This window comes from Undibacterium pigrum (assembly GCF_003201815.1).
GTDB classification, from domain to species: domain Bacteria; phylum Pseudomonadota; class Gammaproteobacteria; order Burkholderiales; family Burkholderiaceae_D; genus Undibacterium; species Undibacterium pigrum.
On the sequence record NZ_QJKB01000020.1, the window covers coordinates 1 to 57,671 of the forward strand.

The window sequence follows — 57,671 nt, forward strand, 5'->3', positions numbered from 1 at the left end:
GATCAAACTCTTCAGTTTAATCTCTGTTTTTCGACAATTTCTTGCCTATGTCATTTTACTGACATGTCGCTCACTCAAAATACTGACAGTTCAGTTTCTCATTTCTGAAAAACCGTCTTGCTTTGTTATTTCTTGTGAACACTTGCTATATTATTTAAGCATTCCATTCAACCTAGATCGAATGGTGCGCTTCACCAAGTGCCCACATTTATTGACTGTTAATTGTTAAAGAACTCAATTCTTTTCTACTCACCAGACCATCTTCCAATCCAGTTTTGCGTCGCAGCGTTGTGTGCGTCAGCAGCAGAGAAACGAGATTATGTAGCATTTCGCTTTTACTGTCAACACCTTGATTTCACTTCGTTTTGTTTCGCTTTCTCAAGCGTCTAAAACTGTTGTTCGGTGTTCACAGTTGCCAGTTTTTTCTGCAATTTGTTCAATCGCTCATTTCACCAGCTTTGTTACTTTGCTTCCATTCTCTTCCCGCTTCTCAGCGGGAGGCGAACTATAGCAAACTACGGCACTTGTCCGCAAGCGTTTATCGGTAATTATTTACTTCGTTTATTTAATGGCACATCAACGCAAATAAAGGCAAAAACCTAAGGGTGCGCTGCGCGCACCCTCTGGCTTTCTGTTCTTATATCCGTATGGGAGCTCCGGGGTCAAAAATGGTGAGCCCGGTTCTTTGACGAAAGACGCTGGGCTCCTACCTGCGCAGGAGCGACGGGGGTTGGGAGCGCGCATATTAATAGTATTTCACTTATCGACCAGAGAAATGCTCAACCCGTCATTACACTAAACACTAAAAAGCTTGCTGGCTATCTATCATGCTGGATATAAGGCACCCAGAATGCGCCCGCCCGTTGCGCCGGTGACGTCGGCCAGATTGCCCGGCAGGCGCAGGCAAAATCTTTGTGCCAGCCAGGCGAAGGCCAGGGCTTCTACCTGTTCGGGGGCGACGCCTAGCACTGCCGTGCTATTAACTATGGCCTTGCATGACTGCGTCGATAGCAAAACTTGCAAGCGCTGCATGAGCTGGCGATTGTAAGCGCCGCCACCGCAGACATAGACATGGGTAGCATCCCTGGCATGGCTAGCAATATCATTTGCCAGCGTCAGCGCGGTGAATTCGCACAAGGTGGCCTGCACGTCTGCGGGGGGGCTTACTTCAAAACCTTGCAGCTTGCTATGCAGCCACGCAGAATGGAACAAGTCGCGACCTGTGCTTTTTGGTGGTGGCATCTGCAGGTAAGCCTCGTCCATCAGATTGGCAAGCAAGCTGGGGATGACATTGCCCTGAGCAGCCCAGTCACCATTGGCATCATAGCTTTTGCCCTGATGTTGCAGCATCCAGGCATCCATCAGGACATTGCCGGGACCAGTATCAAAACCGCGGGTACTGCCATCTGCGGCCAGGATGCTGATATTGCTGATGCCGCCGATATTGGCGACGACACTGGATGCACCTGCACGCCCAAAAACGGCACGGTGAAATGCCGGCACCAGGGGTGCGCCCTGACCACCGGCAGCAATGTCGCGACTGCGGAAGTCGGCGATGACATCTATGCCTGTCAATTCTGCCAGCAGGGAGGGATTATTGGTCTGGCGGGTATAGCCCAGTTCTGGCCTGTGCCTGATGGTTTGCCCATGTACACCTAAGGCATGGACGACTTGCTCCTCAGCCAGCGCCTGCAATTTTTTGACGCATGTGGCGTAAGTTTTGGCCAGGGCATTTGCCAGCAGCGCTTCGTGATGCAATTCATTTTCGCTGGCTTGCTGCAAGCGCATTGCTTGCTGGCGCAGGTCTGCATCGAAAGGAATATAAGCGGTCGCCAGGATGTGCATCCCAGCACCGTTTTCTTCATGGCATTCAGGCAAACGCACCATGACACCATCGACACCATCAAGACTGGTGCCGGACATCAGGCCTATATATATAGTGTTTGAATTGTTTTTGTCGTGCTGCGTGCTCATGCTGATACCTCATCAACCTTAATGAGCAAGAGTATAGAAGAGTCAGCCCGGCATTACAGGGTCTTGCAGAAAATTCTATTCGCTATGTCTTCCGCTTCCATTCGGAAGATAGTCTCACCTATATCGGTATAACCGACAAGCGGATAAAAGTGCCGCGCCCTGTCATTGCCTATCCAGGTAGTCAGCCAAACTTGTTGCACACCCAGCTCACGCAAATGTGCTTCGGTCTCGGTGAGCAGTTGGCGACCTATGCCGCGTCCAAAAAATGCAGGATGTATATAGAGATGGTCGAGTTCGGCCTGATGCTCTGCACTGACCTGGGCATTGCGCTTGCCGTTCGAGGTTTGGCAATAGCCCACCAGATGGCCAATGCTTTCTGCCAGCAGGATATGGGTATGTTCTTGTGAGAGATAAGTGGCTGTGCGTGCCGCTGTCAGTTCAGACAGGACATAGTCAGCAATAGTTTGGCTAACGCCTTGCCTGACGTAGGTATCAAGCCAGACTTGTTGTATCAACACGGTCAAGACAGAGACATCTGTTGCCTCTGCCTTGCGTATTGTTACCTTACCTGTGGATAAATGATCCAAGCTTAAAGTATTAACACTTACATATTGACACTTAAGAGCGCTTGGCCAGGCGCATGACTTCTGCCATGCGTTCTGGGTGCAGCAAGTTGAATCTATGATTCATGTCGCCAGCAAAGCCCTTGAAACGTGCCATTTCAGCAGTTGCCAATGGGGCAGCTTCTGTCATGTTGATACTCATGGGGTCACGGGCTTCATTATTGACACGGAATTCATAGTGCAAATGCGGGCCGGTAGACCAGCCTGTGGTGCCGACATAACCAATGACATCACCCTGACTTACTTTGGTCCCCTTGTGTATGCCAGCAGCAAAGCGGCTCATGTGGGCATAGGCGGTGCTGTAGTTATTCCAGTGCTTGAGTACCACCAGGTTGCCATAACCATTGCTGGAAGCAGCCGATTCAACCACGCCGTCAGCGGAAGCACGAATGGGTGTGCCGGTCGCAGCAGCGAAGTCGACGCCCTTATGCGCTTTCCATTGACCAGAAATTGGATGCACGCGCATGGAGAAACCAGAAGACACACGGGTAAATTCTATCGGTGACTTGAGGAAGGCTTTTTTAAGGGATTTGCCGTCAAAGGTGTAATAGCCACCCTTGCCACCAGTTTCTTCAAACCAGGCAGCCTGATACAGCTTGCCAGAATTGCTGAACTCACCCGCCAGCACACGACCAGTACGGACGCGCTCGCCGTTTTGCCAGAAGCTTTCGTAGACAATATTGAAATAGTCACCCTTTTGCAGGCGCTGGTAATCAACATTGGTCTCGAACATGGACTTAACCTGTTCGGTGACGTTATAAGGAATCATGGCATCATCGGCAGCAGGGTAAAAGGCAGTGCGGATATAGGCTGTTGCCATTTCCACACGTCTTTCCAGCTTGGCAGTAATATCAGACGATGTCAGTTTGCCATTACTATCACGGCTGATGACGATGTTTCTGACTGGTTTGTCCGGGCCATCGGAGACCGTTGTTTGCAACCACAGGAGTTCACCCTCTTCATCCGTTTTAACTGCCACGGTTTTATCAGCCCTGAATTGCAGGATACCGCGTGCAATACTGTCTGATTTGATGAACTGTGCCGCTTCGTCGTCGTCCACACCTATGCGCTGCAAGAAGGTGGCCAATTGCTCACTGCTCTTGAAGGTGGCTTCACGGATGAATTGCTGCTCGGTCGCTTCAAGTGCGGCGACCTGTTCATCCAGGGAAGGCAGGCTGAGTTCTTGCTTAATGCGCTTGACCGGCAGGTCAGATGCGTCTGGTGCCAAAGGAGCAACACCAACTGCGCCAAATGCGCAAACTGCAAAGAAAAGTGCGGAGACGGAAACGATGCGCGAAGCGCGTGTGGTGCCAAACAACAGCCTGCCACCAGAGACTAATCGAAGTAATTTATCTGTTGGACGCATGCAATAAGTTAAAATTGACTGTTTTTATCGAAAATTCGAGATCGTTGCGGTGAGATGCATTTGCACATAATATATGCAAATATCAAAACCACAACACTAAAGTTCGGGATTATAAAAACCAGGGAACTAGCATTAAATTGCTGACATCCGGTTTGAGCGATAATCCCTGCTAATTAACCAACACCCAGAATTTGGCAAACGCTGATTATGGATTCAGATTTGGAATTCGACCAGCGGTGTTACAAAAAAAATGATCTATATTAATGATGACTTCTGAACATAATTCCAGCTCCTCTGAAAACACTGGCAATGCCAGCAAAATCCTCCCTTTGTCCGATGCAGTGCAACATGCACTGGCAGTAGCCAAACGCGGTGTTGATGAACTGCTCATTGAATCCGAATTTGCCCAAAAACTGGCCCGTAGCGAACAGACTGGCAAACCCTTGCGCATCAAGCTGGGCCTGGACCCGACTGCACCAGATTTGCACCTGGGTCACACTGTCGTGCTCAACAAGATGCGCCAGTTGCAAGATCTGGGCCATACCGTCATCTTTTTGATTGGCGATTTTACGTCTATGATCGGTGACCCGTCTGGTCGCAATGCCACCCGCCCGCCGCTGACGCGCGAGCAAATCGAAGACAATGCCCAGACTTACTTCAAGCAGGCAGCTTTGGTGCTGGACGCCAGCAAGACCGAGATACGCTACAACTCTGAATGGTCAGACCCTCTGGGCGCACGCGGCATGATACAACTGTCATCCAAGTACACCGTCGCCCGCATGATGGAGCGCGATGACTTCACCAAGCGCTTCAAGGCTGGCACACCTATTTCCGTGCATGAATTCCTGTACCCGCTGATGCAGGGTTACGATTCTGTCGCCCTGAAATCTGATCTGGAACTTGGTGGCACTGACCAGAAATTCAACCTGCTGGTGGGTCGTGAACTGCAAAAAGATTATGGGCAAGAACCGCAATGTATTTTGACCATGCCTTTGCTCGAAGGTCTGGACGGCGTCGAGAAAATGTCCAAGTCCAAGAACAACTACATCGCCATCACTGAGCCAGCCAATACCATGTTCGCCAAGATCATGAGTATTTCTGATGTCATGATGTGGCGTTACTACGAGCTGCTGTCTTTCTGTTCGCTGGAACAGATCGCTGCTTACAAAAAAGCAGTCGCAGAAGGCCAGAACCCGCGTGATATCAAGGTAGCGATTGCGCAGGAAATCGTGACGCGCTTCCATAACAGGCAGGCGGCGGAAGATGCGCTGGCGGATTTCGTGAATCGATCCAAGGGTGGGATACCGGATGATGTGGCTGAAGTCACAATCAGCGGTGCGCCTTTGACCATAGGTCAGTTATTGAAACAAACTAATCTGTGTGCATCGACAGGTGAAGGCATGCGCATGGTTGAGCAAGGTGGAGTGCGTATCGATTCCGTCGTTATCAGCGACAAGGGCTTGAAAGTTGAAGCCGGTACATTTGTGGTGCAAGTTGGTCGTCGCAAGTTTGCGAAAGTGACGTTGACGGCTTGATGCTTATGCGTAGGTTGGGCTACGGGGTATCAGCCCAACACTGGGACTTCGCAAATGTATACATTATTTGATCGCCGAGTGTTGGGCTGATGAAGCGTAGCCCAACCTACAATCTTGCCCAACCTACGAAATTCCACCCGCCCACTCTCTCTTCGCCCCAAGCAACAATACCAAAGCCCCCCATGATCGCCCTACTCCAAAGAGTCACCGAAGCCAAAGTCGTCGTCGACGGCAACACCATAGGCGCTATTAACGCAGGCCTGATGGTCCTGGTTTGCGCCGAGCGCGAAGACGCTGAAAAACAGGCCGACGACCTGCTTAAAAAATTACTCGCCTACCGCGTATTCTCTGACGACGCAGGCAAGATGAACCGCAGCGTTACCGACGTACAAGGCGGCTTGCTCCTGGTGCCGCAATTCACGCTGGCGGCGGATACCAATTCAGGCACCCGCCCCTCGTTTACTCCTGCGGCTCCGCCAGAACTGGGCAGGCAATTATTCGATTACTTCGTCGCCCAGGCGCGCAGCAAACATGCGCAGGTAGAAACTGGCAGCTTTGGTGCCGACATGAAGGTATCACTGACCAATGATGGGCCGGTCACCTTCTGGCTAAAAACAAAATAAGAACAAAATAAGAACAAAATAAACAAATGAAACCCACAGAAATTTTATTGATACGCCACGGCGAAACCGCCTGGAATGCAGAACGTCGTTTGCAAGGCCACCTCGACATTCCATTGAATGCTGAAGGCACACGCCAGGCCAAGGCGCTGGCCTGGGCCTTGCAAAATGAAAAACTGCACGCGATAGTCTCAAGTGATTTGCAGCGTGCCGTGCAGACCGCCGGTGAAATAGCGCGCCTGCAAGGCGTCAGCACCCGCATAGATAAAGGTTTGCGTGAGCGTTGCTTTGGTGGTTTTGAAGGCAAGCTGTATAGCGAACTGCCCAGCCTGTACCGCAGGGAATACAATGCCTGGCAAGCGCATGAACCAGATGCACAATTCCCGCCGGGTGAAAACGAAGGCGAAACCATACGCCAGTTCCACAAGCGCGTCATGGAACATGTGCTGCACTATGCTAAGCAATTTGAGGGCAAGAAAATCGCCATCGTCGCCCACGGCGGCGTGCTTGAATGCGCTTATCGCGCAGCCAAAGACTTACCTTTGCATGCACCACGCGAAGTCACCATCTACAATGCCAGCATCAATCGTTTTGAAGTGACAGGTAAAGACATCAAACTGGTGCAATGGGGTGATATTGCCCATCTGGATGCCGACGGGCTGGATGAGATTAACCAGACCAAGGTCGAGAAGCATTGAGCAGTTGAAGCAAAAATGAGCATGGGTAAAAATATCCATGCTGAAGCAAGTCTGCATTACTTCAAACCCCTTCTGATTTCATTCCACCTGAACAAAAAGATTCGCCTTATTTTTAAAATAAAGGGCATGCATCGTCACATCCATTTTTTGCCTGAATACCTCTCGTCCGCACTTTCCTGCCGCTTGTCTGTTACACAATTTTTCAAAAAACCGCTAATCCGGAATTAATCACCAGCTATCTGTTTTGACAACTAATTACCCATCGGCAATTATATAGTGCGGCCTCCAGCTTTACTGTTTAGCTGTACGTCGGGAGTCAAAAATGGAAGAAGAATTTCAGCGCTCGCAATTCCGATTCGGGCGTATCAATTGCCCGACCCTGCTGGCAGAAAGCTACCGGTTGCGCTATCAGGTGTATTGCAAAGAGCGTGGTTTCTTGCAGGCGGCGGCTTATCCCTGTGGCATGGAAACAGATTTTTATGATGACGATGCACTCCACTTTGCCGCCCTGGGTGAAGACGGGCATATGGCAGGAACCGTGCGTCTCGTGGGCGCGCGCAACCGTCATTATCCTTTGCAAGAAAAGTGTGCACTGGATATTGCCATCCCTCCGCATACTGCAGAAGTGTCGCGCCTGGCCGTGACGCGCGGCCACGATCGCTTTGCCATTAGTGCAGGTGATGAATTCTTATCGCAAGGCAGCCTACACGATCAGTCATCCAGATTGCAGTCAGCAGATGAAAGACGCTGGCAATCCGAGCTGGCCATAGGCTTGTACAAGGTGATTTATCGAGAAGCCAAACTGCAGGGCATACAGTATTTTCTGGCAGCCATGGAAGGCAGTCTGGCGCGCATGCTGATCCGCTTTCAATTGCCCTTCAAGCCTGTAGGACCGGTCGTTGACTATTACGGAAAAGTCCAGCCTTTCTTGCTTTGCCTCAGCGAATGTGAACAGAATTTCGCCAGATTGGTGCCCGGCATGTTTGAAGACTTTACGCATGGCGTACTAGAAGTACCGCCCAAACTTTATGCTGCATCTACACATACTTCCATACCTGCTTCATTAAATTCCTCCTTAAATACCTCCCCAAATACCTCAGCCACTATCTATGAAATCAATTAAACCTTATGCCAGCCCTGCCGACCGTCTGGAACGTCAGGAAACCATACGCCTCTTGCGCGAAACGCCACCGCAAATTCTGCGTGAGTTAAGCGAACAGGCAACGCTGCAGGCATTTGCACGCGCCGCCAAAAAAGCCCCGTTTTATCGCCGCATGCTGAGCGAACAGGGCATTGATGTAGCAGCCATTTCTTCCATAGCCGCTTTCCGTGAACATGCGCCTGTGCTGGATAAACACAATACCTTTGGCCAGCATGATATTGCCGAGTTGTGCCTGGACGGCAGTCTGGATGGCGTGCGCAGTTTGCTGACCAGTTCTGGTCATTCCGGCGTGTTTTCCTTTGGCGTGAATACCAGAGACAATCTGCAACGCTCGGCCAAATCAACTGATCTTGGTTTGCAATACCTGTTCCAGACTGACGACAAATCCACCTTGCTGATCAATTGCCTGCCCATGGGCGTCAAGGTACACACCGATGCCACCTTCCTGGCGGAAACCAGTGTGCGCGAAGACATGGTGTTTGCCGTCATCAAAAAATTTTCGGCTGAATTTGAGCAAGTCATCCTGGTTGGCGAAGCCTCTTTCATCAAGAAGATTATCGAAGAGGGTCATGAGCTGCATGGCATAGACTGGCCATCCGTACAATTGCAAATTGTCACAGGCGAAGAAGGCATAGCCGAAAACTATCGCAGCTACATTGCAGAGCTGATAGGCCTGAGCGATTTCGATAACCCCAATGGCAAGCTGATAGGCTCTTCCATGGGTGTGGCTGAGCTGGACTTGAATCTGTTTCATGAAACCCGCGAAACCATACGCATACGCCGCCTGGCCCATCGCAACCCGGCACTGCGCCGTGCCTTGTTTGGTGAAGATACCCGCTGCTGCCCGATGTTTTTCATCTACTACCCGAATCGCTGTTATATAGAAACTCTGGACAGGGATGACCAGCAGCAGGAACTGGTGGTCTCCATGCTCAGCGAAGAAATGAAAATACCCTTGCTGCGCTATCGCTCTGGTGATTGTGGTGCACTGTTTGATTATGAACAGGTAGTTGCCATCTTGCGCGAGCACGACATAGGACTGACACCTGACTTGAAACTGCCTTTCATCGCAGTATCTGGTCGTGGCAAGTTCGTCGATGGCGCTGATGGGCGTCTCTACCCTGAAGCAGTCAAGGAAGCACTGTATGCCGACAAGCGCATCGCCGCTACCATCACCGGCAACTTCCGCATGTCGCAGGTGGAAGGTGAAACACTGGTCGCGGTACAACTCAGGCCAGGCCGCGCCATACCCGCAGGCGCAACCGAAATCCTGAGTGCCGCACTGGCTGAATATTCATCAGCAACAGCCCACTTCCATTTCTGGCAGCATGCAGAATTTCCGTATAACTGCGGTGTCGATTATGAGAGGAAGTTTGCCTATCTTTGAGAAAGCAAATCCGGTGTCACATCTGCCTGAACTGATATTGATAGGCCTGTGACACCGCCAGCCAGTCGTCACCGGCCTGCAAGCGCAGAGCCAGGCCGCCATCACTTCTTTGTACGGCATCTATCGCGGCCACATTGACAATATTGCTGCGGGATATCTGCCAGAATTTATCAGCGTCGAGCTGCGCTGCCAGGTCTTTAATGGTGGTGCGGATATAGGCTTCGATTTTGGCGGTGATGACCCTGGTGTATTTGGAATCTGCACGAAAGCACAGTACATCGCTGACATTGATGAAGCGTATCTGGTTGCCGACGGACGCTTGTATCCAGCACAAGGACTCTTGCGGTTTTTTGACTTGCAGGGCTGACAGGTCAGCCGGTTGTTGCGACAGGCGTTGCCTGAGTCTTTGCACAGCCAGCGCCAGGCGCCCCATGTCGAGAGGCTTAAGCAAGTAATCGACGGCACCCTGATCAAAGGCGTCGACAGCATAATCATTGTGGGCAGTCAGGAAGACGATATGGCAGGGATGCTGTGCCAACCGTGCTACGTCGATGCCACTCAGGCCAGGCATGCGCACATCCAGGAAGGCGATATCCGGGCGCAGTTCAGCGATAGCCTGCGCGGCTTTGATGCCATCATCGACGGTGGCGATGATTTCCAGTTCTGGCCATAACTGCGCCAGTGCGGTTTGCAATTCCTGTCGCAAGATGGCTTCATCTTCGGCGATCAGGGCCTGGGGGTTTTGCTTGATCATGTTTGTACTCATACCAGTTCACCTGTCCTGGCTGGCAAAATAATGCTGGCACTCACGCCGCCACTGTCGCGCGGCTGCAATTGCAGTTCGGCCTGCTCACCAAACAGGGCCAGCAGTCTTTCCTGCACATTCAACAAACCTACGCCACTACCCAGTTCCCCCTGAAAGCCGCGGCCATTGTCGCTGACGGTGATCTGCAATTGCCCTGCTTTATTGCTGGCAGTGATGTCTATGCGCACGTCGCCGGGTTGTGGTTCTATACCATGCTTGATGGCATTTTCTACCAGGCTCATGACTGCCAGTGGCGGGATCAGGCAGGCCAGCACTTCATCCGGCCCATCGACAGAAAACTGAAAACGTGGCCCCAGCCGGATCTGGAAAATTTGCAGATAGGCGGCGGCTCTGGTCAACTCTTGCCCCAGCGTCGTCGTACTCAGGCGCATATCGGGCATCGCGGCACGCAGATAGGCGATCAGGTGGTTCAGCATTTGCTCTGCCGTGGCGGCATCCTGGTGTATCAGGGCGCGGGTATTGGCCAGGGTATTGAACAAGAAATGCGGTTCTATCTGGCCCTGCAAGGCTACCAGCCTGGCTTCCAGTATCTGCCTTTCCATCTTGTGCTTGCTGGCTTCTGCCGCCAGGCTGGCCTGGGTACGGTGTCTGATTTCCAGGTCTATGGCCGCAGGTAGTATGGTGGCAAAGATGAAGACGATGAGCACTGCAGGCAGTAACCAGACTGCGTGTATGGCCGTCAATGGTGGCCAGAACATCGCTTCTATCCACATACCTGCCAGCAGGGCCAGCAACATGAAGACCACCAGCACGACCCAGCGCTGGCTGGCATGTGTGAGCCACGCCGTTTTTTGTGACAGGCACAAGCCGGTTTGTGCCAGCGTATATGCCAGCAAAATCGCCAGGCTATCTGCCAGCCAGGCCGAACCCGCGCTGGCAAAACGGGCGTAGCCCAGCAAACCCAGCACGGCAAGCATGGGTAACAGCGGCCAGGAGATGCTGGCCTTGCTGTCTTTAAGTTCGTGCGATATCGTCAAATCTTTGCGCATCGGTCAGTGATCTATTCAGAGAAATTCAGGTTTTGTATTGTAGTCGCCGCTGGTCCCATGGTGATCTTGTTTGCAACCGATGGCTTGTTTTCGGTAGCAGGATTATTTGCCTGTGCTTCGTTAAAAGTAATACTTTTAACCAATAATTTCCCCTTGTCCCTGAGGCCAATACCGAGCTCCAGTTTTGTTGCATTAGCCGGCACCAGCAATCTGACCCTGACAGCCTCCCAGTTATCACTCTTGCGCGCCCAGGATGAAGAAATTGAGATGCCCCCCTTATCATCTATGGTCCGGATCCAGAATTCATAACCACCGAGCTCACCCATATGCCGTGCCGATGCCGTAAAGTGCATGATTTTGCCACGATAGGCCGTAGCATCCACCAATTGCGTGATGGCGGCGAAGTCATCATTAGTCACCGCCTCTTTTGCTGCCATGAAGAAGGCGGGTTGCTCTTTACTGCCTTGTGATGCATCCAGGCCACTTTCATAATGGCTGGTAAGTGCGCCGTTCGCGGTCCAACCCTTGGGTACGCCGCTATTGACAGCGCCAGCAAAAGAAAAGTTGACGGCAAATGCGACCAGGGGTGCGGCGATTAAAATTTTCCAGTGTTTCATGTCTGCTCCAGTATTGATATGGTGTGCGATTATGGTGTGCCAAATAAGACGATAGCTGTCAGTCTTACTCAGTAAAGTTCAGATTGCGGGCAGGATAAGTGGGCAAGCCTGCGCGAAAGCTGGGCAACTCAACAGGGTTAGTCATTGCCACATAAGGCTTGCGTTCCAGTTTAATGTCACGGACCCAGATCTTGCCTTTGGAGGCGAGTGAGATACCGGTATCGAAGTGCTTGTACATGGCGGGTAAATCTTTGGGGAAATAACTACTCACGACTATTCTTTCCCAGTCTTTGCCATTGGGGATACTGCTTGCCTGAATGCCGTTGAAGTTTGTCGCCTTCATATGGCGCAGCCATACCCTGTTTTTATCTGCACCTGCCGCCTTGACCATCATGCTTAGCTCAATGATGCTACCTTCATACTCTTTGGCATCAATCTGCTGCATCAGCGTGACGGTCTCATTGGTCGCTATATCCTTGCTGGCGATAAGGAGTGCGAGGTGTTCAGGCGTGCTTTCTGCCGTGTCTATACCCATCTCATATTTATCGCCCAAAGGCCCCCACACTTGCCAGCCACCCGGCGCGCCGGATTTAATACCATCTGCAAATGAGGTATTCATGGCAAACGCAATCAAAGACGCTGCTGCCAGGATTTTCCAGTGTTTCATCATCTGTTCTCCATACGGGTTGTTGATGTTATGCAATATACGTATGAACAAATCCGATTTCCTTTGCTTTGCGATCACCGCCCCCTCATTGCCGATAAATGGCGGAAAATTTCTGATGAATGGGCGGGATAAAAAATAGTTTTGTGCATGGTGGCTCAGAAAGATACAAGTGAATTGACCATGGCCAGGTAAATGGCGATACTGCCAACTTTAGCTTTCTATTGTGTACTGTTGCGCGCACTGCGCGCCAGTTTTGCCCATTTGCCATTTTAAGTCGAAGGAAAGTCCCGGTGCGAATCTTCTATCAATTCGATTATGATGCGCTACCCCGCAATGTTAAAAAACATTTGGCCAGATCCGTCAGGAGCCCGGATTATCTGGTGCATGGACAAGTCATGTCCAATCTGCGCTGGTATGCATTGCATACCGCGATTTTTCTGGCCTGTATTTTCTTCATCTATCTGAGTGCAGAGGCTGACTTTGGTGACCCGGTGAAAGACACTTCCTGGGCCGACACCGGCATGATAGTCTGGTATGCCATCTTGTTTTTTGGTGTGGTATATGCAGGCCATGCAATGTGGCAGCGCATGCAATTGAGTGCCAAGTTTCATTTCCTGCCCGGTCGTTATTTGTTCCCGCTGGCGCTGGTAGATATACGCAGCAGCAAGATAGCAGTGCATGACCTGGCGCAATTGCGCAAGCTGGAAGCGACCCACCATGAAAGCAATGGACGTTACAACAAAACTGTTTTCTCCTTTAATTTCAATGATGGGACCAGCAAGAGTCTGGTCATCAATAATCTGAACCAGGCTGAAATAGCACTGGAAAAATTCAATAGTTACCAAAGCAAGGCACGTGCTGCCTTTCATAACCGTGATATCGCCAGCCTGTATGGCTTTGATCCATTTCTGGATGTGCGTAAAAACAAGTGGAAAGAAGCTCTTGACACCTCAGGCGTGGCAAAGAAAGTCATCAGTCTTTTTCAGTATTTGAAAACACCTCTTCTGATCCTGGCGGTCGTCATTGCCAGCTTGTTCTGGTATGGCAGGAATGCAGCATCAGATAAAAAAATGTACCTGAATGCAAAGCAACAAAAAACGGAAAGTGCATATCTCGGTTATATCGCCAATGGCAAGTTCAGGGTGGCCGAGATGCAGGCAGAATTACCCCGCGTGGTATTCAATGAAACCTTGAAAAAGAATTCTGTCACTCTGCTGCGTAATCTGAAGACGCGCTTCCCGCAATCAGACATCTTGCCTGAAGTGGCTGAAGAAATTCATTTGCTGTATGACAGATCACTGCAAAAATTTAAAGCCCAGGCAGTTAATTCAGATACGGGCTTGATCAAGTCCATGGAACAGTTGCTGAAATTTGCAGAAGAGCATGACAATCCCAGCGTGGCCATCAGCTTCGCCCGCCCTACAGTCAGTGATTTGAGCCAGCTCGATGCCTTCCTCAAGTTAAAGGAAAACAAGGTACGCGGCATGAAAATTATCCCTGCCGCCAAATACTTTGCCGATGACAGCGCGGCAGCCAGGGAGACACGGATTACCACGGGCATACGCAGCGCATTCAGCACTATCTTCCCGAACGACGTGCTGGCATTCAATGCCAATGCTGCGGCCAAGGATAATGTCCCGAAACTGCTGATTGCCTATCAGATAGAACCATCAGGCAAGGTGTATACCTCAGAAAAACAGGATGATGCGTTTGTTGGCCTGGTGATGCGTTTCAAAGCGGCCATCATGGTGCCCAATGCCAGGGATCGCTGGAAATTTGATCTGGAGGTTGAGCCGCCAGACAGCTTCAATGTCGAGTACAAGACATCCAGCCGCGACAAAGTACAGCATGCGCCTGAAGGCCAGGTATATGCGGTCATGGCAGAACGGGCCTTTGATAAACTGGCCAACAAGATCAATGCTGCTTTCTTTAGCCCCGATAGTGCAGTGTTCATGCGGCAGGCAAAAAATAGCCGTTGAGTCAATAATCCTGGCGTCAAGCAGCAGATTGGGTGAAGCCCAATCTGCGTGCGAACTCAGTGTGGCTCAGTGTAGCTCAGTGCAACTTGATACGCGGATTACGCACCCTGTCTATGGTCTCAGCCCAGGTGGAGAGCCAGGTATGGAACAAACCATTCACCGCCACCTGATGATGTTTGTGCAAAGACCAGTACATCCACTTTGCCAGTGTGCCTTCTATAAAGACCGAACCACTGGCAATGGCCCCCATAAGGCTGCCGACCGTGCTGTAGTTACCCAGCGATACCAGCGAGCCATGGTCCTTATAGGTAAATTCCAGCAATGACTTGCCTTGCAACTGACGTATCAGCGACTTGGCGAGCGTGCTGGCTTGCTGATGGGCAGACTGGGCGCGCGGTGGCACATTGGGCAAACCCTCACCTTGCGGGCAGGCACAGCAATCACCAAGGGCAAAAATGGCCGGGTCGCGCGTGGTTTGCAAGTTGCGGTTAACGACTAGTTGGTTGATGCGATTGCATTCCAGTCCATCAAGGTCTTTCAAAAACTCAGGGGCCTTGATACCAGCGGCCCATACGACGATGCCGCTGGGAATAAATTTGCCACTGGCCATTTGCACGCCTGCCTTGGAGACTTCAACGACTTTTTCATTGGTGTGCACTTCGATGGCAATGCTGCGCAATTCACGGGCGACAGATTCTGACAGACGCTCAGGCAGCATTTGCAACAGGCGCGGAGAAGCGTCAACGATGACGATTTTCAAGTCTTTTTCCGGATGGAAGTTGACCAGCCCATAGCTCGACAGTATTTTGGTAGTCATGTGCAGCTCTGCCGCCAATTCTACCCCGGTAGCACCACCGCCTATGATGGTGACGGTAAAGCGCCCTTCGCCAGCAACCTGGTCCTGTGTCTGCGCGCGCAGGCAGCAATTGATGAGTTTTTGATGGAAGCGTTCAGCCGCGGCCAGTGAATCAAGCATGATGCTGTTCTCACGTGCGCCTGGTGTACCAAAGTCATTGGTCTGGCTGCCCAGGGCAATCACCAGACTGTCATAGGATATGGCCTGGCGTGGCAACAGTTCTATACCGTTTTCATCCAGGGTCGGAGCAAGATAGATTTCTTTTTTGTCACGCGAGAGGCCATCCATGCGACCCAAACGGAAATCAAAATGATTGGAGCGGGCCAGGGCAAAGTATTCGCGCTCGTCAGCGTGGCTGTCGAGGGTGCCTGCGGCAACCTGGTGTAATAAAGGTTTCCACAAATGGGTACGGCTGGCATCCACCAGTGTGATGATGGCCTTGCCACTCTTGCCTAATTTCTTGCCCAGGCGCACTGCCAGTTCCAGCCCACCTGCACCACCGCCTACGATGGTAATTCTATGTACTGCCTCCTTGTTTTGCGTGTTCACGACGACTCCCTTAATATAAAAAATGTATTCCCTTGGCGACGAGCTAACAATTCAGGGCCACGGGAATGCACTTTTGTCAGGAGCCTGTAAGACAAATAGTGATTAGAGTATACACATATGGAGAGCAGTAATGGTTGATATCTCATCTACTACAGTAATTTAGAAATGCAAGTCTAAAGTCTGCTGGTTTTGCTAGTTTTATACTATCGTTTCATCATGTCATATAGATAAAAATATTCCTTACGAGTCGTAACGATTTTGCCGAATATTTAGGCAGGATTCAGGTAGAATAGCGCTTCTTCGAATTTCCCCCCTTCCCTGATCGTGCAAATCGGCTCTTACGTGCTGCGTAATAATATTTTTGTTGCTCCCATGGCTGGCGTGACTGACAGACCTTTTCGTCAGTTATGCAAAGAACTGGGTGCGGGTTATGCCGTGTCTGAAATGGCGGCCTCCAATCCCAAACTCTGGGAAACAGAAAAATCCACGCGCCGTACCAACCATGAAGGCGAAATGGAACCCAAGGCCGTGCAGATTGCTGGTGCTGACCCGCAGATGCTGGCCGATTGCGCCAGGCATAATGTTGATAAAGGTGCACAAATCATCGATATCAATATGGGTTGCCCGGTCAAAAAAGTCTGCAATGCCTGGTGCGGCTCAGCCTTGCTGCAGCATGAAGACCTGGTCGGACAGATACTGGATGCGGTAGTCGGCGCAGTCGATGTACCGGTCACGCTCAAGTTTCGTACTGGCTGGGACAGGGCAAATAAAAACGCCCTGAACATTGCCCGCATGGCAGAAGCGGCTGGCATACAAATGCTGACCCTGCATGGGCGCACCCGTGCCGATGGTTATAAGGGTGATGCCGAATATGAAACCATTGCTGCCGTCAAGGCCGCAGTCAATATCCCCGTAGTTGCCAATGGCGACATCACGACACCGGAAAAAGCCAGATATGTCTTAGAGGCCACCGGTGCAGACGCCATCATGATAGGCCGGGCGGCGCAAGGCCGACCGTGGATCTTTCGCGAGATCGCCCATTTCCTCGATACTGGCGAGCACTTACCTGCCCCCCTGATTTCTGAAGTTCGTGAACTCATGGATGCCCATTTGAAAGCGCACTATGCCTTCTATGGTGACTACCTTGGCGTACGAACGGCACGCAAACATATAGGCTGGTATGTGCAGGACCTGGTAGGTGGTGAAGATTTCCGGCAACAAATGAACTTACTGACGGATTGTGATGAACAACTTGCCGCCGTCAGCAGTTTTTTTGATCACATGGCTGGGGAGCGGTTACAATACCGCCCCTTTGAAGAAAAACTGGCAGCATAAGACAAAGCACTTTTACAAAAACCCATTTGTCTTGCCGTCCATGAAGCATGGACTACCCGCCGCCTGGCTTAACCGAACAGTGATAAAAACAGCATGAGCAAAGATAGCATTCAAGACGCCGTCCACAAAAACCTGGAAAAGTATTTCCGTGACCTGGGCGAGCAACCTGCCTCCAATATTTACGACATGGTCGTGTTAGCCGTTGAAAAACCGATGTTAGAAATGGTCATGACGCGCGCATCGAGCAACCAGTCACAAGCCGCCGATATGTTGGGCATTAACCGGAACACCTTGCGCAAGAAATTGCAGCAACACGGTTTGCTTTAATCCATCCGCGAGGCTTGACACCGATTTCCTTACTCAAATCAAAAATCATGATCAAACAAGCCCTCATTTCCGTCTCCGACAAGACAGGTGTGCTCGAATTTGCACGTGAATTGTCTGCGCTCGGTGTCAAGCTCTTGTCCACGGGTGGCACAGCCAAACTGCTGGCTGACAATGGCCTGCCTGTTACCGAAGTGGCTGACTACACCGGCTTTCCCGAGATGCTCGATGGCCGTGTCAAGACCCTGCACCCTAAAGTGCATGGCGGCATTCTGGCACGCCGTGATTTTCCTGAACATGTGGCAGCACTGGAGCAACATGGCATCCCTACCATAGATATGGTGGTGGTCAACCTGTACCCGTTCCAGCAAACTGTCGCCAAGGGCGAATGTTCACTCGAAGATGCGATAGAAAATATCGACATCGGTGGCCCTACGATGTTGCGCTCTTCTGCCAAGAACCACAAGGACGTGACTGTCATTGTCGATCCGGCTGATTATGCCGTGGTACTGGCAGAGATGAAGGCGAATCAAAACGTCGTCAGCTATGACACCAAGTTTACGCTGGCAAAAAAAGTATTTGCTCATACCGCGCAATACGATGGTGCCATCACAAACTACCTGACCAGTCTGGGTGAAGACAAGGCGCACACCACACGCAGCGCCTATCCACAAACCCTGAACCTGCATTTTGAAAAAGTGCAGGAAATGCGCTACGGTGAAAACCCGCATCAGTCTGCCGCCTTCTATCGCGACCTGAAGTCTCTTGAGGGCTCCCTGGCCAACTACAAGCAATTGCAAGGCAAGGAACTGTCTTACAACAATATCGCCGATGCCGATGCCGCATGGGAATGCGTGAAGTCGTTCGCTGAATCTGCCTGCGTCATCGTCAAGCATGCCAATCCTTGTGGCGTAGCCCTGGGTGCGACACCGTTTGAATCTTATAGCAAGGCTTTGCAGACTGACCCGACTTCTGCGTTTGGCGGCATCATTGCCTTCAACCGCGAACTCGATGGCAAGGCTGCTGAAATCGTCGCCAAGCAATTCGTTGAAGTGCTGATCGCGCCATCTTTCACTGCCGAAGCGAAACAGATTTTTGCAGCAAAACAAAACGTACGTCTGCTGGAAATTTCTCTGGGTGACGGCTTCAATCAATACGATATGAAACGTGTTGGCGGTGGCTTGCTGGTACAGGCACCGGATGCCAAAAACGTCTTGCAGGAAGAACTGCGTGTCGTCTCGAAATTGCAGCCAACTCCACAACAAATGGCTGACATGATGTTCGCCTGGCGCGTGGCCAAGTATGTCAAATCAAACGCCATCGTCTTCTGCGGCAATGGCATGACGCTGGGTGTAGGCGCTGGCCAGATGAGCCGCATAGACTCCGCCCGCATCGCCTCGATCAAGGCACAGAATGCTGGTTTGACCTTGACTGGTTCTGCAGTAGCGTCTGATGCCTTCTTCCCCTTCCGCGATGGTCTGGATGTGGTAGTGGATGCAGGTGCAACTTGCGTGATCCACCCGGGTGGCTCCATGCGTGACCAGGAAGTGATAGATGCTGCGGATGAACGTGGTGTGGTGATGGTTTATACCGGTACACGTCATTTCCGTCATTGATGCGAGATTGATGTATTAAATGATATATGTGCGGCCCTGATTATTCAGGGCCGTTTTTATCGCAAATGCATTATTGCTGGCGACACCACGTCAGCACTGCTGCCAAGTACAACAGCTCAACAATACGCATTGTCCATAACTTGCTGGTAATAGCCATATGCGATAATGCCGCCTAACACAAGATGGCTACAAGGCAGCACTATATTGCCGTGCCGAAGAATTCCCACAGGATGCATGACGAATGATTTATCTGAGCAAGACGACATTGTCTACCATAACTTGCGCCGCACTAATGGCCCTGAGTTTGTGGCCTGCCAGCTATGTATCGGCCTCAGAACCTGATCATCCCTCCAACCAACAGAATTACAGTGCTGACTTGATAGAAACTACCAGGCTTGCTGAAGAAGGCAATGCCGCTGCACAGTTCAAGTTGGCGGGCATGTATTTTGAAGGCCGGGGCGTGGTCAAAGACTTGCAGCAAGCCGCACTTTGGTTTCGCAAAGCGGCTGACCAAGGAAATGTCACTGCACAGCACAACCTTGGCTGGATGTATGAAAACGGCATTGGCTTCTCCAAGGATTTGCAACAAGCTTTCAATTGGTATCTGAAAGCCGCGCAGCAGGGAAATGCGAGTGCTCAGAATAATCTGGCTGTGCTTTACAGAACTGGCAGGGGTGTAGGTAAGGACGAACAACAGGCGGCCCAGTGGTACCGCAAAGCAGCCGATCAGGGAAACGCAAAAGCGCAGTACAGCCTTGCCTGGCTGTATCAAACGGGAAGTGGTTTGCCCAAGGATGTACAACAGGCTGTTCACTGGTATTTGAAGGCTGCGCAACAAGGAGATGTGGATGCGCAAAATAATCTCGGCGTCATCTATCAAGATGGCCTGGAAGAGGTAACAAAGGATGAACAGCAAGCCGTGAACTGGTACCGCAAAGCAGCAGACCAGGGACTTTCCTCTGCACAGACCAGCATGGGGCTAATGTATTTCGAAGGACGCGGAGTAAGCAAAGATTATCAGCAAGCGGCTCTTTGGTATCGCAAAGCGGCCGATCAGGGAAATGCCAGAGCGATGTTCAGCCTGGGCTGGATGCACCTCGAAGGCCAGGGTGTACCGAAGGATGAGCAGAAAGCGTTGAGCTTTTACCGCCATGCGGCTGATCAGGGATATGACAGGGCGCAACACAGCATGGGCTGGATGTACCAAACTGGTTCTGGCCTGTCCAAAGATATGCAACAAGCGGCCTACTGGTATCTGAAGGCCGCCCAACAGGGGAACAAGGAAGCGCAAAACAATCTGGCCGTGCTCTACCTGAATGGCCAGGATGGGTTGAAAAAGGACGAACGGCAAGCTGCACTTTGGTTTCGCAAAGCGGCTGACCAAGGAAATATCACTGCACAGTACAATCTTGGCTGGATGTATGAGAATGGCAATGGATTACCCAAGGATGCTAAGCAGGCTGCAGATTGGTATCTGAAGGCCGCGCAGCAGGGAAATGCGAATGCGCAGATTAATCTGGGCGTGATCTACCAACGTGGCGATGCTGGAGTGAAAAAGGATGAGCAGCAAGCCTTGAACTGGTACCGCAAAGCAGCCGATCAAGGAAACGCCAGTGCACAATATAATCTTGGCTTGATGTATCAGAATGGTAATGGCTTGTCCAAGGATGCGCAACAGGCCATCCAATGGTATCTGAGGGCCGCGCAACAAGATCATATGGACGCGCAAAATAATCTGGGCTACATCTACCAGTATGGTCAGGACGGAGTAAAAAAAGACGACAAGCAAGCCGTGAGCTGGTACCGCAAAGCAGCGGACCAAGGGCATTCAGCTGCGCAGACCAGCATGGGGCTAATGTATTTCGAAGGCCGCGGTGTAGCTAAAGACCATCAGCAAGCAGCAAGCTGGTACCGCAAAGCCGCAGATCAGGGAAATGCCAGGGCGCAATCGAGTTTGGGCTGGCTATACGAGTCTGGCAATGGCGTGCCCAAGGATGCGCAACAAGCAGCCTATTGGTACCTGAAGGCAGCGCAGCAAGGAAATGCAGGGGCGCAGAATAATCTGGGGGGACTCTATCAAAGTGGTTCGGGCGTAAGCAAGGATGAACAAGAAGCGGCAGTCTGGTATCGCATGGCGGCAGATCAGGGCAATGTCAGCGCACAGTTGAGCCTGGGTGAAATGTATGCTAATGGACGCGGTGTGCCTAAGGATGAACAGCAAGCAGTGAGTTGGTACCGCAAAGCCGCCGACCAGGGAAATGCCAAGGCGCAATTTAGCCTTGGCTCGATGTATCACACTGGTTTTTTTGTGACCAAAGATGCGCAGCAGGCAGTGCACTGGTATCGCCTGGCTGCCTTGCAGGAAATGTCCATAGCACAAACGATGCTGGGTGGCATGTACCTGGCAGGTGTCGGCGTACCTGAGAATTTGTCTCAAGCTGCATTCTGGTTTCGACAGGCAGCCAACCAGGGGGCCGCAGATGCAGAATACATTCTGGGGATGGCGTATGTCACTGGCAAAGGCGTGCCAGAAGACTGGCGACAAGGGGCGATCTGGCTGCGTCGCGCTGCTGAACAAAATTATTCCAATGCGCAGCACCTGCTGGCTGTGCTGTATCTCTCTCGCAAAGAATCACCCGATGACGGCAAACAAGCTCTTTATTGGCTGCGCAAAGCAGCAGAACGCGGCGACGCCAATGCACAACTCGACCTGGGCAGGATCTACGCCAGTGGCAAAATCTTGAATATAGACAGGCGCGCTGCTGCCAGCACCGTTGCCAGCCCACTTGACCAGGCCTGGGACAAGGCACAGAAAGACCTGGCGGCAACGATTGGTGAAGTGGCAGGTGTAGCCAGAGATGAAGAGGCCGCCTATTTCTGGACCATGCTATCTCTTGCCAACGGCAATCAAGTTGCACGCGACTATTTACCCCCGCTGGTAGCAGTCTTGCCCGCTGAGAGCAAAAGCAAAGTCGATGCAGAGGTCAAAGCCTGGAAACCAGTGAAATAAGAGCTGACAGCTGTGATGACGATGACTGCCAGCCAGCATGCACTCATGCCTGAAATACCATGATGTCTTCATCGTCGGGTAGCAACACCGGATTGTGTCAGTTGGCGAGGGGCAGGCTTCAATAGCGGCTACAAATACCGCTGGAACTCAGGCCGCTCAACATTGCATTTCCATGCTCACACATATCCTGCAAAGATCGAACGCCATAAGCAATTACTCACTTACATAGCGAGCAATAAAACTCGCTCACTGATACGTTATACTCTTCAGCAATAATTGCTGTAGCAGCACAGCATCACATCTAATCCATACTCAGAAGCCCTCATGAAAATCCTAGGCATAGACCCCGGCTTGCGCACCACCGGTTTTGGCGTCATCCATAAACAGGGTAGCAAGCTGACATATATCGCCTCGGGCACAATCAAGACTATTGATGGCACTTTACCCGAGCGTTTGAAGACCATACTGGCAGGCGTCTCAGAAATAGTACGTACTTACCAGCCAGATTGCGCGGCCATAGAAAAAGTCTTCGTCAACGTCAATCCGCAATCCACCCTGTTGCTGGGACAAGCCCGGGGCGCGGCGATTTGTGCACTGGTGGCAGCAGATCTGGCGGTGGCAGAATACACGGCGTTGCAGGTCAAGCAAGGCGTGGTTGGTCATGGCCGTGCCAGGAAAGAACAGGTGCAGGACATGGTACAGCGCCTGCTGGCTTTGTCCGGTTTGCCTGGCAGCGATGCTGCCGATGCGCTGGGTGTGGCGATTTGTCATGCCCATAGTGGCGATACCCTGGCGACGCTTGGTGCAATTGCGCCTGGACTGGCAAAGAAGGGCTTGCGCGTCAAGGGTGGCCGCCTGGTCGGTTAGCTGCAACCAGATATCATTTCATTGCAGCATTGCAATATCGCAATATCCATATAATTTCCCCGCATTTGCCTCGTCAAACGCGCCAGAATCGTTTACTATCACTGCTTATTCATACAGTATGGAAGCAGTCTCATGATAGGTCGCATTGCAGGTACTCTGATAGAAAAGAATCCTCCGCAATTGCTGGTCGATTGCCAGGGCGTAGGCTATGAGGTCGACGTGCCCATGAGTACTTTCTATAACCTGCCACATCTGGGTGAAAAAGTAGTCTTACTGACGCATCTGGCGATACGCGAAGACGCCCATGTACTGTTTGGTTTTGGTACGGCTGAAGAACGCAGCACTTTCAAGCAATTGATCAAAATCAGCGGCGTCGGTGCCCGCACTGCTCTATCCATTTTGTCCGGTATGTCGGTAGCCGACCTGGCGCAGGCAATCACCCTGCAGGAAGCCGGAAGCCTGACCCGCGTACCTGGGATAGGCAAAAAAACTGCTGAACGTTTACTGCTTGAACTCAAAGGCAAGCTGGGTGCTGACCTGGGTAATGCGACTGCAGCACTGGCAGCAGGTGACCATAGTGCCGACATCCTGAATGCCTTGCAAGCCCTCGGTTATTCTGACAAGGAAGCCTTGCTGGCAATGAAGTCCGTGCCCGCAGGTAGTGGCGTCTCTGATGGCATCAAGCTGGCATTGAAAGCATTGTCCAAGGGTTAAGCGATGACGATACAGACTGACAATCTTTCTTCCAGCTTCAGCGAGCCGCGCATTATCTCGGCCACACCCAGCTCGCCCAATGAAGAAGCGATAGAACGCGCCCTGCGCCCCAAGCAGCTTGATGAATATGTGGGCCAGGAAAAAATACGCGGGCAGCTGGAAATTTTTATCACGGCAGCAAGACAGCGCAGTGAAGCACTTGACCATACCTTGCTGTTTGGCCCGCCAGGCCTGGGTAAAACCACGCTGGCGCATATCATTGCGCGTGAGATGGGTGTCAACCTGCGCCAGACTTCTGGCCCGGTGCTGGAACGTGCCGGCGACCTGGCTGCCCTGCTGACGAATCTGGAAGCCAATGATGTGCTCTTCATTGATGAGATACATCGTTTATCGCCAGTAGTAGAAGAGATTTTGTATCCGGCGCTGGAAGATTACCAGATCGATATCATGATAGGCGAAGGCCCGGCGGCCCGCTCTGTGAAACTGGATTTGCAGCCTTTTACTCTGGTCGGTGCAACCACCCGCGCAGGCATGTTGACCAATCCGCTGCGTGACCGTTTTGGTATCGTCGCCCGCCTGGAATTTTATACGCCAGAAGAATTGACCAAGATCGTAACCCGCTCAGCGTCACTGCTGGGTGCACCGATACAGGCAGATGGCGCGCGTGAAATCGCCAAGCGCGCACGTGGCACACCGCGTATTGCCAACCGCCTGTTGCGGCGTGTCCGTGATTATGCCGAGGTCAAGGGCAATGGCGAAATCACCAAGGGTATTGCTGATGCTGCCCTGAAAATGCTGGATGTCGATGCCGTTGGCTTTGACCTCATGGACAGAAAACTGCTGGAAGCCATCCTCTTTAAATTTGGTGGTGGCCCGGTAGGTCTGGACAACGTCGCCGCTGCGATAGGCGAAGAACGCGACACCATAGAAGATGTACTGGAACCCTATCTGATACAACAGGGTTTTTTGCAACGCACGCCCAGAGGCAGGATAGCAACGCCGTCCGCGTATGAGCATTTTGGCGTGACCATGCCCAGATCGGGCAATAACGGTGACTTATGGGGCGGTAGCTGATACTTAAGCCTCTCCATGGTTTGTGCTCAATCCAACCGAACTTGATGCCATGTCCTTACTAGCCGAACAGCATGCCTACACCTTTCTTGAAGCCAGGGCACGTACCCAGCATGTCAACCCTCTGAGCTGGCAATTTGAATTAAGCATAGCGGATGCTTATGACATTGCCAAAGCATCCGACACCATACGTGCTGCGGAAGGCGAAGTGCGTATAGGCCGCAAACTGGGATTTACCAACCGCAAGCTGTGGACCAAGTATGGTGAAAAAGCCGCCATACGAGAGCCTATCTGGAGCAGCCTGTTTGACAGCACGGTGCGCTATGTAGAAGACAATCATGCCTACCAAAGCCTGACTGGTGCACTGCAACCGCGCATAGAACCAGAAGTGGTATTCAAGCTGGGCAGGACTCCTGCTGCCGACGCCTGCATAGAAGAGCTGGCAGATTGCCTGGAATGGATGGCGCATGGCATAGAAATCGTCGTCAGCCCCTACCCTGACTGGAAGTTTGAGGCAGCCGATGCGATAGCAGCACTGGGCTTGCATGGCACCCTGCTGATAGGTGAGCCGCGCATTTTATCGAGTGCCAGCCGCCTGCATCTGGCAGAACTGCTGGCCAATGCCAGCGTCTCGCTGTCATGCGATGGCACTTTGCTGAGCGCTGGTTATGGCAGCAATGTGCTGGACAGCCCCTTGCATGCGATCTGGCATCTGCATGGTCTGCTGCAAAAGCAACCGCAATTTTCTCCTTTGCAAGCTGGTGAAATCATTACTACCGGCACCTGGACTGATGCCTACCCTGTGCAGGCCGGGCAAACCTGGGGGACGGCATTCTCTGGAATACCCTTGCCAGGCCTGAGTGTCAGTTTTGCATAAAAGTCGCTAACAGTCTGGCAATAGCAGTTAATTTCCAGATATCTCATCATCGCTAAATATAAAAGGCTGACATGAAAATGTCAGCCTTTTATATTTACGGGGCAAAGCGTAGAGCCGCTCAGGAAACGATTTATTACCCCTTGCCATACCCAAGCCTTCAAAACGAGAAAAAGCACCCCTGAGGGTGCTTTTTCAGCCTTGCAAAGCTCTTTGAATACTGACCTAAGTCAGCATTACATTAGAACTTGTGACGGATACCAACGTTAACCAGACGAACTGTTGCGCCGTTAGGTACTGGTTTGAATGTTGCTGAAGAGTCAGCGCTACCCAGGTTGATGTTTGCGTCGTTAGTTGCGCGGGAAACGGATGTGTACAGGTTAGTACGTTTGGACAGGGAGTATGTGTAACCCAGAGCCAATTGTGTACCGTTTGCAGCTTTCAACAAACTGTTTTGGTTAGTGGAACGGATGTAGCTGGCGATGATGTTGCCAGAACCAACTGGTACTGTTGCACCCAGCAACCATACGCGACGATCCAGAGCTGCTGCACCTGCGCCGTCATCTTTGATGGAAGAGAAACCAGCGTGTGCTGTTACAACGTCAAAGTTGTAAGTACCAGCCAGCAAGTAGCTCTTAGTTGCATTGGAACCGTTAGCATTTTGTGCATTGCTGTAAGCCAGTTCAGCAAAAACAGGACCAGCAGCGTATGCGCCAGAGAAGCCGATGTAACGGCCAGCAGTTGTGTTACCAGCAACTTCACCGAAGCCATAAGCAACAGTACCTGTGAAACCACCCAGGTTAGCTGTAGAGTATGTTGCGGAGTTGTTCATACGAACGCCACCGTGGTCGAAGTAAGCTGCAGCGCCCAGGCCGGATGTACCACTACCTGCTGTACCACTAGTGATACCAGTACCGAACGGATCGAAGCTGTCGATCGCGATAAATGCTGGTGTGTATTGACGGCCGAAGTTAACCGCACCGAAATCACCAGACAAACCTACGAATGCTTGACGACCGAAAGCACGGCCACCTTGAGCAGAGCTACCTGTATCAGCATTGATACCCATTTCCAATTGGAAATTGGCTTTCAGACCGCCACCCAGGTCTTCAGAGCCTTTAAAGCCCAGACGGGAACCGGATTGAATACCACTATCCAGACCCAGAGTAGAGCCAGCAGGATCGCCAGTGTTTTGATGTTGCAAGGCCATATCTACAACACCGTAGATAGTTACGGAAGATTGAGCTTGTGCTGTACCAGCAACAGCAGCCAAAACTGACAGAGCGATGAGTGATTTTTTCATTGATATTTCTCCAAAGGATTTCACATTAATATGAACTACATTAAGCACAATTCGCGTAAAACAGAGCCAAAAACTTGATCGTACGAAACGCGCTAATACTTAAGAACCGACAAGACCGCTAAAAAGAAGTTAACGTATTTGACCAAAAATGGTGTTAGACAGCCAAGCTAAATCGGCTTTTGGGAGGAATATGGAGTGATTATGTCTCGGATAAGCAACAAAAATTGCCACAAAAGAAAGTATTCTAGTGCAATTAAAACAAGCTTTACCGTGTGAAACTATTGCCAGAAATTACATATTTACAAATAAAATGAAGCGAAAACGAAATTGCAAAGGTCGCGCAAGCGACCTTTGCAAGAAAAAACAAACTTTTTACAATTAGAATGCGTGCAATACGCCTACTGCTGTACGGGTTGCAGAGCTGTTACCTGCACCGATGATGCCCAGAGCCAAGGATACATCTTGCGCATTAACAGAACCAGCTTTTGCGTAAGTCAAAGAAGCGTAGGCTGTTGTGCGTTTGCTAAATGCATATTTACCCAGCAGGATGTATTGATCTGCCTTGCCTTCGATATCGCCCGAACGCTTGGTATTGTAGTAAGCAGTCGTCAATGTCATTTGATCAGACAAACTGAAGTCTGCACCCAGACCGATCACAGCCAGTTTACGACCGTTTGCACTTGGCAAAGCATCGATCTTGATATTGCCGTCAACTTTGGTGTGTGCATAAGTACCGCGCAGCATCACAGTTGGCGCCACTTTGAATTTCGCACCACCTGCCCAGCCAGCCAGATAGGCAGCACCGGAATTGTCTTTCAATTTAGCGTATGACAGAGCAGCACCGTTTGTGCCATCAGTAAAGAAGCCAGACAAACCAGCATAGTTGCTTGCTGTGTTATCACCTGCTTTTTCACCAAAGCCATACATCAGTGCGCCGCCGAAACCGGACATCAAAGGAGAAACATATTTGATGGAGTTATTTTGACGCAGTGCTGTACCGCCCTGGTTAGTACCGAAACCACCAAAGAATGCACCAGCATTCAGGGCACTGAACATCACGTTAGGATTGGAACCTGCGTGTGCCAGACTGATAGGATCAGCCAGACCTACAGAGTCCACACCCAGAATATTGTTACGACCCAGAGTCACAGAGCCGAAATCACCAGACAAGCCTACCCATGCCAGACGATCAAACAGGGAAGTATTATTACCTGTCTGGTTAAATACGTTACCACCGAAACCGGCACCGGCTGTACCAGTATCGTTGGCCAGTGTGCCTTCCAGATTGAAGTTTGCTTTCAAACCGCCACCCAGGTCTTCAGAACCTTTAATACCCCAACGGGAGGTCAGTAACTGACCAGCGTCCATGGAGAATTTGGAACCACCAGTAGGTGTTTGATTGGTAGTGGCGACAACCGCTGCATCCACGATACCGTAGATGATGACGGAATTTTGTGCTGAAGCTGTTGCTGCAAATGCGCTCAAAACTGCGAATGCCAGTATCGATTTTTTCATTGAAAGCGTCTCCAAAATTATTAAAATTATGCGGCCATACCCGGTTACCAGTCAGCCATTTATACTCTATTCAGTCTTGCCAAGACTTCGAAACCTGCTGATTAAGAAGCTAGATTCCATTGAAACAAAATAAAAGAAATTGGGCAAAGAGAATTTGCGAACGATCGTATTTAAGCAAATTTTATGTGGCGTTATCGCAACAAGCATCTACTTTCTTATTATGACAATCACAATGTTTTTGTTGCACTTGCGGAAGATCACATTCAATAGCGATGCCTGTCAGCAAATTCTGCATCTGGCCTATAATTCACCCTATCGCCGCAGCAAGGCCCGACATTGGTCACATAATGGTCCATGGCGGCTTGCCTGACACAATTTCTGCAGAAGAATAATATGAACCTATTGCCATTAGACCGCTTTATCCTGCGTATTGACCGTGCTTTGCAGGTAGTCAGCAATCAGGCACGCACACGACGCAGCAACCCGGCACAGAATGTCGATGAAGCGGAAATGTCCGAGCAAGAAAAAACACACGCAGCAGGTCTGATGCGCGTCAACCATGTAGGTGAGATATGCGCCCAGGCTTTGTATGACGCACAGGGAGCGTTTGCGAAAACAGAAGAAATTCGCCAGCAGTTTTATCAATCAGGCATAGAAGAAGAAGACCACCTGGCCTGGACTGCAAACCGTCTGAAAGAATTAAATTCACACACCAGCCTGATGAACCCGCTCTGGTACGCTGGCGCTTATGCCTGCGGTGTACTGGCCGCAAAAAGTGGCGATGCGTTAAGTCTGGGATTTGTGGTGGAGACTGAAAAACAGGTGGCAGCCCATCTGGAAAGCCATCTGCAAAAGCTGCCTGAGCAAGATGCCAGATCACGCGCCATAGTCGAACAAATGCGCGATGATGAAATTGCTCACGGTGCAGCGGCCCAGGCACTGGGTGCCAGCGCCCTGCCTGCTCCGGTTCAGGCAGGCATGAAGCTGATGGCCAGGGTCATGACGACAACGGCTTACTATATTTGAGCAATTAGTTGAGCAATTAGTTGAGCAGTTAGTTGAGCAGTTAGTCCGGCAGCCCTATTTTTATTGCAACGGAAAATCTGATAAAAAAGCGCAGGGTGATTTATTCACTCTGCGCTTTTTTGCTTTGACAGCCCTTTTATATTTTCTCCAGCTTCGCAACACTCAGGTCCAGCTCCTTCATCCCGAATTTACCGAAATTGATCTGGGCACGCAGGCTGCCGCTACCACCACCGCCATTCAGATTCACAATCACGCCTTCACCAAATTTTGCATGCTCCACATTCTGGCCTATGCGCCAGCTCATGCTGTTATCACTCTTCTTGAAAGTCTGGGCGATACGATTGGCGGCATCATCCGGCGCTTCATCCCAGGCGGATTTTTTATTGCCGAACCAGGTGGGCTGTACACGCGGCGTCAACCATTTCAATGATTCTTCCGGCAGTTCATCAAGGAAGCGTGAACGCATGTTGTAACGGGTTTGTCCATGCAACATGCGGGTTTGTGAAAAACTCAGGTACAGGCGCTTGCGGGCACGGGTAATCGCCACATACATAAGGCGACGTTCTTCTTCCACGCCACTTTCTTCCTGCGCACTGTTCTCATGTGGGAACAAGCCCTCCTCCAGACCAGTGATGAATACCGCATCAAACTCCAGGCCCTTGGCGGAATGCACGGTCATCAACTGCATGGCATCTTGCCCGGCTTGCGCCTGGTTATCTCCCGCTTCGAGAGAAGCATGTGAGAGGAAGGCAGACAGCGGTGACATCACCGTTGGCAAGGCCGCATCGGCATCGATGATCTGATCACCATTCCCGCTGTCGAGCAAGACTGCAGCGCTGCTGGCAGGGCCGGCAAAGGCAGGCGCTTCTTTATTGAAACCTTCTTCTGAAACAAACAGCGTAGCAGCACTGACAAGCTGCTCCAGATTTTCTATACGGTCTGCGCCCTCTTTTTCAGTCTGGTAATGTGTCAGCAGGCAGCTGACTTCCAGCACGATCTTGACCATCTCTGGCAAGGGCAGGTTCTGGGTTTCAAAACGCGCACCTTCGATCAATTTGACGAAATTCGCCAGAGAAGAACCCGCCTTGCCCGCCACATAAGGTACTGCGGCATACATGGAAATATTCTGCTGTCTGGCGACATCCTGCAATTGCTCCAGCGAGCGCGCACCTATGCCACGTGTAGGGAAATTCACCACACGCAAGAAAGCAGAATCATTGTGCGGGTTATCCATCAATTGCAGATAGGCGATGGCATGCTTGATCTCGGCGCGTTCAAAGAAGCGCTGGCCGCCGTACACGCGGTAAGGGATATTTGCCGTGAACAGCGCATGCTCAATCACCCGCGATTGCGCATTCGAGCGATACAGTATCGCGATCTCGCTACGCAGCGAACCTTCACGTATCAGGTTTTTTGCCTCTTCTATGATCCAGTTGGCTTCCTGGATATCACTACTGGATTCCATGATGCGCACTGGCTCACCATGGCCGGCATCGGTACGCAAATTCTTGCCGAGTCGTTTGCTGTTGTGCTCGATAAGCACGTTGGCACTGTCAAGAATATGGCCATGCGAGCGGTAATTCTGTTCCAGCTTGATCAGGTTCTGTACCTGAAATTCACGCTCAAAAGCCGACATATTGCCGACGTTGGCACCACGGAAGGCATAGATACTCTGGTCGTCATCACCAACGGCAAACACCGCGCCGCCTTTTTTGCCGCCCTCACCCGCCATCAACTTCAGCCACTTGTATTGCAGGTCATTGGTATCCTGAAACTCATCGACGAGGATATGACGGAAGCGATCCTGATAATGTTCACGCAGAGGCTGGTTACGGCTCAGCAATTCATAAGTACGCAATAAGAGTTCAGCAAAATCGACGACGCCTTCGCGCTGGCACTGGCTGTCATACAAATCATACAGACCAACCAGCTTGCGGTTAAAGTCATCATAGGCATCGACCTGTGCTGCCCGCAAACCCTGGTCTTTGGCACCATTGATGAAATACATCAGCGTCTTGGGCGGGAATTTTTCATCATCGATATTGTTGGCCTTGAGCAAACGCTTGATGAAGGATAGCTGGTCGCCAGAATCAAGAATCTGGAAAGTCGATGGCAAACCAGCATCGCGGTGATGAGCGCGCAAGAGGCGGTTACACAAACCGTGGAAAGTACCTATCCACATGCCGCGTGTATTAATCGGCAACATCGCGGACAAACGCGTCAGCATCTCCTTGGCGGCCTTGTTGGTAAAGGTCACCGCCAGGATACCACCGGGCGAGACCTGGCCAGTCTGTATCAGCCAGGCGATGCGGGTAGTCAGCACACGTGTCTTGCCGGAACCGGCACCAGCCAAAATCAGGGCAGACTGCGCTGGCAGCGTCACGGCAGCGAGTTGTTCGGGATTTAAGTTGTGGAGTAAATTTTGCATAGACAGATTATACGGGACTATGCACAGGACAATATAAGAGACAATTTACGAGACAATGCGCATGTCTGTTAGCAGGACTAAGGGCTCAGCACTTAAAGACTGAACTCGCCAGGCAAAAATTATTATGGCAGTAAAATGTGGAGTATTGACAACCCTGGCCAAAGCCACAGATAATCAAACATCAATTAGGCCATTATCACTATGCAAACTCAAGTCAAAGATCAACCACACGCGCAAGGCAATACTGCTTTGTGTATGGTCTTTGCTAAAGCCAAGAAACAGACGCTCATCTGACCGGGGCGTGCTGTCCCGTCAGGTGAGCTGACAGGATGGCAAAACGGTTTTCTTCCCTTGCACTCCATGTCAACTGCCGACGGGCCTTTTACCGGTCCACAGGAGAACAGGCATGTCCAGCAGCATTAGCAATTCCAGCAACAGGCATTTAGAGCGCCCACCTCAGGCCAGACGAACGGATTTTTCCGGCATCTGGGTCGCCCTGGTAACACCATTTTGTGCCAGCACAGTAGCAGAAGTGGATTTCCTGGCCTTGCAGGCCCTGGCCAGCAAGCTCATATCTGAAGGCGTGACCGGTCTGGTCGTCTGTGGCTCTACCGGCGAAGCCGCAGCGCTCAGCGCAGAAGAGCAGTTGCAAGTGCTCGATGCCGTACTGGCCGTCGTCCCCGCAAACCAGGTCATCATGGGTTTAAGTGGCAATCATATGCAGCAGGTCATGCACAGGCTGGCACAGACAGGGCAAAGACAGCTTGCCGGTGTTCTGGTCACACCGCCTTACTACATTAGGCCATCACAAGCAGGCATCCTGCATTATTTCAATGAAATTGCCGATGCCTCAGCAGTGCCAGTGCTGCTGTATAACATTCCCTACCGCACGGGTGTGAATATGGAGCTGGCAACCATACAGCAACTGGCAAAACATCCCAATATTGTCGCCATCAAGGATTGCGGTGGCAATCTGCAAGCCACCATGCAGCTCATCATCGATGGTGATATCCAGGTACTGGCCGGGGAAGACCATCAGCTGTTTTCTACCCTGTGCCTTGGTGGCGCAGGTGGCATACTGGCATCTGCCCATATACGCCCTGACCTGCTCCTGCGCTTGCAGGCACACATCAGCACTGGCCAGCTTGAACAGGCCAGAACAATTTTTTATCATTTGCTGCCCGTCATGCAGGCGCTTTTTGAAGAACCCAATCCTGCGCCTTTGAAAGCAGCACTGGCAGCATCGGGTACTATGCAAGCCTGCCTGCGTGCCCCCATGCAAACAGCAACTGCAGAAACGACAGAGAAGTTATTACATGCGATGGCACAACTTGAGTTGATCAAATAGATCATTGCACTGCCAGCCGGGGCAAAGGATAATGTGGCTTCACTTATTTCGGTATGAATGACGATGCGCCTGTATCCTTTGCTTGCATTACTGACTGCTACCCTGGTTTTTCATGGTGCACCGGCCTCTGCCATGACCATGCTCAGGTCAAATGACACCTAGATTTTATATGGCAAGGTAGAAGCGGAAGATACCCAGAGATTTCGCCGCAAACTGTCAGCAGGCGAAGTGCGCAATGTTGTGTTGGCTGAAAGCTCCGGCGGTGACCTTGGTGCCGCCTATGCCATCGCCCAGTTTATCAAAGACAGGAAGATCAACACCGCGGTCCAGGGTAATTGCTTCTCTTCTTGCGCCGTCATGTTCATGGCAGGTACAGAGAGGCGCATGCTAGCCAGCAAAAATCTGGCACGAACTCGATTGGGCTTTCATGGACCACACAAAAAGCAAACCCGCGAAGTCAGTACCGAAGGCATACCCAAATTGCGTGAATGGCTTTTAGAAGCAACAAATGGCAAATTCCCGGAAGAATTACTGGATCAGGCCATGTATATCAACCGGGCCGGTGACATGATGTACTTTTACTACCCAGGCGCAAACAGAGCAATCAATATCCGCTTTTGCAAAGAAGCCACGGTAGCGTATCCAGAGCTGTGTGAAACCGTACAAGGCCACGACCTCCTCAGCGTCGGCATCCTGACCACGGCAGAATTACTAAAGGTTGAAGACCTGGAGCCGCAAGCGGCTGCGCCTGCCAGTAAAGAAGCTGAGAGTGAGAAAAAATAAACCCTCTTGCTCTCACTTCTGGCGCCCAGCAAAAAGCCCGGCAAATGCGCGTGCAGATAGTTCAGGCTCTTCTGTCACATACACGCTGCTGATCACTGCCACCATGTCAGCCCCCTGAGCAAGCAGGGGCTGGCAGTTTTCCAGTGTCATGCCGCCGATAACAACATTCGGCACCTCAAATTCTTTTACCGCATCACCGACTATGCTGGCGGGTGTGGTCACTGCATATTTCTTGATGCGTGAAGGGTAGAAGCCACCAAAGGCTATGTAGCTGGCCCCGCCGCTGACAGCAGTACGTGCCAGTTCCAGGTCACCATAACAGGATGCGCCCAGTATCTTGTCAGGCCCCAGTTTTTTCCGCGCATCAGCCACTGAAATGTCTGTGCCGCCTACATGCAAGCCATCAGCATCGATTTCCAGACAGAGCTCCAGATGATCGTTAACGATGAAGGGCTTATTGAAACGACGGCATAATTCCAGCAAGGCCTTTGCCTGGGTCTTACGAAACTCAGGGCTAGCCGTCTTGTGACGGTATTGCACGATATTTGCACCGCCTTGCAAAGCCCTCTCTGTGACTGCCACAAGCTGAGCAGTGTCATCCCAATCCGGAGTGACGACATACAAGCCACTCAATTGATGAGGATTTAATGTTTTCATGATTTCTTCCTTGTGTTCGATATGGGCTGACGCGCCGGAATCAGCTGCCCAGCAGCGATGGCATAGGCATGCTGCAAGCTTTGCTGTGTATAGCTCTGCGCATTTTGCAAAGCTTCTGGCAAAGTCACGCCGATTGCCAGTTGCCCGGCTATCGCCGAGGCCAGAGTGCAACCACTGCCATGAAACTCACCTGGCAAGCGCGGCCATTGCCATTCTTGCGCAGTATGCCACTGTCCATGCTGGAACCAGATATTTTTAACTTGTACTTCTGTTGCATGACCGCCTTTCAGCAAGACATCTGCACCCGTGCTTTGCATCAGGTTCGCAACTTGTGTTTGTATATCGCCTGCTTGCGATGACAGACGCTTTAACTCAGGCAAGTTGGGGGTGATCAGGGTAGCGACCTTTAACAAGGGTTCAATGGCCTGCACGGCATCATCCAGCGATAAACTATCACCATGACCACTACCCAATACCGGGTCAACAATGATGTGCAGATCAGCGTGCTGCTGTTTCATCTTCTGGATAAAACTGGCAATTGCCGTCGCGTTTTTCTTGTGTGCGACGATGCCCAGCTTGATGACTTTGACCGGCATCTTCGCGACCAGGGTCATGGCTTGTTGCAAGATAATCTGTACGTCCACCGCGTGCACGGCATAGGCATGATCATTATCCTGTACCGTCAGCGCAGTAATCACCGGCAAGGCATGTGCACCTTGCGCGGCGATGGCTTCTATATCTGCCTGTATGCCAGCACCACCACTGGGATCATGCCCGGCGAATACCAGCACACAGGGACGTGTTTTCGTTTTCATTCAACGGCTATCAAACGAATATCAAACAATGCGGCCAGCCATGGGAGAGGATGGCGATGCTGCAAACTTGCGCGGCATACGGCCTGCCAGAAAGGCTTCACGCCCGGCTTCCACCGCCAGGCCCATGGCGCGTGCCATGCGCACCGGGTCTTTGGCACCTGCGATGGCGGTGTTCATCAATACACCATCGCAGCCCAGCTCCATGGCGATGGCAGCATCCGATGCCGTACCGACACCAGCATCCACCAGCACCGGCACTTTGGACTGGTCTATGATCAGCGACAGATTCCATGGATTCAAAATACCCATGCCTGAGCCTATCAATGAAGCCAGCGGCATGATGGCAACACAGCCTATGTCTTCCAGCATGCGTGCCTGTATAGGGTCATCACTGCAATACACCATGACATCGAAACCATCCTGCACCAAAGTTTTGGCGGCCTTCAGGGTTTCAGGCATGTTAGGAAACAGGGTTTTCTCATCGCCCAGAACTTCAAGTTTGCACAGCTTGTGACCACCCAGTAATTCACGTCCCAGTTGCAGGGTATAGACTGCGTCCTCAGCGTTATAACAACCGGCCGAATTAGGCAAGATGGTGTATTTACTCGGTGGCACTACATCCAGCAAACTTGGTGCATTCGGGTCCTGCCCTATATTTACTCGGCGGATTGCCACCGTAATGATGTCGGCACCGCTGGCTTCTGTCGCCAGGCGGGTTTGTTCGAGGTCTTTGTATTTACCGCTGCCGACCAGCAGGCGGGAGCGGTAGGTTTTACCGGCTATGGTTAAGCCTTGAGTGTTTTCTGTGTTCATAAAATTCTTTCAAATTTGTGAAGACCAAGTAATACGTCATAGATTGGACAGCACACTGTTAGCGCCGTAGGTTGGGCTACGGTTTACCAGCCCAACACTGGGCCTTGAATCAACATGCACGTTATTTGAATGCACAGTGTTGGGCTGATGATGCGTAGCCCAACCTACACTCATCCACCGCCAATCGCCCTCACCACATCCACCTTGTCATCGACCCGCAACTGATGCTCCGCCCAATGCGACCGCGGAATAATCTGCCGGTTCACAGCGACGGCAATCGCCTGTTGCGACAGGTTCAATTCCGCGATCAGATCAGCCAGCAGCGGGCTCACCAGTTGCCGCTTTTCTCCATTGAGCTGTATCTCCACCATGGTTATTGCTTCTTGTAGATTTCCGCGCCGGATTTGATGAATTCAACGGCTTTCACTTCCATACCTTTTTTCAGCGCCTGTATCTCGGTGATGCCTTGCGCATTGGCATAGTCGCGCACCTCTTGCGTGATTTTCATGGAGCAGAAATGCGGGCCGCACATGGAGCAGAAATGGGCGACCTTGGCCGAATCTTTAGGCAGGGTTTCATCATGGAATTCGCGCGCCTTGTCGGGGTCGAGACCGATGTTGAACTGGTCTTCCCAGCGGAATTCAAAGCGCGCTTTGGACAGGGCATTGTCGCGTATCTGCGCACCAGGATGACCTTTGGCCAGATCAGCGGCGTGGGCAGCGATCTTGTAAGTGATAATGCCATCCTTGACGTCTACCTTGTTCGGCAAACCCAGATGCTCTTTCGGTGTCACGTAGCAAAGCATGGCCGTGCCGTACCAGCCTATTTGTGCTGCACCTATGCCAGAAGTAATATGGTCATAGCCAGGGGCGATGTCAGTCGTCAAAGGACCCAGGGTATAGAACGGTGCTTCATGGCATTGCTCCAGTTGCAGGTCCATGTTTTCTTTGATGAGGTGCATGGGCACATGACCAGGGCCTTCTATCATGACTTGTACATCATGCTTCCAGGCGATTTGTGTCAACTCACCCAGGGTTTTCAATTCGCCTAACTGTGCTTCATCATTGGCATCATAGATAGAGCCCGGACGCAGGCCATCGCCGAGGCTGAAGGACACGTCATAGGCTTTCATGATTTCGCAAATGTCTTCGAAATGCTCGTACAGGAAGCTTTCCTTGTGATGTGCCAAACACCATTTCGCCATGATGGAACCACCACGTGAAACGATGCCGGTCAAACGCTTGGCGGTCATTGGTACATATTGCAGGCGCACGCCAGCATGGATGGTGAAGTAATCGACGCCTTGCTCGGCTTGCTCAATCAGTGTGTCGCGGAAGATTTCCCAGGTCAGGTCTTCTGCCTTGCCATTCACTTTTTCCAGTGCCTGATAGATGGGCACGGTACCGATAGGCACGGGGGAATTACGGATGATCCATTCGCGGGTTTCGTGGATGTGCTTGCCAGTAGAAAGATCCATGACATTGTCGCCGCCCCAGCGTATTGCCCATGTCATTTTTTCGACTTCTTCGCCTATGGAAGAAGTGACTGCAGAATTGCCGATATTGGCATTGATCTTGACCATGAAATTACGGCCTATGATCATAGGTTCGATTTCAGGGTGATTGATATTCGCAGGGATAATCGCACGGCCACGGGCAATTTCTGAACGCACGAATTCTGGCGTGATTTCTGCAGGAATTGAAGCGCCAAAAGACTGACCAGGATGCTGGCGGCCCATGACTTCTGCCAGCTTGCTGCCCATGGGACCAGAGGCTTTCAGGTTTTCCAGATATTCTTTCCTGCGCAGGTTTTCGCGTATGGAAACAAATTCCATTTCGGGCGTGATGATGCCCTGGCGCGCGTAGTGCATTTGTGAGACATTCTTGCCTGCCAATGCACGGCGTGGCAGGCGCTTGAGGTTGAAGCGCAGCTCTGCGAGCTTGGGATCATGCAGACGGGCGATGCCGTATTCTGATGTAGGACCTGCCAGTTCTTCAGTATCATTGCGCTCGGCTATCCAGGCGCCGCGTACGGATGCCAGGCCAGAGCGGATATCGATTTTTACTTCCGGGTCGGTGTAAGGGCCGGATGTATCATAGACATAGATGGGCGGATTTTTTTCCGAACCAAACATGGCGGGTGTATCAGACTGCGTAATTTCGCGCATGGGGACGCGGATATCGGGGCGGCTGCCCTGTACATAGGTCTTGCGGGAATTCGGCAGTGGCTGAATGGCTGCCTCATCTACCGTGGCGGTAGCGGACAAGAATTGCGGGTTGGCGTTCATTTTGGCTCCTTTGCTTTGTTGGCATGGAGCCAGCAAAGGAGTTTCCAAAACAGGGGAGCGCGCAGATCAAGACATATTACAGGCGGCACCAATTTTGGCAGCTTCCCTTCGCTGGCATTATCCAGATCAGGTTCGAGGGTATTTCTCACCCGCCAACAAGATTGATGGCAGGACCCCTAGCATTTTTCTTGAGGTCCAGGAAACATCCTGAACCACGAAGACGGCAGATTATACGACTTTTTTTAAATTCTGGTACTTTATTTGATTCCGCTGGCCAGTTCAGCGTGCGGCATGGCTGGTGTGGCAGGAGGATGGGCTTCTGCCTGCCTGACTGGTCCATGTACCTCAGCCAATTCAACCATACCAGCCTTGATGGCAGCAGATAAATCATGGTCAAGCACAGGCAGTGCTTCTTCATAGGCAGTCAGTAATTTACTGACGCCATAGGCCCGGTTACGGCCATTGACCTTGCCGAGGTACAGGGCCATATCAGCAATTTGCAAGGCTTTTTCCCAATTGCAAATCGCCTCTGGCAAGCCGGAGAATGGCAGGCTGATGAAACCTGCTGTCAGGGTAACTGGCACTTCTGCACCATCGACTGTCATGCTTTCTTCACCTATGCTGCGCAGAATACGGTCAACCAGATTTTTCAACTGGGCGGGATTGGTGCGCGGTGAATAAATCAAGAATTCTTCGCCGCCCCAGCGCAAGACCATGTCACTGTCACGTACCGAGCCGCGCAGGCGACGGGCCACTTCAACCAGCACGGCATCACCAGCCGCATGTCCATAATTATCATTGATATTCTTGAAGTGATCGATATCCATGAGTATCAGGCAATCCGGATTTTCCAGTGCATCTTCGCGACGTTCGCCATCTGGCAAGATGACCCTGCTCTTCATCATATCGACAAAGGAACGGCGGTTGTACAAACCCGTGAGTGGGTCACGAACAGCATGGAATTCCAGTTGCTCATTGGCTTCACGCAGTTTTTCGTTGGTCTTGCGCACGCGCTGATACAGGAAGAAAATGACCGCCCCTATCATGACCATCAGCACACCGGCCAGCATGAGGATGACTTGCTGTAACTGCCGGTTTTTGATTTCGGCGTCTTTCAATTGATTTTCGCGTGCCAGCAATTCAATCTGCTTTTGCCTTTGCTGGGCATTGAATTGCTCCTGCAAAGTTGCTACCGCCCTGGCCCGGTCAGAGCGGAATAATTCATCGCTGAGCTTTTGCTGTTCGCGTACAGTTGCCAGTGCTTCCTTGTACATATCGGCAGCTTCAAACATATTGCCTATTTCACTGAGCAAATTCTCCACATCCGACTTGGAACCCGTCTCCATGAAAAATTTCTTGGCTTCATTGATGTACTCTATGCCCTGGGAAAATTTCTTTTGTCCTGCCAAAGAAAAACCTATATTAGCCTTGGCAATGGCGATGGAAAAAGGGTCTTTGACAGCCAGGGCTTTTTCCAGAGAAAAACGGGCAGCGCGCTCGGCTTCGGTGAATTTGCGCACATGCAGATAATAATCAGAGATATTACCCAAAGCCGTCGCTGCCACGGCCGGCATGCCAGCATCGGTAGCAATTTGCAAGACAGTCTTATACGCTTCAAAAGCTTCATCATGACGGCCAAGATCGATGAGCGCCAGGCCGCGTGTCATCTGCAAGGATGAAATAATCTTGGGTGATTCTGCCTTTGGCTGCATCGCCAAAGCTTCATTGGTGGTTTCCAGCGCCTTTTCTGCATTATGCATATTCAGGTACAACCTGGCGATGGATTCCATGCGGTATAGCTTGGCCTGCACACGACGACGCGGTATCTGGTCTGTCAGTTTCAGGGCTTCGAGAAAGTACGACAGGGATTTGTCGAAATTGCCTATCGCCAGTTGCACCATGCCAAAGGCAATATTCATCCGCATGAGGACTTCAGCGTTTTTTGTATCACGCAAGCTTTGCTGTATGTCATTGAGTTTGACCAGGGCCATGGCAAACTTGCCCTGATCCATCAATTGAAAGGCTTCGCCTATCAGGGCCAGACCTATCATGTCATTGTCATTGCGGGACTTTGCCAGTTGCATCAATTCTGCATTGGCGGCATCAGCTTCCTTGATCTTACCCGCGTCATACAGAATACCTATCAGGGTTTTCAAGACTTCTGCGCGCACCACATAATCGGCATCCTTGCCCAGCTTTTCCTTGTATTCCTGCAGTTGTTTCAGTGCTGCCGTATTGTCGCTATCAGACAGCGTGTGGATGGCTTCTATCTCGGAAAAATCAGGTTTGGTTTGTGCGCAGGCTGGCGCACTGCCCAGTGCAGCAAGGCCCAGCAAGCTGAAGCTGAGCAATCCCTGCGCCAGACTGCTTTTCCATCTGGAAGTGTGAAGCTGCGACATGCAAGCCCTCATAGCTCTGTCCTTGTCTCTCTCATTGGTGCTATGGCAAAACCGCCATAGTCCATCTTTTTTATTTGCCTTGCTGATCCAGAAATACACTGCCTGCCTGACTCAGGATTTCATCTTCCAGCTGCTGCGCCGGTATAGGTTTGCTCAAATAAAAACCTTGCAGGATGTCGCAGGATTTAGACCGCAAGAACTCAAGTTGTTCGCGGGTTTCCACTCCCTCGGCCACCACTTCCAGGCGCAAGCTATGGGCCAGTGCGATGATGCCGGTAACGATGGCAGCATCATCGGCATCACCGGGAATATCACGTACAAAGGAGCGATCAATCTTGATGATGTCGACGGGGAAGCGCTTCAAATACGACAGCGATGAATAACCCGTTCCAAAATCATCGATAGTGAGCCTGACACCCAGACTGCGCAAGCGGTCCAGCACCGCCAGGGTATCTTGCGCATGTTCCATCAGGGTGCTTTCGGTAATTTCGAGTTCCAGCATTTTTGCTGGCAAACCTGTGTCTATCAGCACCTGCTCTACCGTGCTGGCGAAATCTTTTTCGAGTAACTGGCTGACCGATAAATTCACCGCAACCCGTAAATGCCCCAGACCCTTATCCTTCCAGTTGCGCATTTGCGCGCAGGCGGTACGCAATACCCACTCGCCCAGCGCGATGATAAGGCCGGTTTCTTCTGCCATGGGGATGAATTCCAGCGGCGACACCATGCCGCGGGTAGGATGGAACCAGCGCACCAGGGCTTCCATGCCGATGATCTCACCATTATCCATGCGCGCCTGGGGCTGGTAAAACACTGCCAGCTCATTGCGCTCCAGCGCGCGGCGCAAATCATTTTCCAGACGCACGCGTTCAGAAATTGAATGCTCCATTGCTGCTTCAAAAAACTGGAAGTCAGTATTAGTTTTCTTCGCCCTGTACATGGCAGTATCGGCATGTTTGACCAGTGTACCGACGTCGGTGCCATCATTGGGATAAACAGAAATACCGATACTGGCAGTCACAAAAATATCATGACTGTCGATCTGGAAAGGCTTGGCCAGGGTGCGGCAAATATTTTGCGCAGCCGATGCAGCGGCGGCAGGATCTGCCAGTTCGCTCAGCACCACGGTAAATTCATCACCACCCAGACGTGCCACACAATCGGCATTGCGTACGCTGCGGCGTATGCGCTGGGCGACTGCAATCAGCAAGCGGTCACCAACGTCATGGCCCAGAGTGTCATTGACGTTCTTGAACCTGTCCAGATCAAGGAACAGCACGGCCACCGCCTCTACATTTTCCTTGGCAAGGGCCAGCCTGCGTCCCAGTTGATCAAGGAACTGTGTACGGTTTGGCAAACCCGTCAGCACATCATTGAAAGCCAGATGGCGTATGCGCTTCTCTGCCTGGTTGGCTTCGATGATACGGCGCACGCGTTGCGACAATACGGCAAAGTGGATGGGTTTGGGAATATAGTCGCAGGCACCTGCAGCAAAGGCTCGTTCTACCGAGCTATTGTCTTCAAGTGCAGTAATCATCAACACCGGTATGCTGCGGCCACGCGGCATTTCCTGTATCAGGCTGCAGGCTGTAAAACCATCCATGACGGGCATGACAGCATCCATGAGGATGACGTCGGGCCGCATGCGTTTGAGCATCAGCAGGGCTTGTGATCCATCGGCAGCTTCTTCGACTTTAAAGCCATCTCTTTGCAGGGTATGGCGCAAGGTGCTGCGGGTGCTGCGGTCATCATCGACTACCAATACCTTGGCCACCTGGCGACTATGGCTGACTGCTTCATGGTCTTCGAGGAAAATTTCATTACCCAGTTCAGTCGCGACTGCTTCATACGCCTGATGCAGGCTATTCAACAGCGGCGGGATTTCTGCCAGATGTCTTTCCAGCGCCAGTTGCTCGACTTCCTTGGCAAACTGCAAAAGATTGGTGGCACCAAGATTGCCGCTGCTGCCCTTGATGGAATGCGCCATGGCACGCACTACCTCGGCATCGCCCTGTTGCAAACCTTGGTTCAATTGCTCAAGATAGACAGGAGTATCTTCCAGGAACAGCGATACTGTCTGCTGCAAACCAGGGCCAAGTATGTCGCGCAATTTATCAAAGACTGCACGGTCCAGCGGATGACTATCCAATGCCTGCAAGTGTCCGTCTGCTGGCACCGCACGGCCAGCGGCTCCACCATGAGTCAGCCAGCGTTCCAGTTTCTGGCGCAACTCTACCAGGGTGATGGGCTTGGCCAGATAATCATCCATACCGATTGCCAGGCATTTTTCAGCATCGCCGCGCTGGGTATTGGCGGTCATGGCGACGATGGGCGTACGGCGGCCCAGGCCATCTTCATAACTGCGTATGCGCACGGTGGCTTCATAGCCATCCATTTCGGGCATGCTGCAATCCATCAGTATCAGGTCGTAGCGATTGCGCCGCGCCGCTTCTACTGCTTCCTTGCCATTGCCGGCAAACTCGCAATGGCAGGAAGACAGCGAGAGCATGCCTGCCGCCACCATCTGGTTGGTGCGATTGTCTTCAACCACCAGCACACGCCATTCTCCCTGATTGCCATGTCCGGGATGACGTGCCACTTCCGTTGCCCTTGCCTGCATGGGGGCAGGCAGTGTCGCTGCCGTTGATGTCTGCAAGTTGACCGTGGTAAGTAATAAATGACGCAGGGCTTCCAGCAGCCTGTCCATATGCACGGGCTTGCCCAGGCAGATGTCGGCAGACGAGGGATTACTTTCTCCGGTGCTACCATAGCGGTCAAGCGCGAGGGTGCGAATACCGCTATAGCGATGGTCATTGCGCAGACGTCTTGCGAGTTCTTCGCCATTGTCGTCCATGCTGCCCACATCCAGGATGACCAGTGAGTGCGGCGTGCCATCTCTGGCAGCCTGGTCCAGCAATATCAGGGCTTGCACGCCATCAGGGACAGCACGACACAGGATGCCGTGGCGCGACAGATTTTGCATGAGGAAATGACGCAGGATTTCGCTGGGGTCGACGATGAGGATACGCTCATCCTGCAAATCACTGCTGAGCAAGTCTGTTTTTTCTGCAGTATTTTCTGTCTTATTTTCGGCCTTATTTTCTGAAGCAACGGCACGACATTGCATGCTGAAATAAAAATTACTGCCCTGTTCAGGTATGCTGCTGACACCGATTTCACCATGCAAGAGCGCCACCAATTGCTTGCAAATCGCCAGCCCCAGACCAGTGCCACCATATTTGCGGGTGGTTGAACGGTCTGCCTGGGCGAAGGATTCAAACACGTTCGCCACCGCATCTGCCGACATGCCTATGCCGGTATCACTGACGTCAAAACGCAGTTTGAGCATACTGTCAGCCTGCTCATGATCAGCGTGCTGAGCCAGCACCACGCGTATAGCCACTTCACCGCGCTCGGTAAACTTGACGGCATTGCCAATCAGGTTGATGAGTATCTGGCGCAGGCGCAAAGGGTCGCTCTTGATACGCAGCGGCACGTCGTCGGCGATCAGATAAGCAAGTTCCAGACCTTTATGCTGGGCTTGCTTGGACAATAACTGCAGTACTTCTGCCAGCAGTTTATTGAGATCGAATTCAATTTCCTCGACTTCGACCTTGCCGGCTTCCATCTTGGAAAAATCCAGGATGTCATTGATCAGTTCTATCAAGGCCTGGGAGGAGTTCCAGGCCACATCCACGCACTCGCGCTGGTGTTTGGTCAGGCGCATTTCTTTCAGCATATCGAGCATGCCGACCACGCCATTCAAGGGTGTACGTACTTCATGGCTGACGGTGGCAGCAAACTGCGCTTTCATGATGGCGGTATGCAGCGCCTGGTCGCGCGACTGCTTGAGTTCTGACTCGCGCTCTTCCAGTACGGCCATCATCTGGTTGAAGGCATGCGCCATTTCTATGATGTCTTTTGAGCCATCGGGAGTAGCACGCATGCCGGATTCACCCGCCTCGGCCCTGCCCATGAGAGAAGACAATTGGTTCAGCGGACGTATCATCTGGCGTGACATCAGGCGTATCACAGCCAGCAGGATCAGCGCAAATGACAGGGTAATGCCGAGATTGCCAAACAATAAGGACATGACGAGTTTGTCCAGAGTAGTCTTGCCGACGACTACATGGACATAGCCCAGCAACTGTGGTTTGCTTTCCTGCACTTCAAAGGGGGAGGCTTCGGTTTCGCCACCAAACACGGGGGCGCTGAAACGCCAGTCCTGATCACTTTCGTTTTCAAGTCTGGCGCTGGACAAGTGTGCGCCAGGCTGGGTTTGCAGGCGTGGCAGATTAACCCCGGGCTTGCTTTGTGACAGCAATACTTTGTGTTCGGCATTGGCAATTTCAACTTGCAAGACATCGGGAAATGCCAGTGTGGTGGCCACGACTTCCCTGGCATTGTCAGCCGAGTGGTACAACAGCGCCAGGCGGCTTTGTCTTGCCAGGTTTTCAGCCACTTGCTGGCCCTGCACCACGAAGTAAGCACGCATACGGTGGCTGGCCTGCCATGAGTTCATGATGGAGGAAAACAGCGCCAATACCAGAATAGCCACAGTAATAATGACGGTCAATTGGCGGCTGAAACCAGTACGGCGAAAATAATTGCTGAAAAACTTCATGCTTGAACCAAATTTACTTAGCGCCATCTACCGGCAATACCGCAACGGCAAACAGCAATATGTCTCAAAATATTCAAGATCATGTAGTCATAGCTGAGCTATGCCTGCCATGCTTGGCTTGTATGCTTCTGCATATGCAGACCAGTTCAACTCCGGGCTGCAGCGCAATCATTCAAGGCTCAGGAAAAATCGAATCGAAACTTCGCTGGCTTTGATAATCAATGTTCAAACCTATATGACTGGCCGTGCGTAAATTCACGGCCACCAACACTTCACGCAATAAGGATACGCCGGATTTACGGCCTTCTCCGCTCAAGGCACTCTGCGCGGCCATGGCCAGACTGTGACCGAGTTCCAGATTATTCGGGTACAGGGCAAACAATGCGCCTTTTTTGGCATGCAGGAAACTACTGGAAAAGAAGGGGATGCCACGGCTCCAGGACTCACGCAAGACTAGCGGCAGGATACTGCCCTCTTCCACTGTCGTGGCGTCTTGTGGCAACCACAGGGCGTCACGCTTGTCAGCACTGGCAAAGGCAGCCTCGTACTGATGGGCTGCACTGGCCAGGTCCCTGGCTTCATAGGTCACAAGTTCCAGGCCTTGCTGTTTGGCGGCATCGCGGGCGAGTTTGATCAATGATTCATTATTTTTGGGGTCATACACGACGATGACTCTTTTGACATTTGGCAGCAGGCTTTTCAAACGTGAAAACAGTAAAACCGGATCTGGCATGAGGCTGACGCCTGTCATGCTGCGGCTTTCGCTTTCAGGAATATTCAGTACACCACCAACAACTACGGCAATTTCACGGTCCAGGCTATTTGCCAGCTTGACACCCTGTCGCCCCAGTGCAATGACCACCCTGACACCACTGCGTTTCAATTGCGCATTCAATTCACCAGCTTCAAGCTTTTGCCCGATAGCGATGCTGATCACGGGCAGGCGTGATTTATTTTCTATGCCTTCAATGATCTTGGCAAAGATGCTGCGGTATGGTTCGCCCATATCGGGATACAGCACGGCGAGGCTACCGCCACCACTGGCGTCCTGGCGCCTGGTCTGGCCTGCGGCATCAGCAAATACCAGGTATTCACCATACTGGCGGCCTATGCGTAAATCCTGCGCCATGGCAGGGGTTTGCACGCGTGGTGCCTGATTTTGCAACATGGCGAGATCAGCGATGCCCATTGCGCTGCGTGTTTGATAGGCTTGCTGAGCTTGTGCCGGATGCGCCTGCAACAAGCAGCAAAACAACATGAATACAAAGTAGCAGACGTGGAGAAACACTTCCCGCCTCTGGTCAGTTTTTTGACTAATACCATCAGCAGAGAGTCTGGATACAAGGGAGGAGCTGGTTCCCACCATCAAGTGTTTCATTCCTTCTTAGACTTTGGCTACCGGATGCCATGCACCCTGCAGTCTCAATTATTTTGCTTTGTTTTGCTCTTGCTTTATTTTTACTTTATTGACAGGCTTGCCATTGATTTTTCATGGCTTTCTTAATAACTGTATTCTGGCTTGCCCGGCTTCCTGATTTGCAAACGTGCCAATATCTCAGGAACGCGAAGCTTAGCCATCAACATTAACAGATTTACTTGAGCCCCCATATCAAAATCGCCGCATATCCTGATCCTTTATCAAAGCTACTCAAGACACTCTATTTTGAACATGACGCATTTTTACAACTTGTAGCCAAACTGCAGAAATACTGAGCGTCCACCCATGGCAATGTCATTTGGTAAATTCACAAAAGGTGTGCTGTAAAAGCTGGGCTCGCGCACATCGGCATTGAAGAGATTGCGCACCGACAAAGTCCAGTCCCAGCCGGCATATTTTCTATTGCTGCCTATCGTCAGGTCCAGGGTGGTGTAATCCTTGATCTTTGGACGAGGGTCTGCTGGTTCGCGCTGACGGTCAGCGACATGATTGACCTGTGCATTGAGCAGCAATCCTGCCGGGGTATGCCAGTCAGCACGCAGGTAGGCGTGGCGGCGCGGTGTCAGACCAGGGTCTTTTTGTGTTATATCGTCAATCGCACGCTGGTAAGCAATATTGCCTGACAGACGCAGGCTGCGGCTGGCATCCCAGCTGGCTTCCAGTTCAAGGCCACGGCCACTCTGACTGCCACCATTCTCATTCAAAAAACTATTGCTGACCCTGATGATGTCCGACATTTGATAGCGAAAGAGATTCAAGCCCAGTTGCAGACCTGGCTGCGGCTGCCAGCTCAGCGCCAGTTCAGTAGTACGCATTTTTTCTGCTTTCAGCGCCGGGTTGCCATTCACGACCGGGTTATTGATGACATACAGCTCTTCAAATGCAGGGGCACGAAAAGCGCTGCCATACAATAATTTGGCAGTCAGGTTGTAATCAACTTCCCATACCAGGGCCAGCCGGGGATTGGTAGTATTTCCAAAATCAGAATACTGGTCGCGCCGCAGGCCGGCAGTCAGGGTCCAGTCCTTGGCAAATTGCCATTCATCCTGCACATAGACATACTTTACTATGCGGCTATGCGGTCGTATGTATGGGACAGTGTCTGTAACATCTGTCAGATCAGAAAACGCACCAACATTGATGGGTGAATTATCAGGGTTGAAGTTCTTGGTTTCGCGTATCTTGTATAAGTCTTCTTTCGATACCCCCATGCCCAGTCGCACATGATGCTGGGCGAAACCACTGTAATGCAGGGTGGCATTGAGTCTTTCATGTCTTTCCCAGCGAAAGGGGCTGCCAATAAATCCGTCTTTAAAGGCACCACCAAAAGCGCCTGCAGGAAAGATGGAGACGCTGGCATTTTCATTGTAATAAGTAAAACTGCCATTCAACTCCAGGCCCCAGTCTTTGGCAAAATCCGGGTCTTTGTATTTCAAGTCACTGACAAAGCGGCGACTGCTGCCCCAGCCGCTGGGGTCCAGGGCCTGACCTATGCCAGGGCCGGTACCAATGTTTTCCCGATGCATGAAACCCAGATGCAGATTCCATTTTTCATAACTGAGTTCCAGATTGCCATCCGTAGCAGCACGGCCTAAATTTTGATAACCCGGTGCCAGAGAGGCATGGGTGCCAAATAATTGATCCAGCCCGCTTTGCGCATCGCGCTCCACCACAGCGTGCGGCCCCGCAGTGCGGCTATGTTGTAAAGACGCGGCAACATCAATATTGCCCCATTTGCCGCCATGTAAAACCCAGGCATCACGGCTGTTGAACGATCCCAGCCTGACACCAAAGCGCGTGCCGTCCTGCTCTTTGGCAGTTTTAGTGACTATATTGATCACTCCCGAAAAAGCATCTGCGCCATACAGGGCAGATCCCGGCCCACGAATAACTTCTATCCTGGCGATATTTTCCAGGGGCATGTCGGCAGAGATCAGACCGCGGTCACCAGTATAGGCATTGGTCACTGGTGTACCGTTGATAAGGAGCAGCACTTGTGGATTACTGAGTGCGCTGCGCACACCGCGTATAGTGTAAATGGCCAGATTCATGACTGTAGAGCGGCCTACGTGCAAGCCGGGTACGGTTTCCAGTATGCCGTCAAGACTGGTAGCGCCGGTTGCCTGGATGTCGGCAGCGGTAATGACCGTGGCTACAGCAGGTGCACGGCGCAAAGGCAGCGCCGAACCAGTGGCCACACTGATGACAGATTTATCACCATACACCAGGGCCAGATCGTCTTCATACTGAGGCTCATCCGCCCTCGCCAGCTGTGGCTGGGCCAGTAGCAGGAAGGCAAAATTCAGGGCATATACCGTAGTGATAAGACGTCTCATCATGTCCCCAGGGGTTTACAAACATATTAATCCAATCTTTCAGGCAACAACAGCAAGATGCATCAGGGCAATGGGGCATTTGTCACAATGCAGTCAGCTTCTGACAAGATTTAAAATATTTATTAACTTTAAAATAATTAAATGACAGGCCGCAGCAGGAAAAACCTCCTTCTGCACTTTCCTCATTTATAATCAAAGGTTTAGCAATCACCGCAGATCATATTATGGAATTAGCCAAGTCTTTTGAGCCCGCAGAAATCGAACAATCCTGGCGTGGCGAGTGGGAAAAACGTGGATATTTTGCCGCCACCATGGATGAAGGCAAACCCTCGTTCTCGATACAGCTGCCGCCGCCAAATGTGACAGGCACGCTGCACATGGGCCATGCCTTCAACCAGACCATCATGGATGGCCTGACGCGCTACTACCGCATGCGCGGTCACAATACGGCCTGGGTGCCGGGCACTGACCATGCCGGTATCGCCACGCAAATCGTGGTGGAACGCCAGCTGGATGCACAAAAGATTTCGCGCCATGATCTGGGCCGTGAAAAATTCCTGGAAAAAGTCTGGGAATGGAAAGAAAAATCCGGCTCCACCATCACCGGCCAGATGCGCCGCATGGGTGCCTCTGCCGACTGGGACCGTGAATATTTCACCATGGATGCCGAACGCTCGAAGAGCGTCACCGATGTCTTTGTCAAACTGGTAGAACAAGGCCTGATCTATCGCGGCAAGCGCCTAGTCAACTGGGATCCTGTTCTGGGTACTGCCGTATCTGACCTGGAAGTGGTATCGGAAGAAGAAGATGGCTCCATGTGGCATATCCGTTACCCGTTTGCAGATGGCTCCGGCCACCTGACGGTAGCGACGACACGCCCTGAAACCCTGCTGGGTGACGTGGCCGTGGCGGTAGACCCAACGGATGAACGTTATGTCCACCTGGTTGGCAAAATGCTCAAGCTGCCACTGACAGACCGCGAAATCCCGGTGATTGCCGATAGTTATGTCGACAAGGAATTTGGTACTGGCTGCGTGAAGATCACGCCTGCGCATGACTTGAACGATTATGCCGTTGGCCAGCGTCATAAACTGGAGATGATCTGCATTTTCACTCTGGATGCCAAAATCAATGAAAACGGCCCTGCCGTGTATCAAGGTATGGACCGTTTCGTCGCCCGCAAGCAAATCGTCGCTGACCTCGATGCGCAAGGTTTGCTGGAATCGGTAAAACCACACAAACTGATGGTGCCACGTGGCGACCGCACTAATGTGGTTATTGAACCCATGCTGACTGACCAGTGGTTCATGGCCATGAGCAAACCAGCACCGGACGGCACGCACTTCCCAGGCAAGTCCATCGCTGAAGTGGCACTGGAAAAAGTCGCTGATGGTGAAATCAAATTCATCCCGGAAAACTGGACCACCACTTACAACCAGTGGCTGACCAATATCCAGGACTGGTGTATCTCACGCCAATTGTGGTGGGGCCATCAGATCCCGGCATGGTATGGCGATAATGGCGAAATCTTTGTGGCGCATGATGAAGCTGGTGCCAAAGCCAAGGCAGTTGCCGCTGGTTACACCGGCGCATTGAAGCGTGATGATGATGTGCTCGATACCTGGTTCTCGTCTGCACTGGTGCCTTTCTCTACTATGGGCTGGCCGGAAGAAACACCGGATATCAAACATTTCCTGCCATCCTCGGTACTGGTTACTGGCTTTGACATCATTTTCTTCTGGGTAGCGCGCATGGTCATGATGACCACGCACTTCACCGGCAAGGTGCCTTTCAATACCGTGTATGTACACGGCCTGGTACGCGATTCCAGCGGCCAGAAAATGTCCAAGTCCAAAGGTAACACCCTGGACCCTATCGATCTCATCGACGGTATCAGTGTTGATGGACTGGTAGCGAAACGTACTGCTGGCCTGATGAACCCTAAACAGGCAGCCAGCATAGAAAAAGCCACGCGCAAGGAATTTGCCGATGGCATCCCGGCCTATGGTACAGACGCCTTGCGTTTCACCATGGCCAGCTATGCTTCACTGGGCCGCAATATCAATTTTGATCTGGGTCGTTGCGAAGGCTACCGCAATTTCTGCAATAAGCTGTGGAATGCAACCCGCTTCGTCTTGATGAATACCGAAGACAAGGATTGCGGTTTTGGTGCAGATGTCACGGCAGCAGATCTGGAATATTCGCAAGCTGACAAATGGATCATCTCTACCCTGCAACATGCAGAGGCAGAAATAGAAAAAGGCTTTGCTGATTACCGTTTCGACAATATCGCTTCTGCCATCTACAAGTTTGTCTGGGATGAATATTGCGACTGGTATCTGGAAGTAGCCAAGGTTCAGATACAGCATGGTACAGAAGCGCAACAGCGTGCGACCCGCCGCACTTTATTGCGCGTGCTGGAAGTGATCTTGCGCCTGGCTCATCCTATTATTCCTTTCGTTACCGAAGCCTTGTGGCAAACCGTGGCTCCGCTGGCAGGCAAGACTTTGAACCCGGCTGGCGACAGCATCATGATCCAGCCTTACCCGCTATTTGTCGCAGAAAACGTCGACACTGCAGCAGAAGCCTGGATGCAGGCACTGAAAGCCATGACCGACGCCTGCCGTAACCTGCGTGGTGAAATGCAATTGTCCCCTGCCAAGCGCGTGCCACTGTTGTTGCAGGCCGCGAACGCAGAAGACAAGGCCCGCCTGCAGTCTTTTGCCCCTTATCTGGAAGCACTGGCGAAACTGTCTGAGGTAGCTGTCGTTGATGCCCTGCCTGAATCACCGGCACCGGTATCTGTCGTTGGCGAATCGAAGCTGATGCTGAAAGTGGAAATCGACGTGGCAGCAGAACGTGCACGTATCAGCAAGGAAGTCGCCCGCCTGGAAGGTGAAATTACCAAGCTGGAGACCAAGCTGGGTAACGAAGGCTTTGTCGCCAAGGCACCTCCACAGGTCATCGCGGTTGAGAGAGAACGCCTGGCAAATTTCAAGGCCACTCTGCAAAAACTGCTGGAACAGTTAGGTAAGCTGCCACCAGCATAAGATGTTGCAATACCGTGGGTTAAAGTAGGTACTCTAAAAATATTGTACGTGGTGAAAATTTTGCCACGTACAATCAAATCACATAAATCAGAGACCTCAGTTTTTCTTTTGGAGACAGCATGAAAAAAACAGTTCCACTTGTGTTATCCGTACTATCCGCATTCATCGCATTCGCAGGTATGCCCTTGCTGGCACAGGCTGAAGAAAGCCCGGTCGGCCTCTGGAAAAGCATAGACGACAAATCAGGCAAGCCCAAGGCGCTGATACGCATCACCGAAACTGCTGGTGAATTGCAGGGCAAGATAGAAAAACTGTTTTTGGAAGCCGATGTCGCTGAAAAAAACCCGAAATGCGACAAATGTGAAGGCGTCAACAAAGACCAGCCCATCATAGGCATGACGATATTGTCTGGCCTGAAAAAAGACGGTGATGAATACACGGGCGGCAAAATCCTTGATCCAGGCAATGGCAAGCTGTACAGCAGCAAACTCAGCGTCATAGAAAACAACAAGAAGCTCAATGTGCGCGGTTATATAGGTGCACCTATGTTTGGCCGTACCCAGACCTGGGTGCGCGAGCAATAAGCGACTAAGGCATAAAACAAAACGATCAAAGGGAGCGAAAGCTCCCTTTATTGTTTGTAAACCTGTTGCAAGCGAGCGACTTGCCATAAACCAGAATAAAGCAGATGATTAGCTCTTGAATCCCTTATTTATGAGGCGGTGTCATGAAAAAAACCTGGACATCCTTGTTTGCACTTGCCCTGCTGATATTACATGGGCTTGCCCTGGCACAAAAGCCTGAGCCTCAACTCCTCAAAATTGCTACAGGCGAACTTCCCCCCTATGCCACCGAGAGCCGCGCCGACAAAGGCATAGCACTGAGCATCGTAAGGCGCGCCTTTGAACTGGAAGGCTACCGCGTAGAATTTACTTTTTTACCATGGTCCAGGGCACTGGCAGAAAGCCGCGCTGGCAAGTGGGATGGCACAGCTTACTGGGGTCATAAGCCAGAACATGATGCGAGTTTTTTCCTGAGCGACAATGTCATCACCGAGCAATGGGTGTTTGTCTACCGCAATGCCCTGGATTTCAAATGGCAGCAACTGACTGACCTGCGGCCATATCGTATCGCCATGATACAAGACTATACCTATACGCCAGAAATCTGGGCCATGGCCAACAAGGCTGAACTGAAAGTGGAGAAACTGCCCAATGATATGGCGGCCCTGCGCCTCTTGTTATTAAAGCGCGTAGACGTCGCCCCTATGGAAAGAAATGTCACCTGCGATTTGCTGGCCCGCAATTTCTCTCCTGGTGATGCAGCGCAATTGTCTGCCCACCCAAAACTGATGACAGATAGTTTTACTACTCACCTCATGATGTCACGGGGTTTGCCAAGCAGCGCTGGCCGGGTTGCTGCCTTTAATGCTGGTTTGAAAAAATTGCGTGCATCTGGTGAATATCAAAAATTGTCGTCGCAGGTAAATTGCCCGCAAGGCTGGTCAGACGTCGCAAAAACTGCGCACTGACTCACTTAAGCACATTAAGCACACTTAAACGTACTCAACTTATAGCGATTGTCCGTCTGTGTCTTCATGACCAGGCGCACACAGGGGCAATTGCATGATGAAGCTGCTACCCACTTCCGGCTCGCTTTCTACGCGTATGCTGCCACCCAGCACATCGCTGACCAGGTTGTAGACGATATTCAGTCCCAGGCCACTGCCGCCCTGCCCCAGCTTGGTGGTAAAGAAGGGGTCAAAGATGCGCCCCAGATTGGCTTCGGCTATCCCTATGCCATTGTCATTGACACTCAGTTCAACCGTGGCTGGCTGCGTGTCAAGCAACCGCGCCCGGATATCAATGATGCCATTTTCACGACCGTCAAAGCCGTGCAAGATCGCATTATTGATAAGATTGCTGATAATCTGTCCCAGTAATCCTGGGTAGGCATCCATGCGTATTTCAGGCGGGATGTCCATGCGTATGTCATGCACATTACGCTTGATGCTGGCACCTATGGTCAGCAGGGTTTCCCTGATCACTTCATCAAGCAGGAAAACGCGGCGCTGGGCACTGGTCCTGTCCACCGCCACACGCTTGAAGCTGCCTATCAGCTCGGCCGCACTATGCAGGTTACGCAAGAGGATATCGCTGGCCTGCAAATTATTTTCCACATAATTCTGCAAGGCGATACGGGTGACCCCCAGTGTCATTTTTTTATTGAATTCACGGCTCAGATCATGAATTGTGCTGGCCACGGTGACAGAGTTACCTATCGGCGTATTGAGTTCATGGGCAACACCTGCCACCAGTGACCCCAGTGCGGCAAGCCTGTCACTGCGCTGGATTTCAGCATGGGCTGTATTGAGATCATCGAGAGCGGTACGCAACTCCTGATTCGAAGAGTTTAATTGCCTGGTACGGTCTTCTACCCGTTGCTCCAGCGTGGCATTGTGGCTGGCTTGCTCATGCATCAGCTCACCCAGACGCAAGCGCATGGAATCCACACCCCGTGCCAGGCTGCCAAGCTCATCTGGCCTGGCGACACTGACCGCATCAGCCAGTTGCCCTTCTCCCAATCTATCCACATCACGCTGTAATTGTTGCAAAGGCCGCATCATGCGCCTCTGGAACAAGAGCCATAACAGGAAAAATGAGATCAGCAATTGCACCAGAATGGCAGCCCCGCCCTTAAGGAATTTCCTGAAAAATTCCTGCTCCATCAAATGACTGCTCATTTCTATGGTGACACGCCCGATGACACTACCATCCTTGCGGATATCGCGGGTTTCGCTGAGCAAGCCACGTTTTTCCACATTGGCCTGTTCGGCATGGACAAAGCGACCGAGGGCTGCATCTTCAACAACAATGCGTACAACATCGGGATTGAGCATGACGGAATTGACGAAGCTTTGCGCACTGCTGGCATCGACTTGCCACAATGGCACGGGCATGGTCTGCTCCAGCATACTGGCATATTGTTTGAGCGGGCCACGTACGCGGACTTCAAATTCACGTTCATAACTGTCGCGGGCCAGCATGGTGCCCAGGAGGATGGCAGGAATAAGGATACCCAGACCTATACCCAGCACAATCGCATTGCGCAAAGACAGTGTTCCCGTTCGCCCACGGGCTGTCTGATCTGGAGAAACTGGATGAGGTGAGTGCTTGCTGAGCATCCTTGCAGTCAGTCCCGGTGTTAGCCAAAAGCCATAACGGCAGAATTTGTCCAGACCATGGTCCAGACCTGATTGATTTACAAAGAAGCAGCAGCCTCAGTCTCAATGGCAAATACCTGAAGGTACTCCGCGTTGCTCAAATATTCTACCTGAAATTGATTATGCCTTCTTTGATTAGCATTTCACTGTGGCAAATCTGAAATCCGGCCGCTAGTCTCTCCTTAGCTTGATGCAGATCACGGATGGCTAACTTTATAAGCTTAATATGAATAGAAGAAAAATTTTTCTTCTATTGTCAAAGGAGCATCCATGCAAGTAGACCACCATCCTCTTTCCACCGAATTCCCTGAATTTAAACAAGCCATACATGAGCTTAAGGCTGACAATGCCCATTTCGCCAAGCTGTTTGCAGAATATGATGAAACAGATAAAGCCATTAATCGCGCAGAAAATGGCGCGGAACATTTAGGTGATGTGGCACTGGAGGGCTTGAAGAAATTGCGCCTCAGTCTGAAAGACCAGTTATTCCATATTTTGCAGAGTAGTGCCGTGGCCTGATTGATGCAACTGCCGTTCTGAAAATCGCCGGACTTAGTTCCGGCGTTTTGCCCTGAAGACTTGCTGGTCTTCATAAAAAGCAGTGTCCTGTTGGTGCCACCAGCCTGGTAAACCAAGCACGGGCAAAGGTGTGTAATTTGCGGTTGTCAAAGTCTGGCTGGCAAGTTGTTGCGCCACCATAGCGTCAACATATGCACGTCTGGCAATTGCATCCCATGTGAAATACGCTGGTTCCACCATCACTACCCAGGTATGCGCTGTGATTGCCTTATACGGCTGAACCAGTTTTTCCATCAGGGCATGGCCAAAGCACCAGACTTCAGCACAGCGCCCAAATTTATCTGCCTGCAAAACGAAGGCATCTTGCCATGCATGTGCGCGCAAGGCAGCGATAAGGTCTGCCCCTTCAGTGGTATCAGCAAGCACCAGCAAAGCAGCATTCTCGTCAAAAATAGTCGCTGCGTCACGAGCAGGGCCACGTGACTTCCCTATACCCAGACTTGCAATCTGCGCCGCCTGCAAGGCATTTAACTGACGTTTGATGGCTGGAAAAGTCAGCCATACCAGGGCATTGAAAAAATCATGCAGATTCTCACGCGTGGGCACCAGTCCAGTAGCGCTGATATGCGCTTCATAAGCCTCACCCTCTGGCAGTTCTTCCTGTGTGATAAAGCGTAGCGGCAAGTCACGATGATTGCTCAGCCCTGCCTGCACAGCACACAGATTGAGTTGCGCGCGCCAGTCATCTGCCGCGAGCAAGCCTTGGGCCTGCTCGCGCACGGCGGCAAACCAGGCTTGCGGCCAGTCTATGCCATCAAAAAAGCGTGGTGTCATGGAAATGCAGACAATATTCAGGCAGCGCGCATTTTCCAGTGCAGGGTTTCACCACTGTTCAGCGGCACGATACTGGTATCGGCAAATGGTAATTCTGCCGGCATTTGCCAGTCTTCGCGCACCAGCGTAATGCTGTCTCTATTGCGTGGCAATTGATAAAAGTCAGGGCCATTGAAACTCGCAAAGGCTTCCAACTGATCAAGTGCACCAGCCTGATCAAAAGCTTGTGCATACAATTCCATCGCGTGCAGGGCGGTGTAGCAACCGGCGCAACCGCAGGCATGTTCTTTCAACCCCTTGGCATGCGGCGCAGAATCAGTGCCCAGGAAAAAACGCTTGCTGCCCGATGTCGCCGCCTTTACCAGCGCCTGGCGATGGGTTTCACGTTTCAATACTGGCAGGCAGTAATAATGCGGGCGTATGCCACCTTTGAAAATCTCATTACGGTTATACAGCAAATGATGGGCAGTAATCGTCGCCGCTATCGGGCCGCCGGATTCTGCCACATAGGCAGCAGCATCACTGGTGGTGATATGTTCAAACACCACTTTCAATTCTGGCATGTCCTTGCGCAGCGGTTGCATGACGCGGTCGATGAACACGGCTTCACGGTC

At 51.6% G+C, this 57,671-nt stretch carries 45 protein-coding genes and 1 riboswitch (1 of these 46 running past the window's edge); of the genes, 22 read left to right on the forward strand and 23 right to left on the reverse strand.

Annotation, left to right across the window (positions count from 1 at the left end; all coding sequences use genetic code 11):
* Positions 1-825: 825 nt before the first annotated feature.
* From DFR42_RS27120 to DFR42_RS27130, 3 genes are read right to left on the reverse strand one after another with little or no spacing between them, the layout of a single operon-like run.
* Positions 826-1,974 carry an anhydro-N-acetylmuramic acid kinase gene (locus tag DFR42_RS27120; protein ID WP_110258206.1) on the reverse strand — a complete coding sequence of 383 codons (1,149 nt, stop codon included), beginning with the start codon at positions 1,972-1,974 and terminating at the stop codon, positions 826-828.
* Between the two features lie 53 nt (positions 1,975-2,027).
* The gene (locus DFR42_RS27125; RefSeq protein ID WP_170133714.1) at positions 2,028-2,561 is read right to left on the reverse strand and encodes a GNAT family N-acetyltransferase; all 534 of its coding nucleotides are present in this window, start codon (positions 2,559-2,561) and stop codon (positions 2,028-2,030) included.
* 31 nt (positions 2,562-2,592) lie between these two features.
* Positions 2,593-3,963 carry a M23 family metallopeptidase gene (locus tag DFR42_RS27130; RefSeq protein WP_110258208.1) on the reverse strand — a complete coding sequence of 457 codons (1,371 nt, stop codon included), beginning with the start codon at positions 3,961-3,963 and terminating at the stop codon, positions 2,593-2,595.
* Positions 3,964-4,226: 263 nt separating this feature from the next.
* Between DFR42_RS27130 and tyrS the strand changes: the two genes are divergently transcribed.
* The 5 genes from tyrS (at position 4,227) to DFR42_RS27160 (ending at position 9,365) form a co-directional block, all read left to right on the forward strand.
* Complete coding sequence (gene tyrS, locus DFR42_RS27135) at positions 4,227-5,498, forward strand: tyrosine--tRNA ligase (protein WP_425450912.1); 1,272 nt, start codon at positions 4,227-4,229, stop codon at positions 5,496-5,498.
* Positions 5,499-5,680: 182 nt separating this feature from the next.
* A complete protein-coding gene (gene dtd, locus DFR42_RS27140) occupies positions 5,681-6,121 on the forward strand; it encodes a D-aminoacyl-tRNA deacylase (RefSeq protein WP_110258209.1) in 441 nt (146 codons plus the stop codon).
* Positions 6,122-6,147: 26 nt separating this feature from the next.
* On the forward strand, positions 6,148-6,816 hold the full coding sequence (locus tag DFR42_RS27145) for a histidine phosphatase family protein (protein ID WP_110258210.1): 669 nt from the start codon (positions 6,148-6,150) through the stop codon (positions 6,814-6,816).
* 322 nt (positions 6,817-7,138) lie between these two features.
* A complete protein-coding gene (locus tag DFR42_RS27155) occupies positions 7,139-7,939 on the forward strand; it encodes a PEP-CTERM/exosortase system-associated acyltransferase (protein ID WP_110258212.1) in 801 nt (266 codons plus the stop codon).
* Positions 7,926-9,365 carry a phenylacetate--CoA ligase family protein gene (locus DFR42_RS27160; protein ID WP_110258213.1) on the forward strand — a complete coding sequence of 480 codons (1,440 nt, stop codon included), beginning with the start codon at positions 7,926-7,928 and terminating at the stop codon, positions 9,363-9,365. Before DFR42_RS27155 ends, DFR42_RS27160 begins: the two co-directional genes overlap by 14 nt.
* Positions 9,366-9,381: 16 nt before the next feature.
* On the opposite strand, the gene DFR42_RS27165 is transcribed toward DFR42_RS27160, so the two are convergent.
* From DFR42_RS27165 to DFR42_RS27180, 4 genes are all read right to left on the reverse strand, one after another.
* Positions 9,382-10,119: a LytR/AlgR family response regulator transcription factor gene (locus DFR42_RS27165; protein ID WP_110258214.1), complete on the reverse strand. Its 738-nt coding sequence runs from the start codon at positions 10,117-10,119 to the stop codon at positions 9,382-9,384.
* Positions 10,120-10,127: 8 nt separating this feature from the next.
* On the reverse strand, positions 10,128-11,180 hold the full coding sequence (locus DFR42_RS27170; RefSeq protein WP_110258215.1) for a sensor histidine kinase: 1,053 nt from the start codon (positions 11,178-11,180) through the stop codon (positions 10,128-10,130).
* Between the two features lie 11 nt (positions 11,181-11,191).
* Positions 11,192-11,797, reverse strand: coding sequence for a hypothetical protein (locus tag DFR42_RS27175; RefSeq protein ID WP_110258216.1), 606 nt, complete (start codon positions 11,795-11,797; stop codon positions 11,192-11,194).
* Between the two features lie 64 nt (positions 11,798-11,861).
* Positions 11,862-12,464: a hypothetical protein gene (locus DFR42_RS27180; protein ID WP_170133715.1), complete on the reverse strand. Its 603-nt coding sequence runs from the start codon at positions 12,462-12,464 to the stop codon at positions 11,862-11,864.
* A gap of 395 nt (positions 12,465-12,859) precedes the next feature.
* On the opposite strand from DFR42_RS27180, the gene DFR42_RS27185 reads away from it, so the two are divergent.
* On the forward strand, positions 12,860-14,443 hold the full coding sequence (locus DFR42_RS27185) for a hypothetical protein (RefSeq protein WP_146218984.1): 1,584 nt from the start codon (positions 12,860-12,862) through the stop codon (positions 14,441-14,443).
* Positions 14,444-14,519: 76 nt separating this feature from the next.
* Here the strand turns inward: DFR42_RS27185 and DFR42_RS27190 are convergent, their stop codons facing one another.
* On the reverse strand, positions 14,520-15,848 hold the full coding sequence (locus tag DFR42_RS27190) for an NAD(P)/FAD-dependent oxidoreductase (protein WP_110258219.1): 1,329 nt from the start codon (positions 15,846-15,848) through the stop codon (positions 14,520-14,522).
* Between the two features lie 324 nt (positions 15,849-16,172).
* Here DFR42_RS27190 and dusB point away from each other — a divergent pair, with 324 nt between their 5' ends.
* The 8 genes from dusB to DFR42_RS27230 all read left to right on the forward strand — a co-directional run bounded on the left by dusB (position 16,173) and on the right by DFR42_RS27230 (position 25,662).
* Positions 16,173-17,183: a tRNA dihydrouridine synthase DusB gene (dusB, locus tag DFR42_RS27195; protein ID WP_110258220.1), complete on the forward strand. Its 1,011-nt coding sequence runs from the start codon at positions 16,173-16,175 to the stop codon at positions 17,181-17,183.
* Positions 17,184-17,276: 93 nt separating this feature from the next.
* Entirely contained in the window at positions 17,277-17,510 is a 234-nt protein-coding gene (locus DFR42_RS27200) for a helix-turn-helix domain-containing protein (RefSeq protein WP_110258221.1), read from the forward strand.
* Positions 17,511-17,557: 47 nt separating this feature from the next.
* The gene (gene purH, locus DFR42_RS27205; RefSeq protein ID WP_110258222.1) at positions 17,558-19,123 is read left to right on the forward strand and encodes a bifunctional phosphoribosylaminoimidazolecarboxamide formyltransferase/IMP cyclohydrolase; all 1,566 of its coding nucleotides are present in this window, start codon (positions 17,558-17,560) and stop codon (positions 19,121-19,123) included.
* A 265-nt stretch (positions 19,124-19,388) separates the two neighbouring features.
* The gene (locus DFR42_RS27210; RefSeq protein WP_170133716.1) at positions 19,389-22,133 is read left to right on the forward strand and encodes a tetratricopeptide repeat protein; all 2,745 of its coding nucleotides are present in this window, start codon (positions 19,389-19,391) and stop codon (positions 22,131-22,133) included.
* 324 nt (positions 22,134-22,457) lie between these two features.
* Positions 22,458-23,000 carry a crossover junction endodeoxyribonuclease RuvC gene (gene ruvC, locus DFR42_RS27215; protein ID WP_110258224.1) on the forward strand — a complete coding sequence of 181 codons (543 nt, stop codon included), beginning with the start codon at positions 22,458-22,460 and terminating at the stop codon, positions 22,998-23,000.
* A 132-nt stretch (positions 23,001-23,132) separates the two neighbouring features.
* Complete coding sequence (gene ruvA, locus DFR42_RS27220; RefSeq protein WP_110258225.1) at positions 23,133-23,714, forward strand: Holliday junction branch migration protein RuvA; 582 nt, start codon at positions 23,133-23,135, stop codon at positions 23,712-23,714.
* A 3-nt stretch (positions 23,715-23,717) separates the two neighbouring features.
* Complete coding sequence (ruvB, locus tag DFR42_RS27225) at positions 23,718-24,788, forward strand: Holliday junction branch migration DNA helicase RuvB (RefSeq protein ID WP_110258226.1); 1,071 nt, start codon at positions 23,718-23,720, stop codon at positions 24,786-24,788.
* Positions 24,789-24,837: 49 nt separating this feature from the next.
* Complete coding sequence (locus DFR42_RS27230; protein WP_110258227.1) at positions 24,838-25,662, forward strand: 2-keto-4-pentenoate hydratase; 825 nt, start codon at positions 24,838-24,840, stop codon at positions 25,660-25,662.
* Positions 25,663-25,900: 238 nt separating this feature from the next.
* Here DFR42_RS27230 and DFR42_RS27235 read toward each other — a convergent pair whose 3' ends face one another.
* Both DFR42_RS27235 and DFR42_RS27240 read right to left on the reverse strand, forming a co-directional pair.
* A complete protein-coding gene (locus DFR42_RS27235) occupies positions 25,901-26,962 on the reverse strand; it encodes a porin (protein WP_110258228.1) in 1,062 nt (353 codons plus the stop codon).
* 378 nt (positions 26,963-27,340) lie between these two features.
* A complete protein-coding gene (locus DFR42_RS27240) occupies positions 27,341-28,477 on the reverse strand; it encodes a porin (RefSeq protein ID WP_110258229.1) in 1,137 nt (378 codons plus the stop codon).
* Between the two features lie 393 nt (positions 28,478-28,870).
* Here DFR42_RS27240 and coq7 point away from each other — a divergent pair, with 393 nt between their 5' ends.
* Positions 28,871-29,503 (forward strand): 2-polyprenyl-3-methyl-6-methoxy-1,4-benzoquinone monooxygenase, encoded by a 633-nt coding sequence (coq7, locus tag DFR42_RS27245; protein WP_110258251.1) that lies wholly within the window; start codon positions 28,871-28,873, stop codon positions 29,501-29,503.
* Between the two features lie 136 nt (positions 29,504-29,639).
* On the opposite strand, the gene DFR42_RS27250 is transcribed toward coq7, so the two are convergent.
* Positions 29,640-31,931, reverse strand: coding sequence for a UvrD-helicase domain-containing protein (locus tag DFR42_RS27250; protein ID WP_110258230.1), 2,292 nt, complete (start codon positions 31,929-31,931; stop codon positions 29,640-29,642).
* A 406-nt stretch (positions 31,932-32,337) separates the two neighbouring features.
* On the opposite strand from DFR42_RS27250, the gene dapA reads away from it, so the two are divergent.
* Both dapA and DFR42_RS27260 read left to right on the forward strand, forming a co-directional pair.
* Complete coding sequence (dapA, locus tag DFR42_RS27255) at positions 32,338-33,279, forward strand: 4-hydroxy-tetrahydrodipicolinate synthase (protein WP_110258231.1); 942 nt, start codon at positions 32,338-32,340, stop codon at positions 33,277-33,279.
* Positions 33,280-33,522: 243 nt separating this feature from the next.
* Positions 33,523-34,062 (forward strand): hypothetical protein, encoded by a 540-nt coding sequence (locus DFR42_RS27260; protein ID WP_146218985.1) that lies wholly within the window; start codon positions 33,523-33,525, stop codon positions 34,060-34,062.
* Between the two features lie 12 nt (positions 34,063-34,074).
* On the opposite strand, the gene thiE is transcribed toward DFR42_RS27260, so the two are convergent.
* The 8 genes from thiE to DFR42_RS27300 all read right to left on the reverse strand — a co-directional run bounded on the left by thiE (position 34,075) and on the right by DFR42_RS27300 (position 46,846).
* Positions 34,075-34,719, reverse strand: coding sequence for a thiamine phosphate synthase (gene thiE, locus DFR42_RS27265; protein WP_110258233.1), 645 nt, complete (start codon positions 34,717-34,719; stop codon positions 34,075-34,077).
* Positions 34,716-35,534 carry a bifunctional hydroxymethylpyrimidine kinase/phosphomethylpyrimidine kinase gene (thiD, locus tag DFR42_RS27270; RefSeq protein WP_110258234.1) on the reverse strand — a complete coding sequence of 273 codons (819 nt, stop codon included), beginning with the start codon at positions 35,532-35,534 and terminating at the stop codon, positions 34,716-34,718. Before thiD ends, thiE begins: the two co-directional genes overlap by 4 nt.
* A 21-nt stretch (positions 35,535-35,555) precedes the next feature.
* Entirely contained in the window at positions 35,556-36,347 is a 792-nt protein-coding gene (locus DFR42_RS27275; RefSeq protein WP_110258235.1) for a thiazole synthase, read from the reverse strand.
* Positions 36,348-36,517: 170 nt separating this feature from the next.
* Positions 36,518-36,718: a sulfur carrier protein ThiS gene (thiS, locus tag DFR42_RS27280; RefSeq protein WP_110258236.1), complete on the reverse strand. Its 201-nt coding sequence runs from the start codon at positions 36,716-36,718 to the stop codon at positions 36,518-36,520.
* Positions 36,719-36,720: 2 nt separating this feature from the next.
* On the reverse strand, positions 36,721-38,634 hold the full coding sequence (thiC, locus tag DFR42_RS27285) for a phosphomethylpyrimidine synthase ThiC (protein WP_110258237.1): 1,914 nt from the start codon (positions 38,632-38,634) through the stop codon (positions 36,721-36,723).
* An 86-nt stretch (positions 38,635-38,720) separates the two neighbouring features.
* Positions 38,721-38,822: riboswitch (TPP riboswitch) on the reverse strand.
* Between the two features lie 69 nt (positions 38,823-38,891).
* Positions 38,892-41,033: a tetratricopeptide repeat-containing diguanylate cyclase gene (locus DFR42_RS27290; protein WP_170133717.1), complete on the reverse strand. Its 2,142-nt coding sequence runs from the start codon at positions 41,031-41,033 to the stop codon at positions 38,892-38,894.
* 70 nt (positions 41,034-41,103) lie between these two features.
* Positions 41,104-45,657 carry an EAL domain-containing protein gene (locus DFR42_RS27295; protein WP_245937110.1) on the reverse strand — a complete coding sequence of 1,518 codons (4,554 nt, stop codon included), beginning with the start codon at positions 45,655-45,657 and terminating at the stop codon, positions 41,104-41,106.
* Between the two features lie 172 nt (positions 45,658-45,829).
* Positions 45,830-46,846: an ABC transporter substrate binding protein gene (locus DFR42_RS27300; RefSeq protein WP_245937111.1), complete on the reverse strand. Its 1,017-nt coding sequence runs from the start codon at positions 46,844-46,846 to the stop codon at positions 45,830-45,832.
* 39 nt (positions 46,847-46,885) lie between these two features.
* Between DFR42_RS27300 and DFR42_RS29045 the strand changes: the two genes are divergently transcribed.
* A complete protein-coding gene (locus DFR42_RS29045) occupies positions 46,886-47,161 on the forward strand; it encodes a hypothetical protein (protein ID WP_146218986.1) in 276 nt (91 codons plus the stop codon).
* Between the two features lie 176 nt (positions 47,162-47,337).
* Here DFR42_RS29045 and DFR42_RS27305 read toward each other — a convergent pair whose 3' ends face one another.
* Positions 47,338-49,431, reverse strand: coding sequence for a TonB-dependent receptor plug domain-containing protein (locus DFR42_RS27305; protein WP_110258239.1), 2,094 nt, complete (start codon positions 49,429-49,431; stop codon positions 47,338-47,340).
* A 224-nt stretch (positions 49,432-49,655) separates the two neighbouring features.
* On the opposite strand from DFR42_RS27305, the gene DFR42_RS27310 reads away from it, so the two are divergent.
* From DFR42_RS27310 to DFR42_RS27320, 3 genes are all read left to right on the forward strand, one after another.
* Complete coding sequence (locus DFR42_RS27310) at positions 49,656-52,481, forward strand: valine--tRNA ligase (protein WP_110258240.1); 2,826 nt, start codon at positions 49,656-49,658, stop codon at positions 52,479-52,481.
* Positions 52,482-52,600: 119 nt separating this feature from the next.
* Complete coding sequence (locus DFR42_RS27315) at positions 52,601-53,065, forward strand: DUF2147 domain-containing protein (RefSeq protein WP_110258241.1); 465 nt, start codon at positions 52,601-52,603, stop codon at positions 53,063-53,065.
* A 143-nt stretch (positions 53,066-53,208) separates the two neighbouring features.
* Positions 53,209-54,012 carry a substrate-binding periplasmic protein gene (locus tag DFR42_RS27320; protein WP_110258242.1) on the forward strand — a complete coding sequence of 268 codons (804 nt, stop codon included), beginning with the start codon at positions 53,209-53,211 and terminating at the stop codon, positions 54,010-54,012.
* Positions 54,013-54,051: 39 nt separating this feature from the next.
* Here DFR42_RS27320 and DFR42_RS27325 read toward each other — a convergent pair whose 3' ends face one another.
* Positions 54,052-55,665, reverse strand: coding sequence for a sensor histidine kinase (locus tag DFR42_RS27325; RefSeq protein WP_110258243.1), 1,614 nt, complete (start codon positions 55,663-55,665; stop codon positions 54,052-54,054).
* A gap of 309 nt (positions 55,666-55,974) precedes the next feature.
* On the opposite strand from DFR42_RS27325, the gene DFR42_RS27335 reads away from it, so the two are divergent.
* Entirely contained in the window at positions 55,975-56,223 is a 249-nt protein-coding gene (locus tag DFR42_RS27335) for an HP1242/YdcH family protein (RefSeq protein WP_110258245.1), read from the forward strand.
* A gap of 33 nt (positions 56,224-56,256) precedes the next feature.
* Here the strand turns inward: DFR42_RS27335 and DFR42_RS27340 are convergent, their stop codons facing one another.
* Positions 56,257-57,057 (reverse strand): DUF3025 domain-containing protein, encoded by an 801-nt coding sequence (locus tag DFR42_RS27340; RefSeq protein WP_110258246.1) that lies wholly within the window; start codon positions 57,055-57,057, stop codon positions 56,257-56,259.
* A 17-nt stretch (positions 57,058-57,074) separates the two neighbouring features.
* Positions 57,075-57,671 carry the 3' portion of a dihydroorotase gene (gene pyrC, locus DFR42_RS27345; protein ID WP_110258247.1) on the reverse strand. The gene runs 468 nt beyond the window's last position, so 597 of the gene's 1,065 nt are visible here — the last part of the coding sequence; its start codon lies off the right edge, out of view; it ends in the stop codon at positions 57,075-57,077.

What these genes read in the sequence shown, in the direction of transcription:
- DFR42_RS27120 (WP_110258206.1), bottom strand. Translation starts at nt 1,974, where the DNA reads ATGAGCACGCAGCACGACAAAAACAATTCAAACACTATATATATAGGC.
- DFR42_RS27130 (WP_110258208.1), bottom strand. Translation starts at nt 3,963, where the DNA reads ATGCGTCCAACAGATAAATTACTTCGATTAGTCTCTGGTGGCAGGCTG.
- tyrS (WP_425450912.1), top strand. Translation starts at nt 4,227, where the DNA reads ATGATGACTTCTGAACATAATTCCAGCTCCTCTGAAAACACTGGCAAT.
- dtd (WP_110258209.1), top strand. Translation starts at nt 5,681, where the DNA reads ATGATCGCCCTACTCCAAAGAGTCACCGAAGCCAAAGTCGTCGTCGAC.
- DFR42_RS27145 (WP_110258210.1), top strand. Translation starts at nt 6,148, where the DNA reads ATGAAACCCACAGAAATTTTATTGATACGCCACGGCGAAACCGCCTGG.
- DFR42_RS27155 (WP_110258212.1), top strand. Translation starts at nt 7,139, where the DNA reads ATGGAAGAAGAATTTCAGCGCTCGCAATTCCGATTCGGGCGTATCAAT.
- DFR42_RS27160 (WP_110258213.1), top strand. Translation starts at nt 7,926, where the DNA reads ATGAAATCAATTAAACCTTATGCCAGCCCTGCCGACCGTCTGGAACGT.
- DFR42_RS27165 (WP_110258214.1), bottom strand. Translation starts at nt 10,119, where the DNA reads ATGATCAAGCAAAACCCCCAGGCCCTGATCGCCGAAGATGAAGCCATC.
- DFR42_RS27170 (WP_110258215.1), bottom strand. Translation starts at nt 11,180, where the DNA reads ATGCGCAAAGATTTGACGATATCGCACGAACTTAAAGACAGCAAGGCC.
- DFR42_RS27175 (WP_110258216.1), bottom strand. Translation starts at nt 11,797, where the DNA reads ATGAAACACTGGAAAATTTTAATCGCCGCACCCCTGGTCGCATTTGCC.
- DFR42_RS27180 (WP_170133715.1), bottom strand. Translation starts at nt 12,464, where the DNA reads ATGAAACACTGGAAAATCCTGGCAGCAGCGTCTTTGATTGCGTTTGCC.
- DFR42_RS27185 (WP_146218984.1), top strand. Translation starts at nt 12,860, where the DNA reads ATGTCCAATCTGCGCTGGTATGCATTGCATACCGCGATTTTTCTGGCC.
- DFR42_RS27200 (WP_110258221.1), top strand. Translation starts at nt 17,277, where the DNA reads ATGAGCAAAGATAGCATTCAAGACGCCGTCCACAAAAACCTGGAAAAG.
- purH (WP_110258222.1), top strand. Translation starts at nt 17,558, where the DNA reads ATGATCAAACAAGCCCTCATTTCCGTCTCCGACAAGACAGGTGTGCTC.
- ruvC (WP_110258224.1), top strand. Translation starts at nt 22,458, where the DNA reads ATGAAAATCCTAGGCATAGACCCCGGCTTGCGCACCACCGGTTTTGGC.
- ruvA (WP_110258225.1), top strand. Translation starts at nt 23,133, where the DNA reads ATGATAGGTCGCATTGCAGGTACTCTGATAGAAAAGAATCCTCCGCAA.
- ruvB (WP_110258226.1), top strand. Translation starts at nt 23,718, where the DNA reads ATGACGATACAGACTGACAATCTTTCTTCCAGCTTCAGCGAGCCGCGC.
- DFR42_RS27230 (WP_110258227.1), top strand. Translation starts at nt 24,838, where the DNA reads ATGTCCTTACTAGCCGAACAGCATGCCTACACCTTTCTTGAAGCCAGG.
- DFR42_RS27235 (WP_110258228.1), bottom strand. Translation starts at nt 26,962, where the DNA reads ATGAAAAAATCACTCATCGCTCTGTCAGTTTTGGCTGCTGTTGCTGGT.
- DFR42_RS27240 (WP_110258229.1), bottom strand. Translation starts at nt 28,477, where the DNA reads ATGAAAAAATCGATACTGGCATTCGCAGTTTTGAGCGCATTTGCAGCA.
- coq7 (WP_110258251.1), top strand. Translation starts at nt 28,871, where the DNA reads ATGAACCTATTGCCATTAGACCGCTTTATCCTGCGTATTGACCGTGCT.
- DFR42_RS27250 (WP_110258230.1), bottom strand. Translation starts at nt 31,931, where the DNA reads ATGCAAAATTTACTCCACAACTTAAATCCCGAACAACTCGCTGCCGTG.
- dapA (WP_110258231.1), top strand. Translation starts at nt 32,338, where the DNA reads ATGTCCAGCAGCATTAGCAATTCCAGCAACAGGCATTTAGAGCGCCCA.
- thiE (WP_110258233.1), bottom strand. Translation starts at nt 34,719, where the DNA reads ATGAAAACATTAAATCCTCATCAATTGAGTGGCTTGTATGTCGTCACT.
- thiD (WP_110258234.1), bottom strand. Translation starts at nt 35,534, where the DNA reads ATGAAAACGAAAACACGTCCCTGTGTGCTGGTATTCGCCGGGCATGAT.
- DFR42_RS27275 (WP_110258235.1), bottom strand. Translation starts at nt 36,347, where the DNA reads ATGAACACAGAAAACACTCAAGGCTTAACCATAGCCGGTAAAACCTAC.
- thiS (WP_110258236.1), bottom strand. Translation starts at nt 36,718, where the DNA reads ATGGTGGAGATACAGCTCAATGGAGAAAAGCGGCAACTGGTGAGCCCG.
- thiC (WP_110258237.1), bottom strand. Translation starts at nt 38,634, where the DNA reads ATGAACGCCAACCCGCAATTCTTGTCCGCTACCGCCACGGTAGATGAG.
- DFR42_RS27290 (WP_170133717.1), bottom strand. Translation starts at nt 41,033, where the DNA reads ATGTCGCAGCTTCACACTTCCAGATGGAAAAGCAGTCTGGCGCAGGGA.
- DFR42_RS27295 (WP_245937110.1), bottom strand. Translation starts at nt 45,657, where the DNA reads ATGAAGTTTTTCAGCAATTATTTTCGCCGTACTGGTTTCAGCCGCCAA.
- DFR42_RS27300 (WP_245937111.1), bottom strand. Translation starts at nt 46,846, where the DNA reads ATGGGCATCGCTGATCTCGCCATGTTGCAAAATCAGGCACCACGCGTG.
- DFR42_RS29045 (WP_146218986.1), top strand. Translation starts at nt 46,886, where the DNA reads ATGCGCCTGCAACAAGCAGCAAAACAACATGAATACAAAGTAGCAGAC.
- DFR42_RS27305 (WP_110258239.1), bottom strand. Translation starts at nt 49,431, where the DNA reads ATGAGACGTCTTATCACTACGGTATATGCCCTGAATTTTGCCTTCCTG.
- DFR42_RS27310 (WP_110258240.1), top strand. Translation starts at nt 49,656, where the DNA reads ATGGAATTAGCCAAGTCTTTTGAGCCCGCAGAAATCGAACAATCCTGG.
- DFR42_RS27315 (WP_110258241.1), top strand. Translation starts at nt 52,601, where the DNA reads ATGAAAAAAACAGTTCCACTTGTGTTATCCGTACTATCCGCATTCATC.
- DFR42_RS27320 (WP_110258242.1), top strand. Translation starts at nt 53,209, where the DNA reads ATGAAAAAAACCTGGACATCCTTGTTTGCACTTGCCCTGCTGATATTA.
- DFR42_RS27325 (WP_110258243.1), bottom strand. Translation starts at nt 55,665, where the DNA reads ATGCTCAGCAAGCACTCACCTCATCCAGTTTCTCCAGATCAGACAGCC.
- DFR42_RS27335 (WP_110258245.1), top strand. Translation starts at nt 55,975, where the DNA reads ATGCAAGTAGACCACCATCCTCTTTCCACCGAATTCCCTGAATTTAAA.
- DFR42_RS27340 (WP_110258246.1), bottom strand. Translation starts at nt 57,057, where the DNA reads ATGACACCACGCTTTTTTGATGGCATAGACTGGCCGCAAGCCTGGTTT.